54 protein-coding genes, 12 tRNA genes, 2 rRNA genes and 5 pseudogenes (2 of these 73 cut by a window edge) are annotated in these 52,500 nt (G+C 39.7%); 8 read left to right on the top strand and 65 right to left on the bottom strand.

Annotation, left to right across the window (positions count from 1 at the left end; genetic code table 11):
- The 3 genes from A2G56_RS06630 to A2G56_RS06640 form a co-directional block, all read right to left on the bottom strand.
- A 23S ribosomal RNA gene (locus tag A2G56_RS06630) occupies nucleotides 1–148 on the bottom strand; it reaches 2,755 nt to the left of the window's first position.
- Between the two features lie 152 nt (nucleotides 149–300).
- Nucleotides 301–373 (bottom strand) — tRNA-Ala (locus tag A2G56_RS06635).
- Nucleotides 374–427: 54 nt separating this feature from the next.
- Nucleotides 428–1,986: ribosomal RNA gene (locus A2G56_RS06640) — 16S ribosomal RNA — on the bottom strand.
- Together the 16S and 23S rRNA genes with 1 tRNA gene alongside form the textbook arrangement of a ribosomal RNA operon.
- Nucleotides 1,987–2,322: 336 nt before the next feature.
- Between A2G56_RS06640 and A2G56_RS06645 the strand changes: the two are divergent.
- Nucleotides 2,323–2,919, top strand: a pseudogene (locus tag A2G56_RS06645) (IS630 family transposase); the annotation flags it as partial.
- Between the two features lie 161 nt (nucleotides 2,920–3,080).
- The gene (locus tag A2G56_RS06650) at nucleotides 3,081–4,340 is read left to right on the top strand and encodes an ISL3 family transposase (protein WP_062710654.1); all 1,260 of its coding nucleotides are present in this window, start codon (nucleotides 3,081–3,083) and stop codon (nucleotides 4,338–4,340) included.
- 208 nt (nucleotides 4,341–4,548) lie between these two features.
- Here A2G56_RS06650 and rplQ read toward each other — a convergent pair whose 3' ends face one another.
- The 29 genes from rplQ to rpsJ all read right to left on the bottom strand — a co-directional run bounded on the left by rplQ (nucleotide 4,549) and on the right by rpsJ (nucleotide 19,186).
- Nucleotides 4,549–4,935: a 50S ribosomal protein L17 gene (rplQ, locus tag A2G56_RS06655; protein WP_062710656.1), complete on the bottom strand. Its 387-nt coding sequence runs from the start codon at nucleotides 4,933–4,935 to the stop codon at nucleotides 4,549–4,551.
- Nucleotides 4,936–4,949: 14 nt separating this feature from the next.
- Nucleotides 4,950–5,888 (bottom strand): DNA-directed RNA polymerase subunit alpha, encoded by a 939-nt coding sequence (locus tag A2G56_RS06660; protein ID WP_062710659.1) that lies wholly within the window; start codon nucleotides 5,886–5,888, stop codon nucleotides 4,950–4,952.
- 44 nt (nucleotides 5,889–5,932) lie between these two features.
- The gene (gene rpsK / locus A2G56_RS06665; RefSeq protein WP_018166218.1) at nucleotides 5,933–6,316 is read right to left on the bottom strand and encodes a 30S ribosomal protein S11; all 384 of its coding nucleotides are present in this window, start codon (nucleotides 6,314–6,316) and stop codon (nucleotides 5,933–5,935) included.
- A 17-nt stretch (nucleotides 6,317–6,333) separates the two neighbouring features.
- A complete protein-coding gene (gene rpsM, locus A2G56_RS06670) occupies nucleotides 6,334–6,699 on the bottom strand; it encodes a 30S ribosomal protein S13 (protein ID WP_017768906.1) in 366 nt (121 codons plus the stop codon).
- A gap of 17 nt (nucleotides 6,700–6,716) precedes the next feature.
- Complete coding sequence (gene rpmJ / locus A2G56_RS10260) at nucleotides 6,717–6,833, bottom strand: 50S ribosomal protein L36 (RefSeq protein ID WP_079268439.1); 117 nt, start codon at nucleotides 6,831–6,833, stop codon at nucleotides 6,717–6,719.
- Nucleotides 6,834–6,857: 24 nt separating this feature from the next.
- On the bottom strand, nucleotides 6,858–7,076 hold the full coding sequence (gene infA, locus A2G56_RS06675) for a translation initiation factor IF-1 (RefSeq protein ID WP_001040189.1): 219 nt from the start codon (nucleotides 7,074–7,076) through the stop codon (nucleotides 6,858–6,860).
- A 117-nt stretch (nucleotides 7,077–7,193) separates the two neighbouring features.
- Nucleotides 7,194–7,835 (bottom strand): adenylate kinase, encoded by a 642-nt coding sequence (locus tag A2G56_RS06680; RefSeq protein WP_062710662.1) that lies wholly within the window; start codon nucleotides 7,833–7,835, stop codon nucleotides 7,194–7,196.
- A 130-nt stretch (nucleotides 7,836–7,965) separates the two neighbouring features.
- A complete protein-coding gene (secY, locus tag A2G56_RS06685; RefSeq protein ID WP_062710664.1) occupies nucleotides 7,966–9,270 on the bottom strand; it encodes a preprotein translocase subunit SecY in 1,305 nt (434 codons plus the stop codon).
- Between the two features lie 48 nt (nucleotides 9,271–9,318).
- Nucleotides 9,319–9,759, bottom strand: coding sequence for a 50S ribosomal protein L15 (gene rplO, locus A2G56_RS06690; RefSeq protein ID WP_018380225.1), 441 nt, complete (start codon nucleotides 9,757–9,759; stop codon nucleotides 9,319–9,321).
- A 122-nt stretch (nucleotides 9,760–9,881) separates the two neighbouring features.
- Nucleotides 9,882–10,064, bottom strand: a complete 183-nt coding sequence (gene rpmD / locus A2G56_RS06695) for a 50S ribosomal protein L30 (protein ID WP_003046072.1) — start codon at nucleotides 10,062–10,064, stop codon at nucleotides 9,882–9,884.
- 13 nt (nucleotides 10,065–10,077) lie between these two features.
- Nucleotides 10,078–10,572, bottom strand: coding sequence for a 30S ribosomal protein S5 (gene rpsE, locus A2G56_RS06700; protein WP_062710666.1), 495 nt, complete (start codon nucleotides 10,570–10,572; stop codon nucleotides 10,078–10,080).
- 18 nt (nucleotides 10,573–10,590) lie between these two features.
- Nucleotides 10,591–10,947, bottom strand: coding sequence for a 50S ribosomal protein L18 (gene rplR, locus A2G56_RS06705; RefSeq protein ID WP_029691861.1), 357 nt, complete (start codon nucleotides 10,945–10,947; stop codon nucleotides 10,591–10,593).
- 103 nt (nucleotides 10,948–11,050) lie between these two features.
- On the bottom strand, nucleotides 11,051–11,587 hold the full coding sequence (rplF, locus tag A2G56_RS06710; protein WP_062710669.1) for a 50S ribosomal protein L6: 537 nt from the start codon (nucleotides 11,585–11,587) through the stop codon (nucleotides 11,051–11,053).
- Between the two features lie 188 nt (nucleotides 11,588–11,775).
- On the bottom strand, nucleotides 11,776–12,174 hold the full coding sequence (gene rpsH, locus A2G56_RS06715) for a 30S ribosomal protein S8 (RefSeq protein ID WP_062710671.1): 399 nt from the start codon (nucleotides 12,172–12,174) through the stop codon (nucleotides 11,776–11,778).
- A 186-nt stretch (nucleotides 12,175–12,360) separates the two neighbouring features.
- Nucleotides 12,361–12,546 (bottom strand): type Z 30S ribosomal protein S14, encoded by a 186-nt coding sequence (locus A2G56_RS06720; protein ID WP_018380222.1) that lies wholly within the window; start codon nucleotides 12,544–12,546, stop codon nucleotides 12,361–12,363.
- A gap of 17 nt (nucleotides 12,547–12,563) precedes the next feature.
- The gene (gene rplE / locus A2G56_RS06725; protein ID WP_017768916.1) at nucleotides 12,564–13,106 is read right to left on the bottom strand and encodes a 50S ribosomal protein L5; all 543 of its coding nucleotides are present in this window, start codon (nucleotides 13,104–13,106) and stop codon (nucleotides 12,564–12,566) included.
- Nucleotides 13,107–13,130: 24 nt separating this feature from the next.
- A complete protein-coding gene (rplX, locus tag A2G56_RS06730) occupies nucleotides 13,131–13,436 on the bottom strand; it encodes a 50S ribosomal protein L24 (protein ID WP_018380221.1) in 306 nt (101 codons plus the stop codon).
- Between the two features lie 81 nt (nucleotides 13,437–13,517).
- Complete coding sequence (gene rplN / locus A2G56_RS06735; RefSeq protein WP_017768918.1) at nucleotides 13,518–13,886, bottom strand: 50S ribosomal protein L14; 369 nt, start codon at nucleotides 13,884–13,886, stop codon at nucleotides 13,518–13,520.
- A 24-nt stretch (nucleotides 13,887–13,910) separates the two neighbouring features.
- A complete protein-coding gene (gene rpsQ / locus A2G56_RS06740) occupies nucleotides 13,911–14,171 on the bottom strand; it encodes a 30S ribosomal protein S17 (protein WP_017768919.1) in 261 nt (86 codons plus the stop codon).
- A gap of 26 nt (nucleotides 14,172–14,197) precedes the next feature.
- Entirely contained in the window at nucleotides 14,198–14,404 is a 207-nt protein-coding gene (gene rpmC / locus A2G56_RS06745; RefSeq protein WP_017768920.1) for a 50S ribosomal protein L29, read from the bottom strand.
- A gap of 9 nt (nucleotides 14,405–14,413) precedes the next feature.
- The gene (gene rplP / locus A2G56_RS06750; protein WP_017768921.1) at nucleotides 14,414–14,827 is read right to left on the bottom strand and encodes a 50S ribosomal protein L16; all 414 of its coding nucleotides are present in this window, start codon (nucleotides 14,825–14,827) and stop codon (nucleotides 14,414–14,416) included.
- Nucleotides 14,828–14,830: 3 nt separating this feature from the next.
- Nucleotides 14,831–15,484 carry a 30S ribosomal protein S3 gene (rpsC, locus tag A2G56_RS06755; protein ID WP_017768922.1) on the bottom strand — a complete coding sequence of 218 codons (654 nt, stop codon included), beginning with the start codon at nucleotides 15,482–15,484 and terminating at the stop codon, nucleotides 14,831–14,833.
- A 12-nt stretch (nucleotides 15,485–15,496) separates the two neighbouring features.
- Entirely contained in the window at nucleotides 15,497–15,841 is a 345-nt protein-coding gene (rplV, locus tag A2G56_RS06760; protein WP_017768923.1) for a 50S ribosomal protein L22, read from the bottom strand.
- Between the two features lie 14 nt (nucleotides 15,842–15,855).
- A complete protein-coding gene (gene rpsS, locus A2G56_RS06765; RefSeq protein ID WP_000533765.1) occupies nucleotides 15,856–16,134 on the bottom strand; it encodes a 30S ribosomal protein S19 in 279 nt (92 codons plus the stop codon).
- Between the two features lie 97 nt (nucleotides 16,135–16,231).
- Entirely contained in the window at nucleotides 16,232–17,065 is an 834-nt protein-coding gene (gene rplB, locus A2G56_RS06770; RefSeq protein WP_062710673.1) for a 50S ribosomal protein L2, read from the bottom strand.
- A 17-nt stretch (nucleotides 17,066–17,082) separates the two neighbouring features.
- On the bottom strand, nucleotides 17,083–17,379 hold the full coding sequence (locus A2G56_RS06775; protein WP_018380219.1) for a 50S ribosomal protein L23: 297 nt from the start codon (nucleotides 17,377–17,379) through the stop codon (nucleotides 17,083–17,085).
- Nucleotides 17,379–18,002, bottom strand: a complete 624-nt coding sequence (gene rplD, locus A2G56_RS06780; RefSeq protein WP_062710676.1) for a 50S ribosomal protein L4 — start codon at nucleotides 18,000–18,002, stop codon at nucleotides 17,379–17,381. The genes A2G56_RS06775 and rplD overlap by 1 nt, the downstream gene beginning before the upstream one ends.
- A 23-nt stretch (nucleotides 18,003–18,025) precedes the next feature.
- Nucleotides 18,026–18,652, bottom strand: a complete 627-nt coding sequence (gene rplC, locus A2G56_RS06785) for a 50S ribosomal protein L3 (RefSeq protein WP_062710678.1) — start codon at nucleotides 18,650–18,652, stop codon at nucleotides 18,026–18,028.
- Between the two features lie 225 nt (nucleotides 18,653–18,877).
- On the bottom strand, nucleotides 18,878–19,186 hold the full coding sequence (gene rpsJ / locus A2G56_RS06790) for a 30S ribosomal protein S10 (protein WP_003046044.1): 309 nt from the start codon (nucleotides 19,184–19,186) through the stop codon (nucleotides 18,878–18,880).
- Nucleotides 19,187–20,396: 1,210 nt separating this feature from the next.
- Here rpsJ and A2G56_RS06795 point away from each other — a divergent pair.
- Nucleotides 20,397–20,831, top strand: a complete 435-nt coding sequence (locus tag A2G56_RS06795) for a helix-turn-helix domain-containing protein (RefSeq protein ID WP_062710681.1) — start codon at nucleotides 20,397–20,399, stop codon at nucleotides 20,829–20,831.
- A 144-nt stretch (nucleotides 20,832–20,975) separates the two neighbouring features.
- Here A2G56_RS06795 and A2G56_RS06800 read toward each other — a convergent pair whose 3' ends face one another.
- From A2G56_RS06800 to A2G56_RS06860, 14 genes and pseudogenes are all read right to left on the bottom strand, one after another.
- Nucleotides 20,976–22,250, bottom strand: a complete 1,275-nt coding sequence (locus A2G56_RS06800) for an MATE family efflux transporter (protein WP_062710683.1) — start codon at nucleotides 22,248–22,250, stop codon at nucleotides 20,976–20,978.
- 45 nt (nucleotides 22,251–22,295) lie between these two features.
- Nucleotides 22,296–22,703 (bottom strand): GNAT family N-acetyltransferase, encoded by a 408-nt coding sequence (locus A2G56_RS06805; RefSeq protein WP_237334395.1) that lies wholly within the window; start codon nucleotides 22,701–22,703, stop codon nucleotides 22,296–22,298.
- Between the two features lie 131 nt (nucleotides 22,704–22,834).
- Nucleotides 22,835–24,319, bottom strand: coding sequence for a threonine synthase (gene thrC / locus A2G56_RS06810; protein WP_062710687.1), 1,485 nt, complete (start codon nucleotides 24,317–24,319; stop codon nucleotides 22,835–22,837).
- Nucleotides 24,320–24,580: 261 nt separating this feature from the next.
- Complete coding sequence (gene adhE, locus A2G56_RS06815) at nucleotides 24,581–27,190, bottom strand: bifunctional acetaldehyde-CoA/alcohol dehydrogenase (RefSeq protein WP_062710690.1); 2,610 nt, start codon at nucleotides 27,188–27,190, stop codon at nucleotides 24,581–24,583.
- A gap of 241 nt (nucleotides 27,191–27,431) precedes the next feature.
- A complete protein-coding gene (locus A2G56_RS06820; RefSeq protein ID WP_062710693.1) occupies nucleotides 27,432–28,097 on the bottom strand; it encodes a hypothetical protein in 666 nt (221 codons plus the stop codon).
- Between the two features lie 2 nt (nucleotides 28,098–28,099).
- On the bottom strand, nucleotides 28,100–28,927 hold the full coding sequence (locus A2G56_RS06825) for an ATP-binding cassette domain-containing protein (RefSeq protein ID WP_062710695.1): 828 nt from the start codon (nucleotides 28,925–28,927) through the stop codon (nucleotides 28,100–28,102).
- On the bottom strand, nucleotides 28,920–29,276 hold the full coding sequence (locus tag A2G56_RS06830; RefSeq protein ID WP_062710696.1) for a GntR family transcriptional regulator: 357 nt from the start codon (nucleotides 29,274–29,276) through the stop codon (nucleotides 28,920–28,922). The genes A2G56_RS06825 and A2G56_RS06830 overlap by 8 nt, the downstream gene beginning before the upstream one ends.
- Before the next feature lie 285 nt (nucleotides 29,277–29,561).
- Nucleotides 29,562–31,343, bottom strand: coding sequence for an acyltransferase family protein (locus A2G56_RS06835; RefSeq protein WP_062710698.1), 1,782 nt, complete (start codon nucleotides 31,341–31,343; stop codon nucleotides 29,562–29,564).
- Nucleotides 31,340–31,741 carry an MORN repeat-containing protein gene (locus tag A2G56_RS06840; protein ID WP_062710700.1) on the bottom strand — a complete coding sequence of 134 codons (402 nt, stop codon included), beginning with the start codon at nucleotides 31,739–31,741 and terminating at the stop codon, nucleotides 31,340–31,342. Before A2G56_RS06840 ends, A2G56_RS06835 begins: the two co-directional genes overlap by 4 nt.
- A gap of 16 nt (nucleotides 31,742–31,757) precedes the next feature.
- Nucleotides 31,758–32,180: a low molecular weight protein-tyrosine-phosphatase gene (locus tag A2G56_RS06845; protein WP_062710702.1), complete on the bottom strand. Its 423-nt coding sequence runs from the start codon at nucleotides 32,178–32,180 to the stop codon at nucleotides 31,758–31,760.
- 313 nt (nucleotides 32,181–32,493) lie between these two features.
- Nucleotides 32,494–33,402 carry a helix-turn-helix domain-containing protein gene (locus A2G56_RS06850; RefSeq protein WP_062710704.1) on the bottom strand — a complete coding sequence of 303 codons (909 nt, stop codon included), beginning with the start codon at nucleotides 33,400–33,402 and terminating at the stop codon, nucleotides 32,494–32,496.
- Nucleotides 33,403–33,507: 105 nt separating this feature from the next.
- The gene (purB, locus tag A2G56_RS06855; RefSeq protein WP_062712515.1) at nucleotides 33,508–34,800 is read right to left on the bottom strand and encodes an adenylosuccinate lyase; all 1,293 of its coding nucleotides are present in this window, start codon (nucleotides 34,798–34,800) and stop codon (nucleotides 33,508–33,510) included.
- Between the two features lie 837 nt (nucleotides 34,801–35,637).
- Nucleotides 35,638–35,808: pseudogene (locus A2G56_RS10475) on the bottom strand (5-(carboxyamino)imidazole ribonucleotide synthase); the annotation flags it as partial.
- 192 nt (nucleotides 35,809–36,000) lie between these two features.
- Entirely contained in the window at nucleotides 36,001–37,284 is a 1,284-nt protein-coding gene (locus A2G56_RS06860) for a LysM peptidoglycan-binding domain-containing protein (RefSeq protein ID WP_082785123.1), read from the bottom strand.
- A 220-nt stretch (nucleotides 37,285–37,504) separates the two neighbouring features.
- Here A2G56_RS06860 and A2G56_RS11180 point away from each other — a divergent pair, with 220 nt between their 5' ends.
- Nucleotides 37,505–39,184: an SH3 domain-containing protein gene (locus A2G56_RS11180; RefSeq protein WP_099091475.1), complete on the top strand. Its 1,680-nt coding sequence runs from the start codon at nucleotides 37,505–37,507 to the stop codon at nucleotides 39,182–39,184.
- Nucleotides 39,185–39,756: 572 nt separating this feature from the next.
- Here A2G56_RS11180 and A2G56_RS10965 read toward each other — a convergent pair.
- From A2G56_RS10965 to A2G56_RS06890, 7 genes and pseudogenes are all read right to left on the bottom strand, one after another.
- Nucleotides 39,757–40,134: pseudogene (locus A2G56_RS10965) on the bottom strand (phosphoribosylformylglycinamidine synthase); the annotation flags it as partial.
- 94 nt (nucleotides 40,135–40,228) lie between these two features.
- On the bottom strand, nucleotides 40,229–40,384 hold the full coding sequence (locus A2G56_RS10685; RefSeq protein ID WP_157761208.1) for a hypothetical protein: 156 nt from the start codon (nucleotides 40,382–40,384) through the stop codon (nucleotides 40,229–40,231).
- A 98-nt stretch (nucleotides 40,385–40,482) separates the two neighbouring features.
- Nucleotides 40,483–40,728, bottom strand: a complete 246-nt coding sequence (locus A2G56_RS06870) for a phosphopantetheine-binding protein (protein WP_062710705.1) — start codon at nucleotides 40,726–40,728, stop codon at nucleotides 40,483–40,485.
- Entirely contained in the window at nucleotides 40,721–41,725 is a 1,005-nt protein-coding gene (plsX, locus tag A2G56_RS06875; RefSeq protein ID WP_062710708.1) for a phosphate acyltransferase PlsX, read from the bottom strand. Before plsX ends, A2G56_RS06870 begins: the two co-directional genes overlap by 8 nt.
- A gap of 108 nt (nucleotides 41,726–41,833) precedes the next feature.
- The gene (gene recO, locus A2G56_RS06880; protein WP_062710711.1) at nucleotides 41,834–42,589 is read right to left on the bottom strand and encodes a DNA repair protein RecO; all 756 of its coding nucleotides are present in this window, start codon (nucleotides 42,587–42,589) and stop codon (nucleotides 41,834–41,836) included.
- Nucleotides 42,579–43,754 (bottom strand): pyridoxal phosphate-dependent aminotransferase, encoded by a 1,176-nt coding sequence (locus A2G56_RS06885; RefSeq protein ID WP_062710714.1) that lies wholly within the window; start codon nucleotides 43,752–43,754, stop codon nucleotides 42,579–42,581. Before A2G56_RS06885 ends, recO begins: the two co-directional genes overlap by 11 nt.
- Before the next feature lie 1,352 nt (nucleotides 43,755–45,106).
- Nucleotides 45,107–46,075 (bottom strand): ribose-phosphate diphosphokinase, encoded by a 969-nt coding sequence (locus tag A2G56_RS06890; protein ID WP_062710717.1) that lies wholly within the window; start codon nucleotides 46,073–46,075, stop codon nucleotides 45,107–45,109.
- A 283-nt stretch (nucleotides 46,076–46,358) separates the two neighbouring features.
- Here A2G56_RS06890 and A2G56_RS06895 point away from each other — a divergent pair.
- A pseudogene (locus A2G56_RS06895) lies at nucleotides 46,359–46,712 on the top strand (transposase); the annotation flags it as partial.
- 131 nt (nucleotides 46,713–46,843) lie between these two features.
- A protein-coding gene (locus tag A2G56_RS06900; protein WP_099091476.1) for an ISL3 family transposase occupies nucleotides 46,844–48,102 on the top strand; the annotation gives its coding sequence in 2 pieces (ribosomal slippage) (nucleotides 46,844–48,023 and nucleotides 48,023–48,102; 1,260 coding nt in all).
- Nucleotides 48,103–48,143: 41 nt separating this feature from the next.
- On the opposite strand, the gene A2G56_RS06905 is transcribed toward A2G56_RS06900, so the two are convergent.
- Complete coding sequence (locus A2G56_RS06905; protein ID WP_062710725.1) at nucleotides 48,144–49,613, bottom strand: CHAP domain-containing protein; 1,470 nt, start codon at nucleotides 49,611–49,613, stop codon at nucleotides 48,144–48,146.
- A gap of 164 nt (nucleotides 49,614–49,777) precedes the next feature.
- On the opposite strand from A2G56_RS06905, the pseudogene A2G56_RS10780 reads away from it, so the two are divergent.
- Together A2G56_RS10780 and A2G56_RS06910 are read left to right on the top strand one after the other, a co-directional pair.
- Nucleotides 49,778–49,983, top strand: a pseudogene (locus tag A2G56_RS10780) (ISL3 family transposase); the annotation flags it as partial.
- Nucleotides 49,984–50,121: 138 nt separating this feature from the next.
- A complete protein-coding gene (locus tag A2G56_RS06910) occupies nucleotides 50,122–51,390 on the top strand; it encodes an ISL3 family transposase (RefSeq protein WP_062710728.1) in 1,269 nt (422 codons plus the stop codon).
- A gap of 211 nt (nucleotides 51,391–51,601) precedes the next feature.
- Here A2G56_RS06910 and A2G56_RS06915 read toward each other — a convergent pair.
- The 11 genes from A2G56_RS06915 to A2G56_RS06965 all read right to left on the bottom strand — a co-directional run.
- Nucleotides 51,602–51,689 (bottom strand) — tRNA-Ser (locus tag A2G56_RS06915).
- Nucleotides 51,690–51,692: 3 nt separating this feature from the next.
- Nucleotides 51,693–51,766, bottom strand: a tRNA-Ile gene (locus tag A2G56_RS06920).
- A gap of 35 nt (nucleotides 51,767–51,801) precedes the next feature.
- Nucleotides 51,802–51,872: transfer RNA gene (locus tag A2G56_RS06925), tRNA-Gly, on the bottom strand.
- Nucleotides 51,873–51,877: 5 nt separating this feature from the next.
- Nucleotides 51,878–51,950: transfer RNA gene (locus A2G56_RS06930), tRNA-Phe, on the bottom strand.
- 15 nt (nucleotides 51,951–51,965) lie between these two features.
- Nucleotides 51,966–52,039: transfer RNA gene (locus A2G56_RS06935), tRNA-Met, on the bottom strand.
- A gap of 14 nt (nucleotides 52,040–52,053) precedes the next feature.
- Nucleotides 52,054–52,143: transfer RNA gene (locus tag A2G56_RS06940), tRNA-Ser, on the bottom strand.
- A 7-nt stretch (nucleotides 52,144–52,150) separates the two neighbouring features.
- A tRNA-Ile gene (locus tag A2G56_RS06945) sits at nucleotides 52,151–52,224 on the bottom strand.
- A 16-nt stretch (nucleotides 52,225–52,240) separates the two neighbouring features.
- A tRNA-Met gene (locus A2G56_RS06950) sits at nucleotides 52,241–52,314 on the bottom strand.
- Nucleotides 52,315–52,319: 5 nt separating this feature from the next.
- A tRNA-Pro gene (locus tag A2G56_RS06955) sits at nucleotides 52,320–52,393 on the bottom strand.
- A 5-nt stretch (nucleotides 52,394–52,398) separates the two neighbouring features.
- A tRNA-Arg gene (locus A2G56_RS06960) sits at nucleotides 52,399–52,472 on the bottom strand.
- A gap of 15 nt (nucleotides 52,473–52,487) precedes the next feature.
- Nucleotides 52,488–52,500, bottom strand: a tRNA-Leu gene (locus A2G56_RS06965); it runs 73 nt beyond the window's last position.

Genomic DNA, 52,500 nt, shown 5'->3' on the forward strand with positions numbered 1-52,500 from the left:
ATACTAGCCATCAGCTAGTGGGTTCCCCCATTCGGACATCTCTGGATCAGCGCTTACTTACAGCTCCCCAAAGCATTTCGTCGTTAGTCACGTCCTTCTTCGGCTTCTAGTGCCAAGGCATCCACCGTGCGCCCTTATTAACTTAACCTTATTTTTTTGATCTTCTCGATCTAAACTCATTTAATAATGACAGCGTTTCGGTTTATTTTCTTGTTACTTCTTCTACAATCTTTTCTAAAATTGTGGAATTTGATATAGATATTCAATTGTCAATGGACTATCTTGAATCTTACGATTCAATGGAGCCTAGCGGGATCGAACCGCTGACCTCCTGCGTGCAAAGCAGGCGCTCTCCCAGCTGAGCTAAGGCCCCACAAAGACCTCTCAAAACTAAATAAAGATCCCAAACGTGCTTCCATTTCCTTAGAAAGGAGGTGATCCAGCCGCACCTTCCGATACGGCTACCTTGTTACGACTTCACCCCAATCATCCATCCCACCTTAGGCGGCTGGCTCCTAATAGGTTACCTCACCGACTTCGGGTGTTACAAACTCTCGTGGTGTGACGGGCGGTGTGTACAAGGCCCGGGAACGTATTCACCGCGGCGTGCTGATCCGCGATTACTAGCGATTCCGACTTCATGTAGGCGAGTTGCAGCCTACAATCCGAACTGAGATCGGCTTTAAGAGATTAGCTGACTGTCACCAGTTCGCAACTCGTTGTACCGACCATTGTAGCACGTGTGTAGCCCAGGTCATAAGGGGCATGATGATTTGACGTCATCCCCACCTTCCTCCGGTTTATTACCGGCAGTCTCGCTAGAGTGCCCAACTTAATGATGGCAACTAACAATAGGGGTTGCGCTCGTTGCGGGACTTAACCCAACATCTCACGACACGAGCTGACGACAACCATGCACCACCTGTCTCCAGTGTTCCGAAGAAAAATCCTATCTCTAGGACGGTCACCGGGATGTCAAGACCTGGTAAGGTTCTTCGCGTTGCTTCGAATTAAACCACATGCTCCACCGCTTGTGCGGGCCCCCGTCAATTCCTTTGAGTTTCAACCTTGCGGTCGTACTCCCCAGGCGGAGTGCTTAATGCGTTAGCTGCGGCACTGAGTCCCGGAAAGGACCCAACACCTAGCACTCATCGTTTACGGCGTGGACTACCAGGGTATCTAATCCTGTTCGCTACCCACGCTTTCGAGCCTCAGTGTCAGTTACAGACCAGAGAGCCGCTTTCGCCACCGGTGTTCCTCCATATATCTACGCATTTCACCGCTACACATGGAATTCCACTCTCCCCTTCTGCACTCAAGTTTAACAGTTTCCAAAGCGTACAATGGTTGAGCCACTGCCTTTAACTTCAGACTTATTAAACCACCTGCGCTCGCTTTACGCCCAATAAATCCGGACAACGCTCGGGACCTACGTATTACCGCGGCTGCTGGCACGTAGTTAGCCGTCCCTTTCTGATAAGCTACCGTCACAGAGTAAACTTTCCACTCTTACTCCCGTTCTTCGCTTATAACAGAGCTTTACGATCCGAAAACCTTCTTCACTCACGCGGCGTTGCTCGGTCAGGGTTCCCCCCATTGCCGAAGATTCCCTACTGCTGCCTCCCGTAGGAGTCTGGGCCGTGTCTCAGTCCCAGTGTGGCCGATCACCCTCTCAGGTCGGCTATGTATCGAAGCCTTGGTAAGCCGTTACCTTACCAACTAGCTAATACAACGCAGGTCCATCTTTAAGTGGTGCACTTGCACCTTTTAAGTAGCTGACATGTGTCCGCCACTATTATGCGGTATTAGCTATCGTTTCCAATAGTTATCCCCCGCTTAAAGGTAGGTTACCTACGCGTTACTCACCCGTTCGCGACTCATTGATATCAAGTGTAGCAAGCTACGGTAGTTATCAATGCGTTCCACTTGCATGTATTAGGCACGCCGCCAGCGTTCGTCCTGAGCCAGGATCAAACTCTCATTAACTTGTTCGTTTGAACTGTACTCAGTCAGTTAACTTCTGACTTGTTCGTTTTTTATTGACAGGTTACTTACTGTAACCCGCACGTTTGGTTTCTTTATCCAGTTTTCAAAGGTCTTATCGTCTCCTAAGAGACAACTTCTTTATTTTAACAAACTCCCTAAACTTTGTCAATAACTTTTTTCAACTTTTTTGCAAAAGCTTATGACGACTATGGGGCGATTGAGAACTTTTATATATTACTATATTTCAGCGAGGCTTGTCAATAGGTTTTTTCATCTTTTTTAAAAAACCTACGTTGTAATGAAAGTTCCAAAATGAAGTCAATACTAAACTAAAATCAAAAAATAACTTATAATAGGACTATGAAACTATCAACCAAGAAGGCGAGAAAGCGCTTTAAAGATAGTCGTCGTTACAACAAAGTAAGACTAATGTATCAAGATGAAGCCGGTTTTGGGCGTATCAGTAAAATAGGGAAGGCATGAGCTCCGAAAGGGGCTCGCCCACATGTTCACAGCCACTATATTCGAGAATATCGCTATTGTTATGGTGCTGTCGATGCCCATACAGGAGACTCTTTCTTCATCATTGCTGGAGGCTGTAACACAAACTGGATGAACGAGTTCCTCAAGCAATTATCGATAGCTTATCCCCATGATTATATTTTACTCGTCATGGATAACGCCGTTTGGCATAAATCAAGGACGTTAGAGAAACCTGCCAACATTAGCTTTGAGTTCATTCCCCCTTATACACCTGAGATTAATCCAATTGAACAAGTCTGGGCTGAGATTCGCAAGAGAGGCTTTAAGAATAAAGCATTTAAAACACTTGATGACGTGGTGAACAGGCTACAAGAAGTGATTCAAGGATTAGAACGGTCAATTTTAAAAAATATCGTCAACAGACAATGGTTACAGAAAGTTAGTTTTTGATTTTTGTTGAGTATAACTAATTAAAAATACAAAAAAAGGCTCTATAATTTCTGTAGTGGGTAAATTCTCCTCGGAGATTATGGAGTCTTTTTGAATATAGCAAAAAAGTCCCATATGACTTATAATGAAAAGCAACCAAACCACTCATTAGAAAGACTCATATGGAACAACTAGATGATATCAAAGATTCGCTTGACATTAAAGATCCTAATATCACTTTTGAAAAGACATTTGACAAGTTCTTCACTCACAGAGAATATCATGCCAAGTTAGATTATAATGCCCCGCAATGCCCTGATTGTCAAGATAAAATGGCAAAGTACGACTTCCAAAAGCCATGCAAAATTCCCTATCTGGAAATGGCGGGTTGTAAAGTACTGATTCGTCTCAAAAAGCGTCGCTTCAAATGTCAAGCGTGTGGGAAAATGGCTGTCGCTAAGACCTCTCTCGTCAGAGAAAATCACCAGATTCCCAACATCATTAACCACAAAATCACCGACAAACTCATGAGTCGTGAGGCAATGACAAAAATCGCTGAAGACCTGTCTGTCTCTGTGTCAACCGTCTATCGGCAACTCAACCGCTTTGAATGCAAGACCGATTTAACCTGGTTACCTGAGAACATGTCCTGGGATGAGTATGCTTTCAAGAAGGGAAAGATGAGCTTTATTGCCCAAGATTTCGATGCTAACAAGATTATCGCTATCCTTGATGGGCGGACGCAAGCTGTCATCAGAAATCATTTCATGCGGTATTCTCACAAGGTGCGCAGTCGTGTCAAAGTCATCACCATGGATATGTTTAGTCCCTACTATGACATCGCTAAGCAACTGTTTCCTAAGGCTAAGATTGTTCTCGATAGGTTCCACATTGTTCAACATTTATCTCGTGCCATGAACCGTTTCCGTATCCAAATCATGAACCAATTTGAGCATCAATCTTACGAATATAAGGCCTTGAAACGTTACTGGAAACTCATCCAACAAGATAGTCGTAACTTAAACGATAAACGGTTTTATCGTCCAACTTTTCGCATGCACTTGACCAATCAAGAGATTGTGCAACGTCTTTTGAGCTACTCTGATGAGCTACGTCACCACTATGAACTCTTCCAATGCCTTCTCTTTCATTTCCAAGAAAAGCAGGAGAAACACTTCTTTGAACTCATTTCTGATACCATCAAACAGGTCCATCCCATCTTCAAGACCGTCTTGTCAACCTTTCTAAAAGACAAAGAGAAGATTATTAATGCTCTGAAACTACCTTATTCCAATGCCAAACTAGAGGCGACCAACAACCTTATTAAAGTCATTAAGCGAAATGCTTTTGGCTTTAGGAACTTTGAAAACTTCAAAAAACGGATTTATCTTGCTTTGAACACAACAAAAGAGAAGACCAAACTGGTCCTCTCTCGGTGTTAGCTATAAGTCAACCCACTACAGTTGACAATGAGCCAAAAACGCCTGCTTACGGAAAACTTTTGAATTAGAAGTCTTTCGTAAACAAGCGTTACCTTTACCATAATATGATGAGTGTTCCCACTGGGATCGAATCCCAGTGGTAGACCAGAGCTAGACTAAGAAGAAGTTAATCTTCCATCATCATAACACTCAACAAAATTGATAAAAATTAAACAAGTTCAATAATTGCCATTGGGGCAGCATCACCACGACGTGGTTCTGTTTTAAGAATACGAGTGTATCCACCGTTACGTTCTGCGTAACGAGGTGCTAACTCAGAGAACAATTTTTGAAGAGCAGTTGTTGATGTATATTTATCATTTGCTTCGTCATAGTTTTCTGATGCGATTTCATTACGAATAAATGCTGCTGCTTGACGACGTGCGTGTAAATCACCACGTTTACCAAGAGTAATCATTTTTTCAACGGTTTTACGGATTTCTTTAGCACGAGCTTCAGTCGTTACGATTGATTCATTGATCACAAGATCTGTAGTCAAATCACGCAACATTGCTTTACGTTGTGAGCTAGTGCGTCCTAGTTTACGGTAAGCCATGTTATCCTCCTATTTTATTTATCGTTTTTTAATCCTAAACCTAAATCAGCAAGTTTAACCTTAACTTCTTCAAGGCTCTTACGACCAAGGTTGCGGACTTTCATCATTTCAGGTTCAGTCTTTTCTGTTAAATCGTGAACAGTGTTAATTCCTGCACGTTTCAAACAATTGTAAGAGCGAACTGATAAATCTAATTCCTCAATTGTACGATCAAGAACTTTCTCATCGTTAACTGATTCAGTTTCTTTCATAACATCAGTCGCTTTAGCGACTTCAGTCAAGTCTGTAAAGAGATTTAGATGTTCAATCAAGACACGAGCAGAAAGGCCTAATGCATCCTCAGGAATGATTGTACCATTAGTCATGATTTCAATAGTCAACTTATCGAAGCCATCATTACTACCCACACGGGCAGGTTCAACTTGATAATTAACTTTTTTCACTGGAGTGTAGATAGAGTCTACAGCCAATGTGCCTACTGGTGCATCATCTTTTTTATTACCTTCTGCAGCAACATAACCGCGATTAGTAGCTACTGTCATACTAGCTTTAAAAGAAGCACCTTCGGCGATTGTAAACAGATAATGATCTGAGTTAACAATCTCAATATCGCTATCAGTTAGGATATCCCCAGCAGTAACTTCGGCAGGGCCCTGGACATCAAGCTCAATAATTTTTTCGTCTTCGACGTAAGATTTTACAGCAAGTCCTTTGACGTTAAGAATAATTTGCATTACATCTTCACGTACTCCAGGTACAGTATCAAACTCGTGAAGTACTCCATCAATCTTAATCGAGGTAACAGCAGCACCTGGAAGAGACGATAAAAGTACACGACGAAGAGAGTTACCTAAGGTTGTTCCGTATCCACGTTCAAGTGGTTCGATGACAAACTTACCATAATCTTTATTTTCATCAATTTTTGTTATTATTGGTTTTTCAAACTCAATCATTTATTTACCCCTCGAAACGAATCTGTGTACTGTATAGTTAATGATTACACACGACGACGTTTTGGAGGACGAGCACCATTATGTGGTACAGGAGTAACATCGCGGATGGCAGTCACTTCAAGACCAGCAGCAGCAAGAGCACGAATAGCCGATTCACGACCTGAACCTGGGCCTTTTACAGTAACTTCAACAGTTTTCAAACCGTGTTCTTGAGCTGATTTAGCAGCAGCTTCTGAAGCCATTTGTGCGGCAAACGGAGTAGATTTACGAGAACCTTTAAATCCAAGAGCACCAGCGGATGACCAAGCAAGAGCGTTACCGTGCACATCTGTAATCATAACAATAGTGTTGTTAAATGTAGCGTGAATGTGAGCAATACCTGACTCGATATTCTTTTTCACACGACGTTTACGTGTTGGTTTAGCCAATTTATTTACCTCCTATTTTATTTTTTCTTACCTGCAATCGCAACAGCTTTACCTTTACGAGTACGAGCGTTGTTTTTGGTATTTTGTCCACGAACAGGAAGTCCGCGACGGTGACGGATACCACGGTATGAACCGATTTCCATCAAACGTTTAATGTTCAAGTTTACTTCACGACGAAGGTCACCTTCAACTTTAATTGCATCAACTTCACGACGGATAGCATCTTCTTGATCTGTTGTTAAATCTTTAACACGGATATCTTCTGATACACCAGCTGCAGCCAAGATTTTTTTAGATGTTGTTAATCCGATACCGTACACATAAGTAAGTGAAATTACTACGCGCTTATCATTTGGAATATCAACTCCAGCAATACGAGCCATTTTTTCTCCTTTCTATATTATCCTTGACGTTGTTTGTGTTTTGGATTTGTTGGACAAATTACCATAACACGTCCATTACGACGAATCACTTTACAGTGTTCGCAAATTGGTTTAACCGATGGTCTTACCTTCATGTTTTATCCCTCCAATTATTTCGATTATTTAAAGCGGTATGTGATACGTCCACGAGTTAAATCATATGGACTCATCTCTACTGTCACACGGTCACCAACTAAAATACGAATGTAATTTTTGCGGATTTTTCCAGAAACAGTCGCCAAAATTTGGTGTCCATTTTCTAATTCAACTGTAAACATCGCGTTAGGCATGGTTTCAACAACCTTACCTTCAATTTCAATCACGTCTTCCTTTGCCACGCAAAAGTCCCCCTCTAAATTTCGATTTGATTTCCCCTGAAAACAGAGGTAACAATTATAAGTCAGACTAAGTTATTCTATCACAACTACGTCTATATAGCAAGCAAGATTTATCAATTATTTGATATGATCAATTGCTTTTTTAACATCTTTAAACACTTGGTCGATTTCTTGATTACCTTCAATATCAGTCACAAGATTTTGCTCACGATAGTGATCTAAAATTGGCTGACCTTGTGCAATATTAACATCCAAACGACGTTTTACCGTCTCTGGTTTATCATCTTCACGTTGATAGTAATCATCTTCGTTGTAATCGTCTGCCGGTGGATTGAAAACTTTATGGAAGGTTTCTCCCGTTTCCTTGTGAATAATACGGCCACTTAAACGTTCTACCAAACTATCTGGATCGACATCAATATTGATAACACCATCAAGCGCTAATCCTAATTCTGACAATATGTTATCTAAGGCATGAGCTTGTTCGATTGTACGTGGGTAACCATCTAACAAGAAGCCATTTTCTTTAATATCCGACTCTGCCAAACGTTCTTTTACAATACCGTTTGTGACCTCATCTGGCACTAACTCACCTTTGTCAATATAAGACTTTGCTAGTTTACCCATCTCCGTTTCATTTTTCATGGCAGCACGGAACATATCGCCTGTTGAAATATGTGAAACCCCATAAGTGTCAACAATTTTAGCTGCTTGAGTTCCCTTACCTGCACCAGGTAGACCCATGATTAAAAGATGCATTTGATTCTCCTTTTAAGATAATCCTTAGAAACCATGCGTTTCTAGTAAGTTTTGTTTTCAAATAAATCTGCCTGACATAGACAGACTTATTTAAAAACAAAATAGAAGGTTGACTTTGTCAACCTGCACTCTATTTTGTATTCATAAAGCCAACATATTTCTTTTTCAATAAGTAGCCTTCTAGTTGCTTCATGCTATCAATTCCTGTTGAAATCAAGATTAGCAAGCTTGTTCCCCCTAATGCAACCGTAGATGTTAAATCAAATACTTGCTGTGCTACGATTGGAATTAGTGAGATTAAAGCTAAGAATACGGATCCAACTGTTGCTAATTTTTTTAACAGCGATGACATATAAGCTTCTGTTTCTCTACCAGGTCTGACCTTAGGGATATATGACCCATTTTTTTGTAAATTCTCAGCCGTTTTTTCAGGATTAACTTGGACAAAAGTATAGAAGAACGAGAAGAGAATAATTAACAAAGCATAGATTCCCATACCTGCAGGAGTCTGGTAAGAGAATAAACTCTGAAGTGTATTTAACCATGGAACATCATGATTGCTACTTTGGAAAAACGCTAAAATCGAGCTAGGCGCTGCCGTAATAGAACTGGCGAAAATAACGGGAATAACACCTGCGGGGTTGACCTTCAACGGAAGGTATGAACTAGTTGGAGCCCCTTGAGCGAGTTTCGTATATTGAATTGGAATTTTATATTCAGCTTGTTGAACAAATGTAGTGAAGAAAACAATTAGCAATACTGCTAAAAGTAATATTCCTACAAAAATCCAAGAGTTTGTAAGCTCACTTGCTTTTATATTAACGAAGTAATCTTCATGTATAGATGAGATTGCTCCAGGAATAGAGGCAATGATACCAGCAAAGATAATCATTGATACACCATTCCCAAAACCTTTATCAGAAATTTGTTCTCCAAGCCAGGTTACAATCACGCTTCCGGAAGTTAAGATAACACCTATAATCACATAGGTTTGCCAAGTCGGTGACGTTACAAGTTGAATACTTGACAGTGCATTAAATCCTGCTGTGATACCAATAGATTGAATAAAAGCAAGAATTAAAGAGATGTAACGCGTTGCTTGGTTTAATTTACGGCGTCCAACTTCACCTTGTTTCCCCCACTCCACAAATTGCGGAAGAATATCCATTTGTAATAATTGAACAATGATTGACGCAGTGATATAGGGACTAACACCCAAAGCGAAGACTGAGAATGAACTCATTGCATTACCAGAAACCAAGTTTAACAAGTTAAGAAATGGTAAATCTGCTAGTTGTTCCAAACTTTGTACGTTGATGCCTGGTACTGTGATATGAGTCCCTAATCGGAAGACAAAAATGATAAACAGAGTGAAAGCAATTTTTTTTCTTACATTTTTAAGTTTAAGAGCTTCTTTTAGAATTTTGAAAAACATAATGAGTTACTCCTATGATTCATGCGAACATAATGAGGGTAAAACTCATTAGATGACTTCTACAGAACCACCTTTTTCCACGATAGCTGCTTCTGCTGCTTTTGAGAATTTAGATGCTTTAACATCCAATTTCTTAGTAAGTTCACCATTAGCAAGGATTTTAACACCTGATTTTTCAGATTTAATAACGCCTGCATTTTTAAGAACTGATGGTGATACTTCTGTACCATCTTCAAAAATATTCAAAGCATCAAGACTTACAAGGGCGTATTCTTTAGCATTGATGTTAGTGAATCCGCGTTTTGGAAGACGACGGAACAATGGTGTTTGTCCACCCTCGAAACCAAGACGAACACCGCCACCGCTACGAGCTTTTTGACCTTTTTGACCGCGTCCAGATGTTTTACCATTACCAGATGATGTACCACGACCTACACGGTTACGTACTTTACGAGAACCTTCTGCAGGTTTCAATTCATGAAGTTTCATTTATTTTCTCCTTTTGTTGTACAATGCTAACGCCTTGATGAGGGAAAAGGACTCCCTATAAAGACTCGCCTATACATATTAAGATTAGGCTGGAAATGTCTCCAACCTAATACGATTATCAATTATTTTACATCTTCAACAGTTACCAAGTGAGAGATTGCAGTAACCATACCACGGATAGCTGCGTTATCTTCTTTAATAACTGATGAGTTTAATTTGCCAAGTCCAAGGGCAACAACTGTTTTACGTTGTTCTGGTTTGCGACCGATTGGAGACTTAGTCAAAGTAATTTTAATTTGAGCCATGTTATCCCCTTTCTTATGCCAAGTCAGAAACAGAAACGCCACGAAGTTCTGCAACTTCTTCAGCACGTTTAAGTTGTTTCAAACCTTCAACTGTAGCACGAACAATATTGATTGGTGTGTTTGAACCAAGTGATTTAGATGTAACATCTGCAACACCAGCTAATTCAATGACAGCACGTACAGCACCACCAGCAGCCACACCAGAACCTTCAAAGGCTGGTTTTAACAATACTTTTGCTCCACCAAAGTTAGTGAAAACTTCGTGAGGAATCGTTGTACCAGCCATAGGTACTTCAATCATATTTTTCTTAGCTGCTTCCACAGCTTTACGGATTGCTTCTGGAACCTCTTGAGATTTACCAGTACCAAATCCTACGTGACCGTTACGGTCACCGACAACAACAAGTGCAGCAAAACGCATATTGCGTCCACCTTTAACAACTTTTGTAACACGGTTGATTGCAACTACGCGCTCTTCAAGTTCTACTGCATTATCTTTAAATGCCATTATTAAGTGTCCTCCCTATTAGAATTTCAATCCGTTTTCACGAGCTGAATCAGCCAAAGCCTTAACACGTCCGTGATAGAGATATCCACCGCGGTCAAACACCACTTCAGAAATACCTTTAGCTACTGCACGTTCAGCAACAAGTTTACCGACAACAACAGCTTGCTCGGTTTTAGTACCTTTTGAAACGTCTTTATCAAGAGTTGATGCACTTGCGAGCGTTACACCCGCTACGTCATCAATTACTTGAGCGTAGATGCCTGTATTAGAACGGAAGATGTTCAAACGTGGGCGATCAGCAGTTCCAGAGAGTTTTCCGCGAACGCGACGATGACGTTTTTGGCGGAGTTTGTTTTTATCTGGTTTCGAAATCACAATTTTCACCTCTTAATTTATGATTATTTTATCTTTAATAAAATAGTGACATAAATGCCGTATCATAAGGAAAATAACTTTCCTCATGATAACAATACATTCATTATTTACCTGTTTTACCTTCTTTACGGCGAACAAATTCACCAACGTAGCGAATACCTTTACCTTTATATGGTTCTGGTGAACGAAGGCTACGGATGTAAGCAGCTGTTTGACCAACAACTTCTTTATTGATACCTTCAACTACAATTGAAGTTGGGTTAGCAACTGTGAAAGTAATTCCTTTTGGTGCTTCAACTTCATCTTGGTGAGATTTACCGACTGAAAGAACAAGCTTAGAACCTTGAAGTTGTGCACGGTAACCAACCCCACGCATTTCAAGTTCTTTTTTGAAACCTTCAGAAACACCAACAACCATGTTGTTCAAGTTAGCACGAGTTGTACCATGGATTGTTTTCATTTCTTTTGAGTCGTTTGGACGGTGAAGTGTTACTTCAGTTCCTTCAACTTTAATTTCAATGTTTTTGTTGAACTCACGAGTAAGTTCGCCTTTAGGTCCTTTTACAGTAACAACATTGTCTTTGTTGCTGATTTCAACACCAGCAGGCAATGTGATCACTTTATTACCAATACGTGACATAGTATTTATATTCTCCTGTTAGATTGTCAAGCCACCTAGTGACTAGTTTTCACGGGGGATAAAATTGATACTCTCAAATCTTGAGACTTGCGTAAGAGCCCTGGGTAATCTAAAATCGTCAAATCTAATAGAACTATAACTAGCATAGATGTTTTTAATTTACTGACAAAGCTCTTTGTATCTTTATTTTACCAAACGTAAGCAAGCACTTCTCCACCAACGTTCTTTTGACGAGCTTCTTTATCTGTCAAAACACCTTCTGATGTTGAAATAATCGCAATTCCAAGTCCATTAAGAACTTTAGGAACATCTTCACGTTTTGAGTAAACACGAAGACCTGGTTTTGAGATACGTTTCAAGTTTGTGATAACACGTTCACCGTTTTGTCCATATTTAAGGAAAACACGAATGATACCTTGTTTATCATCTTCGATAATTTCAACGTTTTTTACAAAACCTTCACGTTTAAGGATTTCAGCAATCCCTTTTTTAATATTTGATGCAGGTACTTCAAGCACTTCGTGTTTCGCTTGGTTTGCGTTACGAATACGTGTCAAAAAGTCTGCAATTGGGTCAGTCATAACCATTTTTATATTTCTCCTCTTACTAGTAGTTTGCAAATGCACTTGCTAGTTAATGTATGGGTGATTAAGTCCTAAAAATTAAAGCTGGGGCAAATATCTTAGTGAAAACAATAGACTTTCTAACGTTTTAAAGAAGTAAGATGACTCCACCATTTTCATACAATTTTTAATGCCCTTAGCGTCATAATTTTACCAAGAAGCTTTTGTCACACCAGGAATTTGACCTTTATATGCCAATTCACGGAAGCAAACACGGCAAAGTTGGAATTTGCGGTAAACTGAATGTGGGCGTCCACACTTTTCGCAACGAGTGTAAGCTTGCGTAGAGAACTTCGCAGGGCGTTTGTTCTTAGCAATCATAGATTTTTTAGCCAATTTATTTACCTCCTAAATTATTTTGCAAAAGGCATACCAAGGCCTTTAAGCAATTCGCGACCTTCTTCGTCAGAGTTTGCAGTTGTTACGATTACGATATCCATACCACGAACTTTATCAACATCATCAAAGTTGATTTCTGGGAAGATCAATTGTTCTTTCACACCGAGTGTGTAGTTACCACGTCCATCAAATGATTTTGTTGGAACACCGTGGAAGTCACGAACACGTGGAAGTGAAACTGAAACCAATTTATCAAGGAACTCGTACATGCGTTCGCCACGAAGAGTTACTTTAGCACCGATAGCTACACCTTCACGAAGACGGAAGCCAGCGATTGATTTCTTAGCTTTAGTAATAAGTGGTTTTTGACCTGAGATAGTTGCCAATTCAGCAGCAGCTTTTTCAAGGTTTTTAGCGTTGTTTACAGCATCACCAACACCCATGTTAAGAACGATTTTCTCAACTTTAGGCACAGCCATAACTGATGAATAGTTAAATTTCTCTGTCAATGCAGGAATTACTTCGTTAGTATATTTTTCTTTTAAACGATTTGCCATTTATGCTTCTCCTTTCCTTCGTGATTAATCAAGAACTTCGCCTGATTTTTTGTTGTAACGAACTTTTTTGCCGTCAACAACTTTGTAACCAACACGTCCAGCAACACCGTTTTTGTCAAGAACTTGAACATTTGATGCGTGGATTGGTGCTTCAACTTCTACGATAGCACCTTGAGGGTTTTCGTTATTTGGACGTTGGTGTTTTTTAACAATTCCAACACCTTCAACAACAACTTTGTTTACTTTCGGAAGTGCTTTAAGAACTACAGCTTCAACGCCTTTGTCCTTACCAGCAATAACGCGAACTTTGTCGCCTTTTTTTACAAACATTTGAGTTTTTCTCCTATAATTTCTTACGCCCAAATGGGCACCCTAGGGAAACCTAGGGGACTTAGTTTGTTTTAGTTAAGATTAAAGTACTTCTGGTGCAAGTGATACAATCTTCATATAGCCACCTTCACGCAATTCACGTGCAACAGGGCCGAAGATACGAGTTCCGCGAGGCGTTTTATCATCACGGATGATTACTGCCGCATTTTCGTCAAATTTGATGTATGAACCGTCTGGACGGCGTGCACCAGATTTTGTACGAACGATAACAGCTTTGACAACATCACCTTTTTTAACAGCTCCACCTGGTGTAGCTTGTTTGACAGAAGCAACGATAACGTCACCGATGTTAGCAAATTTACGTCCTGAACCACCAAGTACTTTGATAGTCAAGATCTCACGAGCACCGCTATTATCAGCAACTTTCAAGCGAGTTTCTTGTTGAATCATTTCAATTTTCTCCTTTTAGTTTGATTAGATAATAACAGCTTCTTCCACAACTTCTACAAGACGGAAGCGTTTTGTAGCTGAGAGTGGACGAGTTTCCATGATACGAACTTTGTCGCCTTCTTTAGCAACGTTGTTTTCGTCATGTGCTTTGTATTTTTTTGAATAGTTGATACGTTTACCATAGACTGGGTGGTTACGTTTAGTTTCAACTACAACAGTGATTGTTTTATCCATCTTGTCTGACACGACACGTCCAACAAGAGTTTTACGTTGATTACGTTCCATTATAAGATTTCTCCTTTCCCAATCTATTATTTAGTTTCAGATTGCACAGTTTTAACACGTGCAATTTGTTTTTTAACTTCGTTCAAACGGGCAGTTTGATCAAGTTGACCTGCTGCAGCTTGGAAACGAAGATCAAAAAGTTCTTTTTTAAGTTCGCTTTCTTTCTTAGCAAGTTCTTCTTGAGAAAGTCCACGAAGCTCTTTAACAAAATCTTTAATTTCTTGAAGTTTCATGTGCTCTCCTTATTCTGCTTCACGTTTTACGAATTTTACTTTAACTGGTAATTTGTGGCCAGCAAGACGGAATGCTTCGCGTGCTACTTCTTCAGAAACACCAGCAATTTCGAACATTACTTTACCACGTTTAACTGGTGATACCCAACCTTCAGGAGCACCTTTACCAGATCCCATACGCACACCGATAGCTTTAGCAGTGTATGATTTGTGTGGGAAGATTTTAATCCAAACTTTACCACCACGTTTCATGTAACGCGTCATAGCGATACGGGCAGCTTCGATTTGGCGGTTTGTAATCCATGAGCTTGTAGTAGCTTGGAGACCGTATTCACCAAAGTCTACTTGTTTTCCACCTTTTGCTTCACCGCGCATTTTACCACGGAATTCACGACGGTGTTTAACACGTTTAGGTACTAACATTTGTTATTTGCCTCCTTTAGTGTTTTTACGAGCTGGAAGAACTTCCCCACGGTAGATCCAAACTTTAACACCTAGTTTACCGTAAGTAGTATCAGCTTCTTCCCAAGCATAATCGATATCCGCACGAAGTGTGTGAAGTGGAACAGTTCCTTCTGAATAACCTTCAGCACGAGCGATATCAGCACCGTTCAAACGACCAGATACTTGAGTTTTAATACCTTTTGCACCGGCACGCATTGTACGTTGGATAGCTTGTTTTTGAGCACGACGGAAAGCAACACGTTGCTCAAGTTGACGAGCAATGTTTTCACCAACAAGGTGAGCATCTAAATCTGGTGATTTGATTTCAATAATGTTGATGTGTACTTGTTTTCCAGTCAATTTGTTAAGTTGAGCACGAAGAGCGTCAACATTTGATCCACCTTTACCGATAACCATACCTGGTTTAGCAGTGTGAAGTGAAACAATAACTTTATTTACTGCACGCTCGATTTCAATAGTTGAAACTGAAGCGTCTGCCAATTCTTTGTTGATGAATTTGCGAATTTTAAGATCTTCATGAAGGTAATCCGCGTATTCTTTTTCAGCATACCATTTCGCATCCCAGTCACGGATGATTCCGACACGCATACCAATTGGATGTACTTTTTGACCCACGAGTTTACCTCCTTATTTTTCTGACACAACTACTGTGACATGAGTTGTGCGTTTGTTGATTGGTGAAGCTGATCCTTTCGCACGTGGACGGAAACGTTTCATTGTTGGTCCTTCGTTTGCGAATGTTTCAGATACTACCAAGTTAGCTTTTTCCAAACCAAAGTTGTTTTCTGCATTAGCAATGGCTGAGTTAAGCGTTTTTTCAATAACACGAGCCGCTTTGTTTGGAGTGAATTTTAAGATTGCGATTGCATCGGCTACGTTTTTGCCACGGATAGTATCCAAGACAAGACGAGTTTTACGAGGTGAAACACGAACTGTACGAGCCATTGCTTTAGCTGAAGTAATTTCTGCCATAATTAATGTTCTCCTTATCTACGTGTTTTCTTGTCGTCTGCAGCGTGACCTTTGTAAGTACGAGTTGGTGCGAATTCACCAAGTTTGTGACCTACCATGTCTTCTTGAATGTAAACAGGTACATGCTTACGTCCATCATAAACTGCGATTGTATAACCGATGAAACTTGGGAAAATCGTTGAACGACGTGACCAAGTTTTAATTACTTTTTTCTTTTCGTCATTTGCTTGAGCTTCAACTTTTTTCATCAAATGCTCATCGACGAAAGGTCCTTTTTTAAGACTACGTCCCATTGTGTAGTGTTCTCCTTTAAATGATGTACCACAACGGCTTGCCCACTTTAAGGGCTACCGAGTTGGCGGATAGTTGAATTAACTTAACTGTTTTAACTTATTTTTCGTTACGACGACGAATGATAAGTTTATCAGATTTTGCTTTCTTGTTACGAGTTTTAAGACCAAGCGCTGGTTTACCCCATGGAGTAGATGGCGCTTTACGTCCAACTGGTGCTTTACCTTCACCACCACCGTGTGGGTGATCGTTAGGGTTCATTACAGAACCACGAACTGTTGGGCGGATACCTTTCCAACGGCTACGTCCTGCTTTACCAATGTTAACAAGAGATTGTTGTTCATTACCTACAGTACCAACTGTCGCGCGACAAGTTCCAAGAACCATGCGAACTTCACCTGATTGAAGGCGAACAAGAACGTATTTGCCTTCTTGACCAAGCACTTGAGCAGATGATCCAGCTGCACGGATAAGTTCCGCACCTTTTCCTGGCTTAAGCTCAATGTTGTGGACAAACGTACCAACTGGGATATTAGCAAGTGGAAGAGCGTTTCCGACTTTAATATCTGCTTCTGGTCCAGAAACAATACGTTGACCTACTTGAAGGCCTTTAGGAGCGATGATGTAAGCTTTAACACCATCAGTGTAGTGTACAAGTGCGATGTTAGCTGTGCGGTTTGGATCATATTCGATTGTTTTTACAACAGCTTCAACATTATCTTTGTTACGTTTGAAGTCGATCACACGGTAATGACGTTTGTGACCGCCACCTTGGTGACGAACAGTGATGCGCCCGTTGTTGTTACGACCAGCTTTGTTTTTAAGAGAAACAAGCAATGATTTCTCAGGAGTGCTTGTTGTGATTTCTGCAAAATCCAAAGAAGTCATGTTACGACGGCCATTTGTCGTTGGTTTATAAACTTTAATACCCACGTTAATTCCTCCTTAGATTATTCAGCTTCAGCTGCAAACAACTCGATTGCTTTTGAATCAGCTGTAAGAGTGATGATAGCTTTCTTAGTTTTTGAAGTGAAACCTGTGTAACGACCAACACGTTTTTCTTTTGGTTTAACTGTTACAGTGTTTACACTTGCCACTTTAACACCTTCAAACGCAGCTTCAACAGCTTGTTTGATCAAAAGTTTATGTGCACGTGTATCAACTTCAAAAGTGTATTTACCTGCTTCAAGATCAAGCATTGATTTTTCAGTAATTACAGGTTTTTTGATTACGTCATACAAATTCATTATGCAAGAACCTCCTCGATTGTAGAGATTGCTTCTTTAGTAACAAGAAGTTTGTCTGCGTTTACGATATCAAGAACACTTGCAGTTGTTGCAGTTGCAACTTTAACGTTTTTAAGGTTACGAGCTGAAAGTTCAGCAAATTTGTTTCCTTCTTCAACGATAACAAGTACTTTTGAGTCGATGCTAAGTGCTGAAAGAATCTTAGCGAATTCAGCAGTTTTTGGAGCTGCAAATGAAAGAGCTTCAACAGCTACAATTTTTTCGTCAGCTACTTTAGATGAAAGAACTGATTTCAAGGCAAGGCGACGAACTTTTTGTGGAAGTTTGTATCCGTATGAGCGAGGAGTTGGTCCGAAGACAACACCACCACCACGCCATTGTGGTGAACGGATAGAACCTTGACGAGCACGTCCAGTTCCTTTTTGGCGCCATGGTTTGCGTCCGCCACCTGATACTGCTGAACGGTTTTTAACCGCGTGAGTACCCTGACGAAGGCTAGCACGTTGGCTGATAACAACATCAAAGACAACTGATTCATTTGGTTCGATACCAAAGATTGCGTCGTTAAGTTCTACTGAACTAACTTCTTTACCAGTTTGGTCAAATAATTTAACGTTTGCCATTTTAACTGTGTTCTCCTTTCTTATTATTTAGCAGCTTTTACTGCTGATTTGATAGTGATAAGAGATTTCTTAGCACCTGGTACGTTACCTTTGATAAGGATAACGTTTTTCTCTGGAACAACTTGAACGATTTCAAGGTTTTGAATCGTCACACGGTTGCCACCCATACGTCCTGCCAAACGTTTGTTTTTGAAAACGCGGTTAGGCGCAACAGGTCCCATTGAACCTGGACGACGATGGTAACGAGAACCGTGAGCCATAGGACCACGTGATTGACCATGACGTTTGATAACACCTTGGAAACCTTTCCCTTTAGTTGTACCAGTGACATCAACAACATCTCCAGCTTCGAATGTATCTACAGTAATTTCTGAACCAACTTCTAAGCCTTCAATGTTTTTGAATTCACGAATGAAGCGCTTAGGAGCCGTGTTAGCTTTTGCTACGTGACCTTTGGCAGGTTTGTTACTCAACACTTCGCGTTTGTCGTCAAAACCAACTTGAACTGCTTCGTAACCGTCTGTTTCAACAGTTTTCACTTGAAGCACAACGTTTGGAGTTGCTTCGATGACAGTAACAGGGATAAATTCACCTGATTCAGTGAAGATTTGAGTCATTCCCACTTTTTTCCCTAAGATTCCTTTTGTCATGAGAAAATATTTCCTTTTCTTATTTTTAGTTATTTTAAAAAGTTTTTAGTGAGCGTTTTTCGTGCTCAAAAAAGTTTTTAACGAGCGTTTTTTGTGCTCAAGTTAAGATGCTTAAGGCATCAACCTCACTGTAAAATAGGAAATCTGATGAAAAAACTTTTATTTCTACAAAGATTTATCCCTTTTACACAAAGTTTAGCCTATGCCCAATTAGATGAAATCCTATTACAGTTTGATTTCTACGTTAACACCACTTGGAAGATCCAACTTCATCAAAGCATCAACAGTCTTTTGAGTTGGGTTCACAATATCAATAAGACGTTTGTGAGTACGCATTTCAAATTGTTCGCGAGAATCTTTGTATTTGTGAGTCGCACGAATAATTGTGTAAAGACTACGTTCTGTTGGAAGTGGAACTGGTCCAGCTACAGTAGCACCTGTACGTGTCGCAGTTTCAACGATTTTTTCTGCCGCTGTATCAAGTGTACGATGTTCGTATGCTTTCAAACGGATACGGATTTTTTTGTTTGCCATCTTTTTCTCCTTTGCGTCTATTTAAAATAATAGGCTAGCTCCTCAAGAAAACCAACACTTGTTGCGTGGCAATGCAACCGAGCGTGTCGCAACCTCTTGTATCATAGCTAAAGCTGCTTTGTTTACAGCACCATAATATCATAACAGAATCAGATACAGGTTGCAAGAGATTTGAGACATTTTTTCAAATTTCTTTTGCAACTTACTTTTTTAAAGTTCTAAAATGAAGTTAGCTACCTGAATATCAAAAAAACATCTCAAAGAGATATAATGATAATCTACCACAATAACCATTAGAAAGTCCCTAAGGTGACAAACTATTAGACACCAAAAGGAAAAGCTGAATGTCGTCTCATCGAACATTGGAAGTCAGAAGAAAAGGCTCCGCCATCGGAAAATACCAGGCTTACCTGAAAAAGTCTCACAAACAATCAACAAGGAAATCAAACATGTCGTGTCAGACAACAAGCTCGTAAAGGGAAATTCGAAATGGTCTATCATGCTGACTAGGCACAGGATGATTATGACGCTAATCAAACTAAATCTTTTTCCCCTCTAACCGTGACCAAGAGATTGAAAGACCGAATTATATACTACTGGATACAGAAATATTCGATCGTAATGATGGTTAAAGCTAAAGGAATACAATCACCTATTTCGACCATTTACTACTGGATACAGTACGGATACTTCGACACTGCCCCAGGTGAAATGCTTTACCTGAGTAAAGCAAAGACATAGAGGACGTAAGCTATTTCAAATGTCGAGGCTGCTGGAAAGTCTATTAACGAGCAACCAGAAGACATCAAGCAATGTTTGAGGGCTGGAGATTATAAAATGGATGCTGTACTTGGAACACGCGCGAAGAACCTCTGTCTACTAACTTTAAGAGAGCATAAAACAAGCGATAAAACAGTCAGACTAATTCCTAGGACATCGATTCGTTAATCAAGCTCTATCAGAGCACCCTATCAAATCAATTACACAGATAAGAGAACTGAGTTCAGGCGCTTATCTGATGTATTTGACGCTGAACTTATTTACTATGCTACCCTAATGCTTCTTGGGAACGCGGAACAAATGAAAAACACAACCGACTCATCAGCCGCTGACTGCCAAAAGTTATCCTAAAGGGGATCCAGCAACAGATTGTATTTATTGAAAATGACTTATACTCAACCAAAATCAAAAAACAACTTATAATAGGACTATGAAACTATCGACAACACAAATCAATGAATTAAAAACTTACTTGAAAGATCAAGCGTTCTCACAATTCCATAGACGCCTTCAAGTGGTGCTATTTAAGGCAGAAGGTCTCACTTATAAAGAAATCACCACTCTTATTGGCTTTTCAAAGTATGCTATTTGGAGCTTAACGCGCAAATACGAAGCGGAAGGCATTTCAGCTCTCCTTAAAAAAACACGTGGTGGTCGACATCACCAGTATCTGACTCATGAGGAAGAGGAAGCTTTTTTAAACGAGCAGCTAACAGCGTCATTAACTGGTGAATTCGTGACAATCAACTCTCTTTATCAAGCTTATCAAGAGCGTGTTGGGAAACAGGCTACAAGAAGTGATTCAAGGATTAGAACGGTCAATTTTAAAAAATATCGTCAACAGACAATGGTTACAGAAAGTTAGTTTTTGATTTTGGTTGAGTGTTAAATAACTATCCGAAAAGACGCTTGAAGACTTATCTCCTAACCACTTTTTAACAAGTGGCTAACTTAGTGTTAACATTTAGCGTAACCTACTTTTTCCTTCAAAATGATCAAAAGACCTGCTTCAACAAGTCTTTTCTTTCTTATATAAGTAAGTTAAAAATACCCATCTGAACAAATTGTCTAAAACAGTTGCCAACCAGACGCCATTTAAACCGAGATTTAAACTTATTCCTAGAACATAACCTAATCCTATTCGAATGCACCACATGCCCAAACTTGTCGCATAAAATGGTAATTTAGCATTTCCCAAACCTTGCCAAGTTGCTGTCATAACTAATGTCCCTGCAGTAGCAGGGACTCCCATCAAGGAGAATAAAATAACTGTGTAACTGGCTTGAATAGCTTGATTATCTTCTAAGAAAAGGGCTATTAATGGGGTTTTTAGAAGAAAAATAGCACCTGCTAATCCATACATCATGACTGTCGATAGCCAAAAACTGATTTTAACGACTTCTCTAACTTGACGAGGATTGTCAGTAGCGTACGTAGCGACTTCAATGACCGTCGCCACAGAGATGGCCATGGCTGGAAGATAGTTAAATTGCGTCACAATTTCACCAATCGCATTTCCTGCAACCACTTCTGCTCCAAACGCAACAACGATGGCAATAATGACAACATCACCAGCGCGCATCATGAGCCGTTCTCCAGCTGCTGGGATAACTATTTGAATTAATTTTTTATCAATTTTCCAGCGAAGGTGGTTGATAATCTCTTTTGTAGGAAGTTTCTTCATCAGTAGACCTGTCCCTACTGTTCTGGCTAAAACCGTCGAAACAGCAACCCCGACAATCCCCAGATGAAAGACATAAATGGATAGAGCTGATAAGAGGGCATTTAGAAGGTTAGTCAGAAGGCTAATTTTCATTGGTAGTTTTGTGTAGCCCTGAACACGAACGATGGCTCCCATGCTCGTCAACAAGCCTAAACTAGCAATTCCTCCTCCAACCACTGCGAAATAAAGTCCACCTTCTCGTGCAACTAGAAGGGAGGTCCCTAGTAACTTAAGAAACCAAACGTTTCCTACAATAGACACTAGGCCCAAGACAAGACTAATAAGACTAGTCAAAAAGAGCGCATCGGACATACTTTGATGGGCTTGATCTAGCCTCTTTTGGGCTAAATAACGTGATAGAACGCTAGAAACTGCCGCACCCAGTGCGATAAAAAGAGCTTGATAGATAGCGATGATGTTATTGGCAATAGAAACACCTGATACGGCGATAAGACCTAGTTGCGCTACCAAGTAGTTGTCAACGAAGCCCATTAACATTTGTAAAAATTGCTCTGCCATGGCTGGAAGGGCAATTCGTAATAATTGTCTTTTTTCTTTCATGGTATTATTTTAACATTTATTAATAGAAGAAAAGACCGAGTCATCTCAGTCTTTAACTCTCATCTGGTAACTATCTGAAACAATGTCTTTGCCTCTCAAACTCTTATCTGGATAGTGCTCAACCAGTGTCATTCCGATTTTTTCTAAAACGGATTTGCTAGCCATGTTACGATGATCTGTAACGGCTGTCAGGTAATTAATGCCTGGCAATGCCATAGCCAAATGCTTCAACGCATGGGCAGCCTCTGTCATATAGCCCTGTCCCGCATAATCTTGGTGTAGCGTATAACCGATTTCTAAAGTATCATCTCGGTCGGTTTCTTTAAAATGGATATTACCAAGCAAATAATTAGACGATTTTTCAACAATGCCACACTTTCCGATGGGCTCTTTGAGGTTATAAAGAACCAGTCCTTGCCAACTTTCTTCTATAAAATGGTATGAAAAAAGCATAGTGTAGATTCTTGTCATCCGAAGTGAAGGCGTAGTAATCCTCCAAATCATCTTTAGTCATGGGTCTCAATAAGAGCCGCTCAGTCTCAAGAACAGGGTATTTTGCCAATTCCACTAAGATTGACATCAGATTATACTCCTAGATAGTTCTCTACAGCTTTTTGCATATCCGATGTCGCAACAACTGTCTTGTGACGGACAGGCATCATCTGTAAATCGCGTACAGCTTCCGGTACCATCACTCCTGATAACTGATGTAGCTGGTCAACCGCTGCAAAATCGTCACCCGAATCCTCTCCTGTCACCGCCTTAACAGCAACCTTCGGGAATTTATAAGGACTAGCGGTTGAAGCAAGAACTGTTGGTGCTTCATCATTTGTTCTATTGCGATATGCTCGATAAACAGCAGAGGCCACCGCTGTATGAGGATCCTCAATATAGTTGTTTTCTTGATAAACTTTTTGGATTTCTACTTCAGTATCAGCTTCTGACGCATAGCCTGCCTCGAAAAGATTGAGGATAGCTTGGTCAATATTCTCAAGGTGATACTCCCCTTTGGACGTCAAGTTTTCCATGAGGTCTTTTGTTTTTCTCGCATCATTTCCAACTAAATGAAAAATCAAGCGTTCCAGATTTGATGAGACTAGGATATCCATCGATGGGCTGCTAGTTACCTTAAAAACACGTTTTTTATCGTAAGTTCCTGTTTGGAAGAAATCTGTTAGCACCTTGTTTTCATTTGAAGCACAAATCAACTTGGCAATCGGCACACCAATCTCACGCGCATAATAGGCTGCTAGGATATTACCAAAATTACCTGTTGGAACCGTAACGTTGATAGCTTGTCCTTTAGCAATGTCACCCGTTTTTACCAACTGAGCGTAAGCATACACGTAATAAACAATCTGTGGAACCAAGCGACCAATGTTCATGGAGTTAGCTGATGACAATTGAATATTTTCTTCTAACAGACGGGCACGCAAGTCAGCGTCATTAAACATGCGTTTGACTTCTGTTTGAGCATCATCAAAATTTCCATCAATCGCTATAACGTGAGTGTTGTCCCCTTTTTGAGTTGTCATCTGCAATTCTTGAATCTTGCTAACACCATTTTTAGGATAAAAAACGATGATTTCAGTTCCCGGAACATCCGCAAAACCTGCCATAGCTGCTTTGCCAGTATCTCCCGATGTAGCGGTTAAAATGACAATTTTATTGTCCACACCTTGCTTTTTAGCCGATGTCGTCAAGAGGTAAGGCAAGATAGACAAGGCCATGTCCTTAAAAGCGATGGTCGATCCGTGGAAAAGCTCAAGATTATAGTGATTGTCAAGTTTAACTATGGGAGCAATTGTCCTTGTGTCAAATTTATCATCGTAGGCATTGGTGATACAATAATCCAGCTCTTCTGATGTAAAATCCTCTAAAAAAGCTGATAAAACCAGTTTAGCCACTTCTTGATAAGAGGCTTTTTTTAAACGATCAAAATCCAACTCAATTTTTGGCATTTCCAAAGGCGTAAATAGCCCTCCATCAGCCGCTAACCCCTGTAAAATAGCTTGACTAGCGCTGACTTGATTTTTATCATCACGTGTAGATTGATAGATTAATGTCATAATGTTCCTCAGTTATCTTTTTTTGTCATTGTCACCTATTTTAACATAATTTTCTGAAAACTTCTCTTTTCATAAACCACTCTTCGCTATCATCATTATAGCAAGTTATAGGACGTTTGATAATCTTTGTATTCAAAAAACGTACCAGATGGCACGTTTTTGGAATTATTTTTTATTGGAAATGTTTACCAGATAATGTCACCCAGATGGCTGCAAGGCAACCGTAAACTTTTTCGGACATGTCTTATCTCTCCTTATTCCTTAATCTTTGTAATCGTAAGCAATTTCGATAATTTCTTTAAGTTCAGAGATAAGTGGTTCTTTTGGATTAGCTGTTGTACATTGGTCTTCGTATGCTTTTTCAGCTAAACGATCTGCATCAGCTTTCAATTGCTCTTTTGTAACGCCTTGTGCTTTCCAGTTCATATCAATGCCTACAGCTTTACCAAGTTTATAAACACGACGAGCAAGTTCTTCAGCTAACTCAGCGTCATTTTTACCCTCAAATCCCATAAAGCGTGCAATGTCAGCATAGTCTTTTTCCGCACGGAAGAAGTCATATTTAGGGAACATCGCATGTTTTTGAGGATCTTTGGCATTGTAACGGATAATGTGTGGCAACAAGATAGCATTGGTACGTCCGTGAGGAATTCCCCATTCACCACCAACTTTGTGAGCGATTGAGTGACAAATACCTAGGAAGGCATTCGCAAAGGCCATACCAGCCATTGTTGACGCATTATGCATTTTTTCGCGTGATTCTTCTGTTGCTTTTTTAACAGATGTTTCAAGGTTTTCAAAGACCAATTTAATAGCTTGGAGGGAAAGTCCACGAGTGTAGTCGCTCGCCATAACTGACACGTATGATTCGATCGCGTGAGTCAAGACGTCCATTCCTGTATCAGCTGTAACGCTAGATGGCACACTCATAACAAGAGCTGGGTCAACAATAGCGATATCTGGTGTCAAAGCATAGTCAGCAAGTGGGTATTTTGTGTGATCATCACTATCTGTAATAACCGCAAATGGTGTCACCTCTGACCCTGTACCAGATGTAGTTGGAACACAGATAAACGTTGTTTTTTCTGCGTAAGGAATCTTGTAAGTACGTTTACGGATATCTAAGAATTTTTGTTTTGCCCCAAAGAAGCTAACATCTGGATTTTCAAAGAACATCCACATTGCTTTAGCAGCATCCATCGCTGAACCACCACCAAGTGCAATGACAGTATCCGGTTGGAAACGATTGAAGATTTCAAGCCCTTTATAAACTGTGTTAGTTGATGGGTTTGGCTCAACATCTGAGAAAATTTCAATTTTTGGATCATTTGGATTGAGTTCCAATTGTTTGCGAACAAGATCCGCATAGCCAAATTGAACCATCCCTGGGTCACAGACCAACATCACTTTTTCAGCTTTGATTTGACGAAGGTAGGTGATTGAGTTTTTTTCAAAGTAAACTTTTGGTGGCAATTTGAACCATTGCATGTTATTGCGACGCTTTGCCAATGTCTTAACGTTAATCAAGTCGAATGCCCCCACGTTGTGTGAAATTGAGTTGTGTCCATATGAACCACATCCTAGTGTCAATGATGGGATCATTTCATTATAGATGTTACCAATACCACCTTCTGCTGATGGTGAGTTAACAAGCACACGGCAAGCTTTCATACGGATTCCATATTGGATTTGAAGGTCTTCGTCTTCGGTATGGATAACCGCTGTGTGACCAAGTCCACCTAAATCAAGCATTGCTTCAGCTTTGGCAAATCCATCTTTAACACCTTTTGATTTGATAAGTGCAAGGACTGGTGACAATTTTTCACGTGACAATGGGTAATCTGGTCCAGCATCTTTGATTTCTGCAAGCAGGATTTTAGTTCCTTTTGGCACTTTAAGACCGGCTAATTTGGCAATTTCTTCAGCTGACTTACCAACAATTTTAGCATTGACAGCTGTTTTAGCTTCGTTAAGGACAGCTGCTTCCAGTTTTTCAAGATCTGATTTCTTAGAAATGACCACACATTGATGGGCTTCAAATTCAGCTTTAACTTCATCGTAAACGTCTTCATCAACGATAGCTGCTTGCTCTGAGGCGCAAATCATACCGTTATCAAATGATTTTGAAACGATAATATCATTAACAGCACGCTTAATTTTAGCATCAGCTGCGATGTAACTTGGTACATTACCTGCACCAACCCCAAGAGCAGGTTTACCTGTTGAGTAAGCTGCTTTAACCATGCCAGGTCCACCAGTTGCAAGCACAGTTGCTACTTTAGGATGATTCATCAAAAGTCCTGTTGCTTCAATAGAAGGTTGATCAATCCATTGAACACAGTTTTCAGGTGCTCCAGCTTCGATGGCTGCATCACGAACGATACGTGCTGCCTCTGCTGAAGATTGTTGAGCTGATGGGTGGAAAGCAAAGACGATTGGGTTACGAGTTTTCAAAGCAATTAAGGCTTTAAAGATTGTTGTTGAGGTTGGGTTTGTTGTAGGTGTCACTCCGCAGATAACACCAACAGGTTCAGCAATCGAAATGAGACCCGCTTCCTTATCTTCTGCGATGACGCCAACCGTTTTATTATCTTTAATAGAGTTCCAGATGTATTCTGAAGCGTACATGTTTTTAATCGCTTTATCTTCATATACACCACGACCTGTTTCATCAACAGCCATTTTGGCTAAAAGCATGTGTTTATCAAGTGCAGCAATCGCAGCTTGATGAACAATATGGTCTACTTGTTCTTGTGTGAAATCAGCCATAGCATCTAAGGCTACAACCGCTTGGTCTGCCAAACGATCAATCATCGCTTGAGTGTCAGTCACTTGAGCTGTTTCTGTTACTTCAGTTGTTTTAGTCACCATAATAGACTCCTTTAAAGACATTAACTTTTTATTGTTAAATGTTTCACAATTATTTTTATGTGTTAATTATATCACAAATAAACATCTTGTAAAGAGTTTTGTGAACTTTTTTTCAAACTTTTTTTTGTGTTCCTCAATTTATGTCCCAAAAATGCTTTCATAGCAAGGATTTAACGCTTTAAAATAATTTAAAAACAAACCCTTCCTAATACTTATTAGAAAGAGTTGTGATTAATGGTCGTTATTTAACTTCAATTTTAGCAATAATCCAGTAATACACGGAAATAACTGCTAACAATGCCAGAGCCCCAATACCTTTGTAAGCAAATTCTGGCAGTTGTGACAGCGCCTCAAATATTCTTGGCACACTATCATGCAACACTAAGCCAAGGGTTGCCAAACCTATTCCGCCTAAAACATAAATGGCGAAGAGAACGAGGAGAACCTTCCATCCCCATTTGTAAATAGCAAAACCAAGGATAGCTATGATAAAACAGCCAGCAAAATTTCCCCAGAACTCTGACAAAAAAGTTTGCCCTGATGGTAACTGCTCACTTTTTGATATTAATGAAAAGAGGGTCGCTACTGCAATCATTATAGCGTAAGCAAAGAAATTAATGATGAAGTAGTTCTTACGTTTATTGCCAAATCTCAAGGTTGAGTCAAAGTCCATCATACCATCAGCAAGTAAGATGATGATTAACCAAATTGTCAAAATACTCGAAATAAGCCACATGCTGCCATTTAGCCAGCTAATATTTTCCATATTAAACGAGCTATTATCGCCAACAAATAAGGTTAGACCAGCAAAGACAGTTACGATAAGACCAAAAACAAGCATAATCAACGCTGCTATTTTTAAATGGTCTAGGAGTTGCATTCCCCTTAATGTTAATGTTCGTTTCATAATTAGTCCTCCACCAAGTAATTAAAGAGTGTCTGTAAGTCATAATAATCCACTTTTCCACCTTGACCAGTTACTTCTTGAATATCCTCTTCAGTAACCGTATCAAAGAGATAATTTTCTGTCATACTGCCTAACTGACGCTGGTGAATGACACGTTTATTAGGAAGACTTGCATTACTAATGCGGACTGCTCTTTTTTGAATGTCTTCAATATCGTCATCCATTATTAACGAAGTATCTTTAAGCATGATGACATGCGATAAGTAGTTTTCGACTTCTTGGATGAGATGGGTAGATAAGATAATGAGACGCGGATACTGAGCATAATCCTCTAACATAATATCAAAGAATTTCTGACGGTTTACAGAGTCTAAGCCATTGGTTGGTTCATCAAAAACTGTTACTGTTTCACGAGTCGCAAGTCCTAAGATATTGTAGACTAATGTCTTGTTACCGGTTGATAATTTTTTGATTTTAAGTTTGGGATTAAGCTTGAACTGTGCCAGGAGATCCGTAGCATAGTCACTATCAAACTTAGGATACATGCTCGCATAATAGCGCAGTAAGTTGGTTATCTTTCCTTGGAAGATGGTATTATTGTCAGCCACAGCACTCGTAACAAAGACAATATGAGCTAAGTCAAAACTGGTACTAATACGGCCATCGTATGATGCAATCATATCGTTGATGATCTTCATCATGGTCGTCTTTCCCACACCATTTCGACCAAGCAAACCATAAACACCTGATTGATCTTTAAAATCTAAATCAATGTTTTGCAAAACAACTTTTCGACCATACTTTTTGGTGACCTTCTCTAAATTAAGCATCCTTCTCCTCCTTAATCATCTCTATTAGGCGATCTAGTGAAATATCCAATCGCTTAGCTTCCTGTAAAAAGGCTGGAAGCATCTGCTGACTGAAAGCTTGCTGTCTCTTGGCGATAATCAAATCCCTCGCCTCTGTGGTGACATACATGCCCACCCCCCTTTTCTTATATAAAATGCCCTGGTCCACTAGGTCCTTTAATCCCTTACCTGCCGTTGCGGGATTGACCTGCATCATTTTGGCAAATTCATTGGTCGATGGAACCTTATCATCAACCTTGAAATGCCCACTCAAAATCTCATCTTCGATCATTTGTGAGATCTGCATGTAAATAGGAACCGATTCATTCACATCTACACCTACTTTCTTTTATCTTCAATAGCCAATTACTTTTGTAGTTAATTACTCAACTAACTAACATATATTTTTAGTATAAACCAAAACTAAAAAAATGACAAGTCTCTTCTTCAAAAATTATCACTAACGTCAAACCGCGGAATCATATCTCAATGCACTTATCTGAAAGGGTAACTCTTAGGGTTCAAACAGTCTATTTTTGAGTGATTAGTATTTTTAAACAAAAGAAAAAACAATGTCAAAGTAGAAAAGTTCCTAGATTGACATTGTTCATAAGTTTTATTTTTTAGCAGGTTGCTTAGCTACTTTTGCAATGGCTTTTTGAACCGTTTTAACGTAGAGGTTGGCACCTGCTGTACTGGTATCTGAATAGTGAACACCATCAGTGTTACCCCAGATTTCTGGGTGGTTAATGGCTGCCTTGTACCAATCCGCAACTTCAACGTATTTATATTTTTTGGCCAACTTCAACTCATAGTCTCTCAGGGCTTTAACATCTCCCATTGCTTTAGCATTATATGGTGTTACAAAGACTAAACGGTGTCCTTTCGGTAGGGCCTTGATGTATCTCTGAGTTTCAGCTTCGTAGCCAGCTGTTGAATTCACACCAACAGCGATGACGACTGTACTTGACATGGTGCCAGTTTTCGCCTGATTTTCAAAGATGGCAAAAGCATCTTCAAAGTTTCGGCTGACAGCAGCATCCAGCTGTACCTTAGGCATTATTTCCTTAAAGGCGTTCTGTGAACGAAGAGCAACAGAGTCTCCAATGACCGTGACATCACTCAGAGCATCGACGTCTCCCGCAGTGACCATGTAGGATCGCGTCAAGCTAGTTTGTGATTGTTTAAGAGAATTGACCAAAAGCTCTGATTCAAATTGACCAACTTTCGGTGCTGTAGCACTAACAATGACCAGCACAAACGATAAGAATGTACCTATTCCAACCAAGGTTTTCCAGTAGGGTTTCAAGTCTATTTCTAAACCGAGGATATGAGGAATTTTCCCAGCAATAAATGGCTCCAAAATATAGAAAGAGAGGGTCGAAAAAAGAATAGAGAAAAACATGGTTAGAGTGACTGCCAGCCAGTTAGGAACAAGTTGGCTAAAAATCACATAGAAGGGCCAGTGAAATAGGTAAAGTCCGTAACTAATATCCGCAAAGAAGGTAATGACCACTGGTTCTTTGGCATTTGGAGTCTTTTCATGTAAGATACGAGCTGCGTAAATCATTGTTGAGGCAAAAAGAGTTGCCAAAATAAAACCAAAAAGGAAGGTTAAGATATTATTGAAATCCAGTGCAAAAGTTAGCAGTAACAAAAGCAAAAAACTACTCGCCATATAGGCGACAACACGGTTAAGTGACCAGAGTTGGCTGTTTCGTTTGAAACGATGGGTAACTTCTGAAATTCCAGATATGGTTGCAAAGATTGCTCCTAGATAAAAAGCAAAACTATGACTAATGGTCGAGTAGTAAATTAGCGACAGGTTATCTGTGAAGAAAGCTCTGATGAACATACTCAAAAATCCCAGTCCCAAAAGGACTGATGAAACCATGAAAATCATCCCTCTGAACTTAATTGGTGTCAGATTACGCTTTGAAAGCAACCAGATTATCAAGGCCCAGAGAATATAGAAATGCACTTCAATAGCCAGACTCCAAGTATGGACAAAAAGATGAGGGATAAACTGACTTTCGTAACTGCTACCTGTAAAAATCTCGTAGAAATTAGTCGTAAAACCAAGTGCTGCTGCTACTTGTTTACCAATATCAGCGACAAAATCTGACTTGACTAAAAACGTAAAAGGAATCGTTACTAAGACCATTAATACCAAAGGAGGGACGATACGATAGAAACGACGTTTTAAAAAACCAATGATATCAAAGGCTTCTGACCGGCTGTATTCGTCAATGACTAAGGCTGTGATTAAGAAACCAGAGAAGGTAAAAAAGACATCAACCCCAATAAAACCACCTGGAAATTGCACTTTAAAGAAGTGGTACAAAAGAACTAATAAGAGGCCAGTCACTCGAACTAGCGAAAACCATTTTATTCTCATTTTTGATAAATTCCTTGCTTAAATTCCCCTTTGTAAGTCTTGCCAGAACTTGTTTTCAAAGCGCCTTGGCCATCTGCCTGCCCTTTTTTAAACTCGCCCGAATAAGACCAACCTTTAGCCGCCGTATAGGTGCCTTGTCCATTAAAGACACCATTTTTAAATTGACCTTGGTAACTATCCCCATTATCGTAGGTTAGCTTCCCTTGTCCATTCATTCGGTTATTAGCGACATCGCCATTATAAATGATTCTATGATTATCATACGTCAAAGTTCCCTTGTGTTTTAGAGGGATCAAAAAGACACTTAGACCTAGGATAATAATAAAGGCAACGGTTACAAGTTCAATCGTCGCTCTTGTCAATTTTATTTTTTTAATATCTTCGATGAGCTGTTTCATAGTGTTCTTTCCTCGTTTAGGATAATTCTTCCAACCAAGTTTGGCAGCCTTTACGGATGAGGGTATGGGTCTCTTCAAAATCACCTGTATACCAAGGATCTGGCACACCACTGTCACAAAAGAGGTGGATTTTGTTGTCAAAGCGTCCTGCAGAAAGCTGACGTAAGTCCGTCACATTCTGCTCATCCATACCAATAATCACATCAAAATAAGCCAAATCGTCTAAAGTCACCTGCTGAGACGTTTTGGAAGGATCATAGGTATAGCCTTTTTCTTTAAGAATCGCTTGTGTTCCTCTGTGAATAGGATTACCATGTTCCCAAGAAGACGTCGCACGACTCTCGATCTGCCAATTCGCATCGACAAGAGCCTTCATCACAAACTCAGCCATGGGACTGCGGCAAATATTACCAAGACAAACAAAACATACTTTTTTCATAAGAAACTCCTTAGTAACATTATAACAGAAAAGTAAACAGGAAAATACAGAAAAATAATGTTTGGGGAGGGGGATCGATATTAATAATTATAATCTCCACCACTCAACTGTTGCCATCAGAGACATTCCCTTAGTTTGTAACACAATAAGAATACCAACAACAATACTAATAACAACTACTTTTTTTAAAACTTGATACATTTTTTACTCCTATGTTTAAGTGATGATTTTATTTTAAGTTAAAACACCAAATATCAACATGTCATAAATGTCATGGAGTATTCATAAAAAAAGATGAGTCTACTTAATAAACTCATCTCTGCATATCTTTGTTCCACTCAATTGCTAACTGTTCTTCTAAATAACTGTCATCGGTCATTTTAGCAAAAAGCATCGCTTTATCATAACTACTCTGCGCATCTTCTTGGTTTCCTTCAACGTATAATCGGTACTTCCATTCTAAAACTTTCTGAATTGGCAACCTGCTATAATCTTTTGTTTTATCCATTGTGTAATCAATTAAGTTTAATACATCATCTAAAGCTACCAATTGATCATCTTTCAGAGAGATAGCATACATTGTAATCAAGACCTGTGTCAATACAATCAATTCATCTACTGTAAATTCTTTAGACTGACTATCAAGTTTTTCAAATAGTCGACTATTAAATAACGGATCCGAATACTGACCTTCAAAACCTTCTAAATCAAGATAGGTTAAATATAAATTTATTAGAACTAAATCATTCTCATCATATCTTTCTTTTACCTTAGTTTGTTCAAAATAATCTCCCAAAATACTGATTCCAAAGTTGAAATTCTCCGTTATTAACGAATCTTGTGTTGCTTGTAAAGTATCAATGACCAACTTTTCCACTTCCGGAAGTTCATCGTAATAATTTTCATAAATGGTATCAAAATATTTTTCTTTAATTGCTATTCGAGCGGTGTCAGAATAAGTTGGTACTCGTAAGATATGATGTTTTAACTCTAAGTACTCTTTGGGTAATTCTAATTTTTCACCATTCGTTAGAAATTGAAGTGAAACACCTAATCGGTCAGCAATAAACATCGCTGTTCTAATATTTGGCAGTGACTGTCCAAGTTCAATTCGAGCTAATTGTCGAACCGATAGTTCTGACTCATCCATACAAAATTCTTCACGAGTTAACAGTCTTTCGTTCCTTAATTCTTTTAATCGTTTCCCAAAATTTATAATCATATAACTCTCTCCTTTCTTTCTCTTCTATATTATATCATGTTTATTTCATCTGTTTATCATTATTTAGACAAATAAAAAAGGAACGTCACGGTGTTCCTTTTTTTATTATAATCCGAGACGTTCGAAGACGTCATCTACACGTTTGGTATAGTATATTGGATTGAAGAGTTCATCGATTTCGTCTTGAGTTAGGAGAGAAGTGATTTTTTCATCTTTTTCTAATAGTGGTTTAAAATCGACTTGATTATCCCATGCATGAGCTGTTTTTGGTTGCACCAAATCATAAGCTTCTTCACGCGTCATTCCTTTTTCAATCAATTTAAGCATGACACGCTGACTGTAAATGAGGCCGAATGTTGACTGCATGTTACGGAGCATATTATCTGGGAAGACGGTTAGGTTTTTGACAATATTGCCAAAACGATTGAGCATGTAGTTAATAAGGATAGTTGTATCTGGCGTGATAATACGCTCTGCTGACGAGTGAGAGATATCACGCTCGTGCCAGAGGGCAACATTCTCATAAGCTGTCACCATGTGGCCGCGGATGACACGGGCTAACCCCGTCATGTTTTCAGATCCGATCGGGTTACGTTTGTGAGGCATTGCTGAGCTACCTTTTTGGCCTTTGGCGAAGAATTCCTCCACTTCACGCTGCTCAGACTTCTGAAGTCCACGGATTTCAGTAGCCATGCGCTCGATAGAGGTGGCAATGCTAGCTAGCACCGCAAAATATTCGGCATGAAGGTCACGTGGGAGAACCTGAGTTGAAATTTCCTGTGGACGAATACCAAGTTTGCCACAGACATACTCTTCCACAAATGGTGGGATGTTGGCAAAATTACCCACTGCACCGGAAATCTTACCTGCCTCAACACCAGCTGCTGCACGTTCGAAACGCTCTTGGTTACGCTTCATTTCACTATACCATGTGGCCAATTTGAGACCAAAAGTTGTTGGCTCAGCATGAACACCGTGCGTACGACCCATCATAATGGTCATCTTGTGCTCGCGCGCCTTGTCAGCCACGATATTGGTGAAATGTTCAAGATCCTTGCGGATAATGTCATTAGCTTGCTTGTAAAGGTAACCATAGGCCGTATCCACCACATCCGTTGAGGTCAAACCATAATGAACCCACTTACGCTCGTCACCAAGGGTTTCAGATACTGCCCGAGTGAAAGCCACTACATCATGACGTGTCTCCTGTTCAATTTCAAGAATACGGTCAATGTCAAAATCCGCATTCTCACGAATTTTCACCACATCCTCTTTTGGAATCTCACCCAACTCAGCCCAAGCCTCGTCAGCGAGAATTTCTACTTCAAGCCAAGCACGGTATTTATTTTCTTCACTCCAAATGTTCGCCATCTCCGGACGGGAATAACGTTCTAGCATGTTTATGATATAGAGGGTGTTAGAAAAGCGAGAGAAAAATAGAAAACTGATGTTGTGTGTCTGCACACAGGAAGGTTTATCTTTTTCCGACGCTTTTAGCCCGAGTCTAACTACTCGGAAACACCCTCACTCCTTTCTTTTTTGAAATTATGACATTATGTTTTAGAAAAAAAGTACATTTACCTCTAGGTCACATTTTTCTTTTTTACCTAGTCCGTAGCCTGTATTTAGCTCAACGAATAAGAGTATCTATGTTTCTTTTTGATTTATGGTCAAATGAATTAACTTCCAGACAAGGAACCAAGACATAGGTAGTACTTGAGTACGACAAATCGAAAGTGATGATGTATCAAGATCAATTCGCAAGACTAGCAAATTGGTTTATCTCTGTATTTAGGAAAAAGTAAACCATATTTTTTATCAAACTTGCTGCCTGAGGTTAATGCCTCCATGATCCTAGTTCAAATCATAACCTCAAGAATCTCTAGCTTCATCATAGAAAACGTCACTAAGATTATCTTCTGTCAAAATACGAAACATATCTTCCATAGCAAGCGACAACTTCAAGTTGAGAAGGCCCTTCGTTGTTTACACTGAACTGGATCTTTCGCCAAAGAAATTAATGTTTCTTTGAATGGATTGGTTTTGTAGAAATAAACAACATATCGCTGGTCACCTTGATACCACAGAGTTATGGAGAAGAAATCGTCAAACCAATTTCTTCTGTCATCTTACGAATAAGCGAATCTGTGAATGATTCACCAATCTCCACTTATCCACCTAGAATACCATATTAGCCAATCAATCTCATATTGGTAAAGTGAACTGTTTCAACGATTAGAAGCCAAATTCCTCAACCTCATCAGGATTTTCACTAAACAAAGTCACATGTCCCATTTTGCGGTTGTGCTTCGCTTCTAGTTTACCATAAAGGTGGAGGTGGGCGCTAGGATTATTTTGGACGTAGGCTTGAGCTGCTGTTACATCTTGCCCAAGGATATGAAACAAAAACATTCTAAGCCTTATTTCATAAACGTTATCAAACAATAAAACTGTTACCGATTCACAAAAAACCACCGGCATAGCCAGTGGTTCTCGGAGATTATGAAAAAGTTATTTAGGAATATCTACATTATAGCCAAGCTTGCTTAAAGTTTTCTAAACATTAGTATTAACTCACCCGTCTTTAGCTGCTAATACCTAACCATTAAAGGAGACGTGCACATGGTCATAATGATTAGCCGTAACACCACCACGATCTGGCATCGGATTCCAAGTATTCGCTGGTCCATAAATGCTGTTGTATGGTGAGTAAAAACGTTGCTTCCAGATAATATATGAAATACCACGACTAGACATATTGCTAATAGCATCTTGGGCAACCTGATCCCCTAAAGCTGAGCTTTCAGGAACCATAAAATCTACTGCTAATCCCTTACCGTGATCATCATTTGAGCCTGCTCGATAAAGACTAAATGATTTAATACCATATTTGGCGGCAACTTCTTCCTTGTATGCTGCTACTTGCGGCCTTAGTCCTGCATTAGCAGGATTTGATGTCGCTTGCGCAAAACTTGTCGCCGTTTGGCTTGCTGTGTCAGTAACTGGCAAAGTTGCTGTCGTTGAGGTTTCTGATGCTGATTGACTTGCTGTCGCTGAAACTACTTGAGAGACTGCTTCACTGACAGTTGCCATAGATTCAGACGTCGCTGTACTGACCGAAGTTTTTTCTAAAACTTGAGAAGAAACTTCTGCTACGGTTGGCAATTCTTCCGCTTCTGAAGTAGCCTGAGTTGATGTTGACGTCTCTGAACTTGCTTCTGAGCTAACTTCTGATGTCCTAGTAGCGCTATCTTGCACACTTTCCGAGAGAAGTGGGTTTCCTTCTGATGTTTCAGAACTAGCTTCAAGAGAAGCTGTAGCAGCCATATCAGTATCTTCAGAGCTTGCCCTATTATTTTCGACAGCAGATTCTAACGTAGCTTCTGAGCTAGTATTCACAGAACGTGAACTTACTTCTGAAGAAGCTGGTTGGCTACTTACTTCATCTGTAGAAGCCGTTAAATCGCTCACTTGGACCGTCTGGTCATCCACAACAACTTCATTTTTAACCAAGTCAGCAGCAGCTCTCATGCCTTCTTGTCCGTCCTGTGCAGCAGGTGTTTGGATTTGAACAGAGGTCACTTCCTTATATTGATTGGTAGTTGTTGTCAAAATTGTCTCTGGAAAAATCAAGTCAATATTGGCGATATTATTGATATTAGCAAGAACATTCATATCAATACCCATGGCCTCTGAGATAGTGCTCAACGTGTCGCCGTATTGAACTGTATAAGTTGCTGTTTCGCCCGCTTTGACAATATCTGATTTGATCTGCTCAACACTTCGGGGTGTCCACGGCATTTCTTCAGCCTGCACCATTAGTCCTGACGCTAAAGATATGGTGATCGTTGATGCTAAAAGCATTTTTTTTGAGATGTTCATTTTATTACTACCTATTTCTTTTTTGATAACCTTACCTATCTTAGCATAAATTTGAAAAAGAAAAAGTGGTTGGGGAGTTCTTTAAAGAAACTGTTTCTTCTTTGTAATATTAGACTTATTTGTCATCATAAATGCCTTTTCCTGTCATTTTCTGATCTTTTTTCAGAAATGTTGTTATTTGGGAATTTATATTCCGAATAAATAAGCAGGAGGATATTGAATGACATTAACATCTAAGTTTACAACCGCAAGTGCTCTTGCCTTAATCTTAACTGGAACGACACTATCATCTGGACAAGCTGTCGCTCAAGCCGCTGTACTTGGCGATAACTACCCTACCCAATGGAAATCTGGGTGGGGAGCTGATAGTTGGGGAATGTATAAGAGACAGTGCACTTCTTTTGTAGCTTTTCGTTTGAGTTCAGCCAATGGATTTTCCCTACCAGGTGGTTACGGAAATGCTGTTACCTGGGGCGGGGTTGCCAAAGCTCAAGGTTACCGTGTGGACATGAACCCCGCGGTCGGTTCTGTCGCTTGGTTTGGTAATGGTGTCAACGGAGCAGGAGGTTACGGTCATGTTGCCTGGGTTGCTGATGTGAAGGGAGATACCGTCACCATTGAAGAGTATAACTTTGATTATGGTCAAGGTCCTGAGAAATACTGGAAACGCAGTTTCCATAAAAGTCAGGTTTCTGGCTATATCCACTTTAAGGACTTGGGACCTGCGTCAGTAGGAACAACAACCATCTCTCCCACTGTAACAAACCATTCGATGGCATCAAGTGGAACACACCATTTCATCAGTCGTACTTCTATCAAGGCTGAACCAAAGATGACAAGCCCAGAATTAGCCTATTATGAAAAGGGACAATCCGTTATCTATGATAAAACGTTAGAGGCCGATGGTTATAAATGGATTAGTTATATTGCCGGAAGTGGGATGAGACGTTATATTCCAATTAGTCCACTCCAAAAAGCAGCGACTGTTGCCACTCCAGCTGCTGAACACCCTGCGCCAAAGCCTATTTCTAAGTCCCTAGCTTCAAATGGAACCTACCATTTCACCACTCGTTCATCTATTAAGAATGAGCCGAAACAAGATGCAGCTGAAATTGCATTTTACGACAAAGGACAGTCTGTTCACTATGACAAGACCTTAGAAGCTGACGGTTATAAGTGGATTAGCTATATCAGCGGCAGTGGGATGAGACGTTATATTCCAATTAGTCCACTCCAAAAAACAACGAGTGTTGCCACTCCAGCTGTTGAAACGTCTGCACCAAAACCTGTTTCTAAGTCACTGGCTTCAAATGGAACTTACCATTTCACCGCTCGTTCATCTATTAAGAATGAACCAAAACAAAACGCAGCTGAAATTGCATTTTATGACAAAGGACAGTCCGTTCATTACGACAAGACCTTGGAAGCTGACGGTTATAAGTGGATTAGCTATATCAGCGGCAGTGGGATGAGACGTTATATTGCTGTCGAGAAGTTAACAAGCCAAAACACCTCTAAAACAGCTAAATCAAGTTCATCTGAACCAAGTAAACCAAAAGCTAAATCCTCGACTAATTCAGCTACTATTGCCGTCGGGGACACTATCAAGTTTTTAGGAACTTTCAAGGTAACAGCTAATGTCAATGGCGGCTTTCTTATTTCAAGTTCAGATCTAGCCGGTGGTATGCCATCTGCACTAAACTACTTAGATCCTACTCCAGTTATTGAAACGAATAAGTCTGGTAAAAAATCTGGGGATCAAATCTTATATCCTGGTGAATATTTCAGTATTCCTGGAAAATACAAAGTGTCAAAGGTCGATAAAGCAAGCAATGGTATTTGTGTTAAAATCGGAAGCCGAGATACTTGGGTAACCATGTCTAAAGTAAACAAACAATAATCAATTAACTACTTTAAGCTTTTCAGTTCTCTCATAACTCATACTCATTTCTAAATACAACTGAAAACTCATAAAAGACCCTCTTTCTTAGGATAGAGGGTTTTAGTGTTTTGTGTTGCAAAAAAGCCCGGATAGTCCGAGCTCTTAAGAGATTATGAAAAAGAAATGCTCACACTAGCTAGCTCTTACTAACTATTGCAGACATATTATTTAGGAGTGACTATAGTATAGTCCCACTAGCTTAATCACAACTTAAACTTTTCTTTCACAAACCTTAAATGTCAATGGTTAATGACGAAAGTGCCTTACTCCTGTGAAGACCATAGCAATGCCATGTGCATTCGCCATACCAATCGACTCTTGATCACGTATAGAACCTCCTGGTTGAATAATAGCCTTAATACCCGCTGCAGCAATTTCTCTAATATACTTCCTGCGAAACTAGAAATCCTGTTATTTGTTGATAATCCCAGCAATTAAATCCCTTGGTAATCCCAATCGTTTACGTTGATTGAGATAAGTTACCGAAAAGTCTTTGAAGAGTTTGAATTTCGTAAAGCTATTTTCTAACTTGATTCTGACAACGACTGGTGTTCCATTCTACTCTCAATCGATTTAAAATGTGAATCAACCGGATTAAGCAAATAATGTTTATCACATCACGTTCAACACTATCGATCTCCTTATTAACCAAATAGAGTTGAGCAGTATTAAGCGTCAACCTGGAGGAAGTTCCTAATAAAAATAAGGCTTCTTATAAACTTTCCGCACGTTGATCAAACTGACCTGCAAATTTTAAATGGCAAAGAAAGCATAGTTACTAGGCCCAGCAACAAGCCCTGCCTCTGCCAATACATAGTCAGGCACTTGCTCTTGTTCAGAAAATTAGGCTTTTCAGCCAACTAGAATAAGTGTTCTTTCAAACCAAACACATCATAAACCTGCACAATTTACAAATCAGACACGATCTTCCCAAACAATTGGCTTTTAATGGTATTTTTCAAACGATCTTATCTGCTATAACTAATCAGAGAAATAGAATTCCTATAAAATCTCTAAACCATCAAAAACCTTATTTTGTTTTTCTGAGTAAGGTAGACGGTCTAGCTTAATTTGACAATTCAAGGGCCAAAAAATAGCGGTTATCCAGTCTCTGTGTACAATCAATTTTAGTTGAGAAGAAGTGAATTCTTTTGTCATAACATGCTGACAACGCTATTTCTGATTTTGTTAAGCATAAAACCATATAATAAACACTTTACAAAACATCCACTAGCTCAAGCCAGTGGATTTTAAGTCTATTTTTCTACTTTCTTTTCTAAATAAGATAGTAAATCACTCATATTAACCATTTGTTCGACATCTTCATCTGAGATAGCAATGCCAAACACATCTTCAAGGGCAATCACAAATTCCATCAATTCAATAGAATCAACCCCTAAATCATCTCGTAAACTAGTTGCTGGTGTAATAAGTAAATCATCCTCATGTCGCTGGTGGCGAATAACATTTACAACCGTATCATAAATAGCTTCCCTAGTCATGACCTTCCTCCTCAGCAAAAGCTTCAACTAGTTGATGCACAACATCAGTTTCTAACATAGTTCTGATTTGTTTAACTGTATGATAAATAGCCCTCTCATCGCTAGATCCATGAGATTTAACCACGGGAGCCTTTAAACCAAACAAGACTGCTCCACCGGCTGATGAATAATCCATAGTGTCTTTCAACTGATACAAACTATCTTTCAAGAATAAGGCCCCAATCTTAGCCTTGAAGCCACCTGATTTAATAACTGATTTAAGGCTACCCATGAGATTGATAGCAGTTCCTTCAATCGCTTTAAGCACTGCATTACCCGTGAATCCATCTGTGACAACAACATCTGCCACATTGTTCATCAAGTCACGCGCTTCTACATTCCCCACAAAATGAATGGAGGAGTCGCCCGCAAGCAAGTCATAAGCTTCCTTATGAAGTGGATCCCCCTTAGTCGCTTCGGTACCATTATTCAAAAGACCGACACGAGGTTGGTCAATCCCCCGAACATTCTTAGCATAAAAGGAACCAAGGATAGCGTATTGTAGAAGATGCTTCGGTGCATTTTCTGCATTAGCCCCTAAATCTAGCATATCAAACCCTTTACCAACCGTCGTTGGCAGAGTTGACATAAGACCTGGACGATCAACTCCCTTAATGCGCCCAACCACAAAGAGACCTGCAGCTAAGAGAGCTCCTGTATTTCCCGCTGAAAGAATGGCATCTGCTTGTCCATCCTTTACTGCCTTAGCTGCCAAAACCATTGAAGCATCTTTTTTACGTCGAATAGCCTTGGCAGGCTCATCATCAGAATTAATTTTTTCACTGGTATGAACAATCGTAACACGCTCACTAGCGGTCAAATGCTCACGAATTTTTGACTCATCACCGTAAAGTTGAATCTCAATATCTGAAAAATCTTGGATAGCACGATTAATACCTTCAATAATCGCCTTAGGAGCATGATCACCACCCATAGCATCAACTGCAATACGTTTCATGATTTTACCTCATTACTTCCTTTTCTTTTGGAAAATAGCAGAGCTTTTACCTGAATGTCTTCTATTATAGCATCTTTTCATCTGATTTTCAGACTCTACACCAAAGCCCTATTTCATAATATCTCCCCACTTACTGAGATCATCAATAAATGCCTTACTTTTCAAATGTAAACCGACATAATCCTCATAGATAGCATCGACAAACTGCCTTAATTTAGCTTTCATATCTTCCTTGAGTGAAATACTCCTTAACTCATCAAAAGAGATGGATTGAAAGCGATCCAGTAAAAAAGGAACATTGGGATCCAAATAAGCCCGTTTATCATCCTTATCATAGTGGTCCGGGCAAAGAAGCCCTGAATAACGAAAGGAAAAATCGAAAGGCAAACCAACACGATGACAAAAAACACACTCATGAAAATTCAACTGAACCCCGAAGCGTTCCAATATTTGAATCTCAAAAATCAAGGTCAGCACTTCATAGTCTAAGCCGTCATCCATCAAACCTAACGTTTTTTCTAAAAAAGCAAATAATGGCGCATCCACCTGATTATCTGGAATGGCAGCATCCGCTAAGGCCATAATATAGGTTGCATAGGATAATTTAAACAAATCTTCATTAATAGACTTATAGATCATTACTTCCCGAAAATCATCAATATAAGACAGACCACTGTCATTTAATTTCAGAAGAAAATCAGCCACAGTAAGTGGCTGAATGACCGCAGATAATTTAGAATTTCTCACATGTTTCACGAAAAACATTCGTTTCCCATCTGTTTCAGTAAAAATTTTAACCAACTTATCTGATTCACGAAAATCTCGATTATAGAGGACTATCCCCCTAGCGTCTTTACTTATCATTTGTTGTCATGAATTCTTTCAAACGTTTCATTGCTTCTTGGATAACTCCCATACTTGCTGCGTAAGAAATTCGCAAGTAGCCTTCACCATACGGACCAAAAGCAACACCTGGAATCAAAGCAACAGCCTTATTATGAGCTAGTTTCTCAAGAAAAGCATAAGAATCTTTACCAGTTTCACCAGGAATTTTGGCCCAAATATAGAAAGCTCCATCAGGACTAACCACGTCAAAACCAAGCTCCATCAAAGCTTCCACAATAACATCTCGGCGTTTACGATATTCATCACGCATTGGAAGAGCATCATCCTTACCATTTGTAAGAGCTTCTAGAGCCGCATACTGCGTAATAGTTGTTGCTGACGTCACCAAATACTGGTGAGTTTTGACCAATTGAGCGCACAATGACTGATTGGCAAAAATAAAGCCCAAACGCCATCCCGTCATAGCATGAGATTTTGACAAACCATTGATAACAATCGTTTGTTCTGGAAGATACTCCCCAATAGAAACATGCCCCTCCTCGGTGTAGGTAATTTCTGAGTAAACCTCATCTGAAACAACATAGATAGGGTACTTACTGATAACATCAGCCAAAGCTCGAATTTGCTGCCTTGTGTAAACAACACCTGTTGGGTTGGCAGGTGAGTTAAGAATAACAGCCTTCAATTTATTACCTTGAGCTAAAATCGCTTCTTCAAGAACCTCCGCAGTCAAAATAAAGCCTGTCTCAGATGTATCCAGCTCGATAAATTCACCACCATACATTTTTGTAAGGGCTTCATAAATAGGAAAACTAGGTCCAGGGGATAAAACGGTATCACCAGGTTCCAAAATAGCTGCAAGACTGGCTGAAATAGCCTCAGTAGCCCCAATTGTGGTTAAAATTTCTGATTCTGGGTCATACGTCAAATTGTACTTTTCTTTAACAAAGTCAGCTGCGGCTTGACGAAGTTCTAAAAGGCCAGCCATTCCGGTATAATGACTCTTATCTTCATCAATCGCTCTCTTTGCAGCCTCTTTAATGTGCTGAGGAGTCGGAAAATCAGGCTCACCCAAAGTCATTCGAAGCATCCCTGGAATCCCTGAAATAGATTGATCAAATTGACGAATCAAGGAGACCTCTAACTGATCTAAATTGTGATTATAACGTTGGCTGACATCCATAGTTAGACTCCTTTTGAATATAATACCCTTATTATACAAAAAATTCTGAAAGAGTGCACAGTTCCCTTAATCAAACAAACATATCAAACTGACATAAAAACAGAACAAAAGGACTTGAAAAAGCGCACCATCAGTTAACAATACTTTTCTAAGCTGTTTTGGATATAAGCTCATACTTTCTCAAAAGGATTATACTCCGATGAGTGGGAAGAAAGTGGTAACTATTTATAAGCTTGCTCTTTGCCTAAGACTTTTAGCCTACCCAGTCGATGAAATCTGGCACCGTTCATAACAATAGTGATAATGTGTCTAACTTTGACAATGAGGCCTTTTAAAGCGCCTCTAGTTATAACATCTTCACAAGTCATCAGATCTACGAACTCACCACCTTTTCAAATTCGCCTCTAAAGACAGCTACTGGTATCTTCTGTCAAATACGTTACTGACTATAAATGGCCCTCTTAATCAGCGATCCTACTCTCGGAAAAATAGGTGTCAAATCTAGTTTCAGCAATACTAATACCTGTTTTACCATGATTTTCTTAGTCAAAAAGGATTTCGCCCATCCATATCTCGCAATAATAACAGTCCTCATAATGGCATGATGGAAGCTTTCTTTCACATACTAGAATCGAAAATATGTTACGGCTTTGAGAAGATAGTTAAGTCACTCAACGAGTTCAAACAAGCCAGTTTATAAATGACAGTGAGTATTCCAATAATAAAAACGCATTAAACCGCATTAAGAGTAGTAGTGGGGAAGTATCCGACAAGAGTGAATATTCACTCCTTTTTCGTTATATTAAAGAAGAGGTGTCTTGTTAAGTCGCTGAGTTCTTCCGGCGCTAGACGCCGTAAACAAAATTGAAAAGACAATCGCAAACGACTCCAACTAAGCCACAGGCGATTATCTGTCTCATTCGAACAAGGTATTGTCTCATGACGTATCACAAGTTTTACAATTATTGTTCTACCCAAAATCCCTAAAACTACTTATACTCTATCATTGTAACTCCTATTTTAAGACAAAATATTGTTCTCGTGTCTCTTTTTGAAGATACCGTATCAGAAATAGGACAATGGTCTATCAATGACTGCCGTCTTAAAACATAGTTTTCATCAAAAGCCTTGATAAGCTTAACAAATGGTAGAAAAGGACTCAACCTTATTCAATACAGGACTAAATCCTTTCAATAATTATTTGTCTAACTTTCTGGGATCAACACAAAATGGTGTTTAATAAGTCGTTCTTTCCCAGATAAAATAAAAAAAGCTGAAGAAAACAACCGAAATGGACATTTTCTTCAACCTGAAAGAATTTCATCAAAAGAATCCTTTTAACCATAATAAACTTATTTCTTAGCTGATAATTCAAATAGTGGAGATAGAGGACGTTTTTCATGAATACGCACAATGGCATCACCAATCAACTCAGCAATTGAAATTTGTTCAATCTTATCAATCAAACGTTCTTCAGGGAGGTAAATCGTATCTAAAACAACAAGTTTTTCAATAGCTGATTTTTGGATATTATCCAAAGCTGGTCCAGAAAGAACAGGATGCGTACATGACGCATAGACACGAGTTGCACCTGCTTCTGCTAAAGCATCTGCCGCATGGCAAATAGTACCGGCCGTATCAATCATATCATCAATCAAAATACATGTCTTGCCTTCAATATTACCAATGATGTTCATCACTTCACTAGTATTCATTTTATCCACACTACGACGCTTATCGATAATCGCAATAGGGGTATGCAAGAATTGGGCTAACTTACGGGCACGTGTCACACCACCATGGTCAGGACTAACCACAACCACGTCATCACCAATTAAACCTTGACGATCAAAGTAATCTGCAATAAGTGGTGCCCCCATAAGATGATCTACAGGGATATCAAAGAACCCTTGAATTTGCGAGGCATGAAGATCAACAGTCAAAAGACGATCAACTCCAGCAACCTCTAACATGTCTGCTACTAATTTTGAGGTAATAGGCTCACGAGACCGTGCTTTGCGGTCCTGACGGGCATAACCATAGTAAGGCATCACAACATTAATGGTTTCCGCACTCGCACGTTTCAAAGCATCCACCATAATCAAGATTTCCATTAGGTTATCATTGACCGGTGAGCTTGTTGATTGCAAAATAAAGACATGATGTCCACGGATTGACTCTTCAATATTTACTTGAATCTCACCATCAGAAAACTGACGAACAGTTGATTTTCCAAGACTAATGCCAATATTTTCAGCAACTTTTTCTGCTAATTCTTTGTTTGATGATAATGCAAACAACTTTAAATTAGAATAAGACATGATTTCCTCCATCTATTTAGTCCACCCCTATTCTACCGTTTTTAAGGCTTTTTTTCAAACAATATTGTATAGAGGAATTACTCAATTAAGCAAGCACAAATTACTCTCAATCAAGTTTTTCATTTCTTCACTTCTAATATAGAACAGATATTGAATTATAGTCACTGGTGGAATCGCCACCGGATTTATAGTAGCCTCAAGTACCAAACACCAATGACCAGACGTTTAGCCATTTAGAAAAAGCACTTTATAAAATTTGTACAGAAATGTGTTGTCTTTTCATCTCAATAAGATATTCAAACTAGTTCCTGAGTTAAAAAATTATTACAACCTTTACCAGTTACTCCTTTTTCACCTACAAAAAAAGAATATCTATCGATTCTTTGGTTTCATTCATGAGGCTTTACCTCATCTCAATCACACCTTCAAAACTGTGTTAAACATCTTTATTCGCTATTACGACTATATGGAGCTTCTTCCTTATTCTAACGCTAAGTTAGAAGCCACCAACAAACTTATCAAAAACACCAAGCACCATACTTTTGGTTATCGGAAGTTTGAAAACTTCAAAAAACGGATTTATCTTGCTTTGAACACAACAAAAGAGAAGACCAAACTGGTCCTCTCTCGGTGTTAACTATAAGGGCTCTATAATTTCTGTAGTGGGTAAATTCTTCTCGGAGATTATGGAGCCTTTTTGAATATAGCAAAAAAGTCCCATATGACTTATAATGAAGAGCAACCAAACCACTCATTAGAAAGACTCATATGGAACAACTAGATTATATCAAAGATTCACTTGACATTAAAGATCCTAACATCACTTTTGAAAAGACATTTGACAAGTTCTTCATTCACAGAGAGTATCATGCCAAGTTAGATTATGATGCCCCGCAATGCCCTGATTGTCAAGGAAAAATGACAAAGTACGATTTCCAAAAGCCTTGCAAAATTCCCTATCTGGAAATGGCGGGTTGTAAAGTACTGATTCGTCTCAAAAAGCGTCGCTTCAAATGTCAAGCGTGTGGGAAAATGACTGTCGCTAAGACCTCTCTCGTCAGAGAAAATCATCAGATTCCCAACATCATTAACCACAAAATCACCGACAAACTCATGAGTCGTGAGGCAATGACAAAAATCGCTGAAGACCTGTCTGTCTCTGTCTCAACCGTCTATCGGCAACTCAACCGCTTTGAATGCAAGACCGATTTAACCTGGTTACCTGAGAACATGTCCTGGGATGAGTATGCTTTCAAGAAGGGAAAGATGAGCTTTATTGCCCAAGATTTCGATGCTAATAAGATTATCGCTATCCTTGATGGGCGGACGCAAGCTGTCATCAGAAATCATTTCATGCGGTATTCTCACAAGGTGCGCAGTCGTGTCAAAGTCATCACCATGGATATGTTTAGTCCCTATTATGACATCGCTAAGCAACTGTTTCCTAAGGCGAAGATTGTTCTCGATAGGTTCCACATTGTTCAACAGTTATCTCGTGCCATGAACCGTTTCCGTATCCAAATCATGAACCAATTTGAGCATCAATCTTACGAATATAAGGCCTTGAAACGTTACTGGAAACTCATCCAACAAGATAGTCGTAACCTAAACGATAAACGATTTTATCGCCCGACTTTTTGCATGCACTTGACCAATCAAGAGATTGTGCAACGTCTTTTGAGCTACTCTGATGAGCTACGTCACCACTATGAACTCTTCCAATGCCTTCTCTTTCATTTCCAAGAAAAGCAGGAGAAACACTTCTTTGAACTCATTTCTGATACCATCAAACAGGTCCATCCCATCTTCAAGACCGTCTTGTCAACCTTTCTAAAAGACAAAGAGAAGATTATTAATGCTCTGAAACTACCTTATTCCAATGCCAAACTAGAGGCCACCAACAACCTTATTAAAGTCATTAAGCGAAATGCTTTTGGCTTTAGGAAGATGAAAACTTCAAAAAACGGATTTATCTTGCTTTGAACACAACAAAAGAGAAGACCAAACTAGTCCTCTCTATGTGTTAGCTGTTCATCTACCCATTACAGTTGATAAATAGCCATTAATATTATCTTGGATAAATGTAAACAGCAGAACCTTGGTAAGTAGCTGTTGGATTAAACCATCCACGATAATTTCCAATAGAAAGATTACCGTTGAAGTTTGACTCCATAACTTGGATACGAGTAGAACTTTCAACTGCAACAACTACAGCGACGTGACCATATCCACCATCATTCCATACAGCAATAGAGCCAACAGTAGGTGTTGAACCAACACTGAAACCAGCTGATGCAGCTGATGAAGCCCATTGTCCACCATTTCCCCAGTTATTACCAGCCCAAGGAGCAAGTGATTTCGCCCCCCAAGTACATTGACCAACAGGATAAGTGTTACCAGCAGTATTAACCGTAGGTGTTACTGTTGCACGTGTTGAAGCTGAAACAGTACGGGTTGGAGTAGCTGATGCAGATTGGGTTGGTTGTGGCGCTGTAGATTGAGCAACACGAGTTGGTGCTTCTGAAGCTGTTTGTGATGCTGGAGTTGTCACAGAAGTAACAGCAGCTGATGAAGTAGACACTTGCGCAGCTTGTGATGCTGCAGCTTCTGAGGCTTGTTGCGCTTCGATAGCAGCAGTACTTGCTGAAGCGGCAGCCATTGAATCAGCAGCTCTTCTTGCAGCAACGGCTGATTCTGAAGCCGCTGTTTCTACTGCAACTGATTCTGAAGCTGCGGCGCTAGCACTTTCTGAAGCGGCAACTTCTGAAGCTACAGCTGACGCTGAAGCGGCAGCTTCAACCATTGATACTGATTCTGAAGCTGAAACAGAAGCGGCAACTGATTGAGAAGTAGAAACAGAAGCAGCAACTGATTCAGCAGTTGATTTTTCAGCAACAAGTACAGATTTTTCACCTTCTGCAGTAGCTAATTCAACGGCAAGTGTAGCTTGAGCAGCCTCCAATTGAGCTTGTTGGGTTTCCAAGCTTGATTTATTAGCTGCAAGTGTTTCTTGATTTGCAGCAATAGTGTTAATAGCAGCTTGATTAGCTTTTTGTTTTTCAGCAAGCGTAGCTTTATCAGACTCTTGTTTCTCTAACATAGTATGATTAGCAGAAACTACTTCACGAATAGCTACCACTTTGCTAATAGCTTCAGAAATAGATTTTGAATTGATAATAGTGTTAATGTAGCTTGTTGCAGTATTTTGTTTTTGTGCACTACGTGCTTGTTTTTTCAAAGATTCATTACGCGCAACAATCTTTTCAGATAACGTTTGAATTTCAGTTGATAATGTCGCAGATTTTTCTTTTAAAGCTGCATTTTGAATTTCTAAGTCAGCTTGATGAGCTGATAGAGTACCTACTTGAGCTTGAATTGATTCAACTTCTAATTTCGCAGCGGCTTGTTGGCTAGTTAGATTAGCAATAGCATCATCCTTTGCTGCAATTTTCGTATCATAATCTTCTGCGTTTACAGATACAGTTGTTCCAAGCGTAACTCCACTCAATAAAACAGCTGACAAAATTCTTTTCTTCATGATTAAAACTACTCCTTCGTAATTAAGACAATAAACATTTTACCAAAAAAAACAACAAACTATATTACGCCATTATTACAATTTCATTGAAATCGTAAGGCTAACCATACCACTGAATATAAAAGCACTATAATTTCTGTAGTGCCTAACTTCATTTTATAACTTTCAAGTGTAATAATTGCGGAAAAATGGGTCTCACTAAAACTTCGCTGGTCGAGAAAACCATCAAATACCCGTCGTTATTGTCAATCACAAAATGGATCAAAAACTGATTGAAAAGGTATCTATGTTTCCTATTGCTGAGAGCTTGGCAGAGTCTGCTTCAACGCCCATTCGTAAACTGAAAGAATTTCAGTTCAAGACATGCCTGACCTGACTTCTTTCGGCTCTATAATTTCTGTAGTGGGTAAATTCCCATCGGAGATTATGGAGTCTTTTTGAATATAGCAAAAAAGTCCCATATGACTTATAATGAAGAGCAACCAAACCACTCATTAGAAAGACTCATATGGAACAATTAGATTATATCAAAGAGTCGCTTGACATTAAAGACCCTAACATCACTTTTGAAAAGACATTTGACAAGTTCTTCACTCACAGAGAGTATCATGCCAAGTTAGATTATGATCCCCCTCAATGCTCTGTTTGTCAAGGAAAAATGGCAAAGTACGACTTCCAAAAGCCATGCAAAATTCCCTATCTGGAAATGGCGGGTTGTAAAGTACTGATTCGTCTCAAAAAGCGTCGCTTCAAATGTCAAGCGTGTGGGAAAATGGCTGTCGCTAAGACCTCTCTCGTCAGAGAAAATCACCAGATTCCCAACATCATTAACCACAAAATCACCGACAAACTCATGAGTCGTGAGGCAATGACAAAAATCGCTGAAGACCTGTCTGTCTCTGTGTCAACCGTCTATCGGCAACTCAACCGCTTTGAATGCAAGACCGATTTAACCTGGTTACCTGAGAACATGTCCTGGGATGAGTATGCTTTCAAGAAGGGAAAGATGAGCTTTATTGCCCAAGATTTCGATGCTAACAAGATTATCGCTATCCTTGATGGGCGGACGCAAGCTGTCATCAGAAATCATTTCATGCGGTATTCTCACAAGGTGAGCAGTCGTGTCAAAGTCATCACCATGGATATGTTTAGTCCCTACTATGACATCGCTAAGCAACTGTTTCCTAAGGCTAAGATTGTTCTCGATAGGTTCCACATTGTTCAACATTTATCTCGTGCCATGAACCGTTTCCGTATCCAAATCATGAACCAATTTGAGCATCAATCTTACGAATATAAGGCCTTGAAACGTTACTGGAAACTCATCCAACAAGATAGTCGTAACTTAAACGATAAACGGTTTTATCGTCCAACTTTTCGCATGCACTTGACCAATCAAGAGATTGTGCAACGTCTTTTGAGCTACTCTGATGAGCTACGTCACCACTATGAACTCTTCCAATGCCTTCTCTTTCATTTCCAAGAAAAGCAGGAGAAACACTTCTTTGAACTCATTTCTGATACCATCAAACAGGTCCATCCCATCTTCAAGACCGTCTTGTCAACCTTTCTAAAAGACAAAGAGAAGATTATTAATGCTCTGAAACTACCTTATTCCAATGCCAAACTAGAGGCGACCAACAACCTTATTAAAGTCATTAAGCGAAATGCTTTTGGCTTTAGGAACTTTGAAAACTTCAAAAAACGGATTTATCTTGCTTTGAACACAACAAAAGAGAAGACCAAACTGGTCCTCTCTCGGTGTTATACTCAATGAAAATCAAAAACAAACTAGGCAACGCCGATACAGATAGAACTAAAGTTCATCAAATCATGTCAAGAAGGTCTGCCTTTGATTTCGAAGAGTATTAAAAACCACCGTCAACAGACAATGGTTACAGAAAGTTAGTTTTTGATTTTGGATGAGTATTAGCTATAAGTCAACTCACTACAGTTGACAAAGAGCCAAAAAATGAGCCAATTTTAAACGGAGAATAAGGGATTCGAACCCTTGCGCCAGTTACCCGACCTAACGATTTAGCAAACCGTCCTCTTCAGCCTCTTGAGTAATTCTCCTAATGGGCACGAGTGGACTCGAACCACCGACCTCACGCTTATCAGGCGTGCGCTCTAACCACCTGAGCTACGCGCCCAAGCAACATAGCTTGGAATATAAATAACTTTATAAAGCGGGTGACGAGAATCGAACTCGCGACAACAGCTTGGAAGGCTGTAGTTTTACCACTAAACTACACCCGCTAAAATGGCGCGAGACGGAATCGAACCGCCGACACATGGAGCTTCAATCCATTGCTCTACCAACTGAGCTACCGAGCCAATTTAAATCTTCTATTGCGGGAGCAGGATTTGAACCTACGACCTTCGGGTTATGAGCCCGACGAGCTACCTAGCTGCTCCATCCCGCGATAATCTATTAAAAAGGAGGATGTGGGATTCGAACCCACGCACGCTTTTACACGCCTGACGGTTTTCAAGACCGTTCCCTTCAGCCAGACTTGGGTAATCCTCCAAAATGATGGACCTTGTAGGACTCGAACCTACGACCGCTCGGTTATGAGCCGAGTGCTCTAACCAGTTGAGCTAAAGGTCCAAGCAACAAACCAAAATAGCGGCGGAGGGGATCGAACCCCCGACCTCCCGGGTATGAACCGGACGCTCTAGCCAGCTGAGCTACACCGCCAAATATCGGGAAGACAGGATTCGAACCTGCGACCCCTTGGTCCCAAACCAAGTGCTCTACCAAGCTGAGCTACTTCCCGAAATATGCACCCTAGAGGAGTCGAACCTCTAACCGCCTGATTCGTAGTCAGGTACTCTATCCAGTTGAGCTAAGGGTGCTCTATATTAAATTAATGCCGAGGACCGG

Source organism: Streptococcus halotolerans (assembly GCF_001598035.1).
Classification (GTDB): Bacteria; Bacillota; Bacilli; order Lactobacillales; family Streptococcaceae; genus Streptococcus; species Streptococcus halotolerans.

Excerpts from the sequence above, each read along its gene's own strand:
- A2G56_RS06650 (WP_062710654.1), top strand. The coding sequence starts at position 3,081 with ATGGAACAACTAGATGATATCAAAGATTCGCTTGACATTAAAGATCCT.
- rplQ (WP_062710656.1), bottom strand. The coding sequence starts at position 4,935 with ATGGCTTACCGTAAACTAGGACGCACTAGCTCACAACGTAAAGCAATG.
- A2G56_RS06660 (WP_062710659.1), bottom strand. The coding sequence starts at position 5,888 with ATGATTGAGTTTGAAAAACCAATAATAACAAAAATTGATGAAAATAAA.
- rpsM (WP_017768906.1), bottom strand. The coding sequence starts at position 6,699 with ATGGCTCGTATTGCTGGAGTTGATATTCCAAATGATAAGCGCGTAGTA.
- rpmJ (WP_079268439.1), bottom strand. The coding sequence starts at position 6,833 with ATGAAGGTAAGACCATCGGTTAAACCAATTTGCGAACACTGTAAAGTG.
- A2G56_RS06680 (WP_062710662.1), bottom strand. The coding sequence starts at position 7,835 with ATGCATCTTTTAATCATGGGTCTACCTGGTGCAGGTAAGGGAACTCAA.
- secY (WP_062710664.1), bottom strand. The coding sequence starts at position 9,270 with ATGTTTTTCAAAATTCTAAAAGAAGCTCTTAAACTTAAAAATGTAAGA.
- rplO (WP_018380225.1), bottom strand. The coding sequence starts at position 9,759 with ATGAAACTTCATGAATTGAAACCTGCAGAAGGTTCTCGTAAAGTACGT.
- rpmD (WP_003046072.1), bottom strand. The coding sequence starts at position 10,064 with ATGGCTCAAATTAAAATTACTTTGACTAAGTCTCCAATCGGTCGCAAA.
- rpsE (WP_062710666.1), bottom strand. The coding sequence starts at position 10,572 with ATGGCATTTAAAGATAATGCAGTAGAACTTGAAGAGCGCGTAGTTGCA.
- rplF (WP_062710669.1), bottom strand. The coding sequence starts at position 11,587 with ATGTCACGTATTGGTAATAAAGTGATCACATTGCCTGCTGGTGTTGAA.
- rpsH (WP_062710671.1), bottom strand. The coding sequence starts at position 12,174 with ATGGTTATGACTGACCCAATTGCAGACTTTTTGACACGTATTCGTAAC.
- rplE (WP_017768916.1), bottom strand. The coding sequence starts at position 13,106 with ATGGCAAATCGTTTAAAAGAAAAATATACTAACGAAGTAATTCCTGCA.
- rplX (WP_018380221.1), bottom strand. The coding sequence starts at position 13,436 with ATGTTTGTAAAAAAAGGCGACAAAGTTCGCGTTATTGCTGGTAAGGAC.
- rplN (WP_017768918.1), bottom strand. The coding sequence starts at position 13,886 with ATGATTCAACAAGAAACTCGCTTGAAAGTTGCTGATAATAGCGGTGCT.
- rpsQ (WP_017768919.1), bottom strand. The coding sequence starts at position 14,171 with ATGGAACGTAATCAACGTAAAACTCTTGTTGGACGTGTCGTGTCAGAC.
- rpmC (WP_017768920.1), bottom strand. The coding sequence starts at position 14,404 with ATGAAACTTCAAGAAATTAAAGATTTTGTTAAAGAGCTTCGTGGACTT.
- rplP (WP_017768921.1), bottom strand. The coding sequence starts at position 14,827 with ATGTTAGTACCTAAACGTGTTAAACACCGTCGTGAATTCCGTGGTAAA.
- rplV (WP_017768923.1), bottom strand. The coding sequence starts at position 15,841 with ATGGCAGAAATTACTTCAGCTAAAGCAATGGCTCGTACAGTTCGTGTT.
- rpsS (WP_000533765.1), bottom strand. The coding sequence starts at position 16,134 with ATGGGACGTAGTCTTAAAAAAGGACCTTTCGTCGATGAGCATTTGATG.
- A2G56_RS06775 (WP_018380219.1), bottom strand. The coding sequence starts at position 17,379 with ATGAATTTGTATGACGTAATCAAAAAACCTGTAATTACTGAAAAATCA.
- rplD (WP_062710676.1), bottom strand. The coding sequence starts at position 18,002 with ATGGCAAACGTTAAATTATTTGACCAAACTGGTAAAGAAGTTAGTTCA.
- rplC (WP_062710678.1), bottom strand. The coding sequence starts at position 18,652 with ATGACAAAAGGAATCTTAGGGAAAAAAGTGGGAATGACTCAAATCTTC.
- rpsJ (WP_003046044.1), bottom strand. The coding sequence starts at position 19,186 with ATGGCAAACAAAAAAATCCGTATCCGTTTGAAAGCATACGAACATCGT.
- A2G56_RS06795 (WP_062710681.1), top strand. The coding sequence starts at position 20,397 with ATGAAACTATCGACAACACAAATCAATGAATTAAAAACTTACTTGAAA.
- A2G56_RS06800 (WP_062710683.1), bottom strand. The coding sequence starts at position 22,250 with ATGAAAGAAAAAAGACAATTATTACGAATTGCCCTTCCAGCCATGGCA.
- A2G56_RS06805 (WP_237334395.1), bottom strand. The coding sequence starts at position 22,703 with ATGCTTTTTTCATACCATTTTATAGAAGAAAGTTGGCAAGGACTGGTT.
- thrC (WP_062710687.1), bottom strand. The coding sequence starts at position 24,319 with ATGACATTAATCTATCAATCTACACGTGATGATAAAAATCAAGTCAGC.
- adhE (WP_062710690.1), bottom strand. The coding sequence starts at position 27,190 with ATGGTGACTAAAACAACTGAAGTAACAGAAACAGCTCAAGTGACTGAC.
- A2G56_RS06820 (WP_062710693.1), bottom strand. The coding sequence starts at position 28,097 with ATGAAACGAACATTAACATTAAGGGGAATGCAACTCCTAGACCATTTA.
- A2G56_RS06825 (WP_062710695.1), bottom strand. The coding sequence starts at position 28,927 with ATGCTTAATTTAGAGAAGGTCACCAAAAAGTATGGTCGAAAAGTTGTT.
- A2G56_RS06835 (WP_062710698.1), bottom strand. The coding sequence starts at position 31,343 with ATGAGAATAAAATGGTTTTCGCTAGTTCGAGTGACTGGCCTCTTATTA.
- A2G56_RS06840 (WP_062710700.1), bottom strand. The coding sequence starts at position 31,741 with ATGAAACAGCTCATCGAAGATATTAAAAAAATAAAATTGACAAGAGCG.
- A2G56_RS06845 (WP_062710702.1), bottom strand. The coding sequence starts at position 32,180 with ATGAAAAAAGTATGTTTTGTTTGTCTTGGTAATATTTGCCGCAGTCCC.
- A2G56_RS06850 (WP_062710704.1), bottom strand. The coding sequence starts at position 33,402 with ATGATTATAAATTTTGGGAAACGATTAAAAGAATTAAGGAACGAAAGA.
- purB (WP_062712515.1), bottom strand. The coding sequence starts at position 34,800 with ATGCTAGAACGTTATTCCCGTCCGGAGATGGCGAACATTTGGAGTGAA.
- A2G56_RS06860 (WP_082785123.1), bottom strand. The coding sequence starts at position 37,284 with ATGAACATCTCAAAAAAAATGCTTTTAGCATCAACGATCACCATATCT.
- A2G56_RS11180 (WP_099091475.1), top strand. The coding sequence starts at position 37,505 with ATGACATTAACATCTAAGTTTACAACCGCAAGTGCTCTTGCCTTAATC.
- A2G56_RS10685 (WP_157761208.1), bottom strand. The coding sequence starts at position 40,384 with ATGACAAAAGAATTCACTTCTTCTCAACTAAAATTGATTGTACACAGA.
- A2G56_RS06870 (WP_062710705.1), bottom strand. The coding sequence starts at position 40,728 with ATGACTAGGGAAGCTATTTATGATACGGTTGTAAATGTTATTCGCCAC.
- plsX (WP_062710708.1), bottom strand. The coding sequence starts at position 41,725 with ATGAAACGTATTGCAGTTGATGCTATGGGTGGTGATCATGCTCCTAAG.
- recO (WP_062710711.1), bottom strand. The coding sequence starts at position 42,589 with ATGATAAGTAAAGACGCTAGGGGGATAGTCCTCTATAATCGAGATTTT.
- A2G56_RS06885 (WP_062710714.1), bottom strand. The coding sequence starts at position 43,754 with ATGGATGTCAGCCAACGTTATAATCACAATTTAGATCAGTTAGAGGTC.
- A2G56_RS06890 (WP_062710717.1), bottom strand. The coding sequence starts at position 46,075 with ATGTCTTATTCTAATTTAAAGTTGTTTGCATTATCATCAAACAAAGAA.
- A2G56_RS06905 (WP_062710725.1), bottom strand. The coding sequence starts at position 49,613 with ATGAAGAAAAGAATTTTGTCAGCTGTTTTATTGAGTGGAGTTACGCTT.
- A2G56_RS06910 (WP_062710728.1), top strand. The coding sequence starts at position 50,122 with ATGGAACAATTAGATTATATCAAAGAGTCGCTTGACATTAAAGACCCT.